54 protein-coding genes (2 of these 54 cut by a window edge) are annotated in these 57,671 nt (G+C 46.2%); 13 read left to right on the top strand and 41 right to left on the bottom strand.

The annotated features are described in order from the left end of the window. The 12 genes from pufC to LZG75_RS02375 all read right to left on the bottom strand — a co-directional run. Positions 1–770, bottom strand: partial view of a photosynthetic reaction center cytochrome PufC gene (gene pufC, locus LZG75_RS02430; protein WP_233934905.1) — the 5' portion only. The gene continues 286 nt to the left of window position 1, outside the view; 770 of the gene's 1,056 nt are visible here — the first part of the coding sequence; its start codon is at positions 768–770; its stop codon lies beyond the left edge, outside the window. Continuing rightward, positions 767–1,789, bottom strand: a complete 1,023-nt coding sequence (pufM, locus tag LZG75_RS02425; protein ID WP_233923149.1) for a photosynthetic reaction center subunit M — start codon at positions 1,787–1,789, stop codon at positions 767–769. The genes pufC and pufM overlap by 4 nt, the downstream gene beginning before the upstream one ends. 18 nt (positions 1,790–1,807) lie before the next feature. Further along, positions 1,808–2,632, bottom strand: a complete 825-nt coding sequence (gene pufL, locus LZG75_RS02420) for a photosynthetic reaction center subunit L (protein WP_233923150.1) — start codon at positions 2,630–2,632, stop codon at positions 1,808–1,810. A gap of 81 nt (positions 2,633–2,713) precedes the next feature. Continuing rightward, on the bottom strand, positions 2,714–2,917 hold the full coding sequence (gene pufA / locus LZG75_RS02415) for a light-harvesting antenna LH1, alpha subunit (RefSeq protein WP_233923151.1): 204 nt from the start codon (positions 2,915–2,917) through the stop codon (positions 2,714–2,716). Positions 2,918–2,926: 9 nt separating this feature from the next. Further along, positions 2,927–3,154, bottom strand: coding sequence for a hypothetical protein (locus tag LZG75_RS02410; protein WP_233934904.1), 228 nt, complete (start codon positions 3,152–3,154; stop codon positions 2,927–2,929). Positions 3,155–3,179: 25 nt separating this feature from the next. Next, complete coding sequence (gene pufB, locus LZG75_RS02405) at positions 3,180–3,332, bottom strand: light-harvesting antenna LH1, beta subunit (protein WP_233923153.1); 153 nt, start codon at positions 3,330–3,332, stop codon at positions 3,180–3,182. Between the two features lie 109 nt (positions 3,333–3,441). Continuing rightward, positions 3,442–4,899, bottom strand: a complete 1,458-nt coding sequence (bchZ, locus tag LZG75_RS02400; RefSeq protein ID WP_233923154.1) for a chlorophyllide a reductase subunit Z — start codon at positions 4,897–4,899, stop codon at positions 3,442–3,444. Further along, on the bottom strand, positions 4,899–6,434 hold the full coding sequence (gene bchY / locus LZG75_RS02395) for a chlorophyllide a reductase subunit Y (RefSeq protein ID WP_233923155.1): 1,536 nt from the start codon (positions 6,432–6,434) through the stop codon (positions 4,899–4,901). Before bchY ends, bchZ begins: the two co-directional genes overlap by 1 nt. Before the next feature lie 14 nt (positions 6,435–6,448). Then, the gene (locus tag LZG75_RS02390) at positions 6,449–7,474 is read right to left on the bottom strand and encodes a chlorophyllide a reductase iron protein subunit X (RefSeq protein ID WP_233923156.1); all 1,026 of its coding nucleotides are present in this window, start codon (positions 7,472–7,474) and stop codon (positions 6,449–6,451) included. Then, the gene (gene bchC, locus LZG75_RS02385) at positions 7,471–8,418 is read right to left on the bottom strand and encodes a chlorophyll synthesis pathway protein BchC (protein ID WP_233934903.1); all 948 of its coding nucleotides are present in this window, start codon (positions 8,416–8,418) and stop codon (positions 7,471–7,473) included. Before bchC ends, LZG75_RS02390 begins: the two co-directional genes overlap by 4 nt. A gap of 111 nt (positions 8,419–8,529) precedes the next feature. Then, a complete protein-coding gene (locus LZG75_RS02380) occupies positions 8,530–9,660 on the bottom strand; it encodes an acetylserotonin O-methyltransferase (protein ID WP_233923158.1) in 1,131 nt (376 codons plus the stop codon). A 2-nt stretch (positions 9,661–9,662) separates the two neighbouring features. Then, entirely contained in the window at positions 9,663–10,574 is a 912-nt protein-coding gene (locus LZG75_RS02375; protein WP_233923159.1) for a polyprenyl synthetase family protein, read from the bottom strand. An 85-nt stretch (positions 10,575–10,659) separates the two neighbouring features. On the opposite strand from LZG75_RS02375, the gene bchO reads away from it, so the two are divergent. Continuing rightward, positions 10,660–11,526 (top strand): alpha/beta fold hydrolase BchO, encoded by an 867-nt coding sequence (bchO, locus tag LZG75_RS02370; protein ID WP_233934902.1) that lies wholly within the window; start codon positions 10,660–10,662, stop codon positions 11,524–11,526. Here bchO and LZG75_RS02365 read toward each other — a convergent pair. Then, on the bottom strand, positions 11,515–13,374 hold the full coding sequence (locus LZG75_RS02365) for a magnesium chelatase subunit D (RefSeq protein WP_233934900.1): 1,860 nt from the start codon (positions 13,372–13,374) through the stop codon (positions 11,515–11,517). The two genes, bchO and LZG75_RS02365, sit on opposite strands and share 12 nt — an antisense overlap. Further along, entirely contained in the window at positions 13,371–14,447 is a 1,077-nt protein-coding gene (gene bchI, locus LZG75_RS02360) for a magnesium chelatase ATPase subunit I (protein ID WP_233923162.1), read from the bottom strand. The genes LZG75_RS02365 and bchI overlap by 4 nt, the downstream gene beginning before the upstream one ends. A 64-nt stretch (positions 14,448–14,511) precedes the next feature. Between bchI and LZG75_RS02355 the strand changes: the two genes are divergently transcribed. After that, positions 14,512–15,468 carry an alpha/beta fold hydrolase gene (locus tag LZG75_RS02355; RefSeq protein WP_233934899.1) on the top strand — a complete coding sequence of 319 codons (957 nt, stop codon included), beginning with the start codon at positions 14,512–14,514 and terminating at the stop codon, positions 15,466–15,468. Positions 15,469–15,487: 19 nt separating this feature from the next. Here the strand turns inward: LZG75_RS02355 and LZG75_RS02350 are convergent, their stop codons facing one another. Continuing rightward, positions 15,488–19,309, bottom strand: a complete 3,822-nt coding sequence (locus tag LZG75_RS02350) for a magnesium chelatase subunit H (RefSeq protein WP_233934898.1) — start codon at positions 19,307–19,309, stop codon at positions 15,488–15,490. A gap of 200 nt (positions 19,310–19,509) precedes the next feature. Between LZG75_RS02350 and LZG75_RS12300 the strand changes: the two genes are divergently transcribed. Continuing rightward, positions 19,510–20,436, top strand: coding sequence for a cobalamin B12-binding domain-containing protein (locus LZG75_RS12300; RefSeq protein WP_233934897.1), 927 nt, complete (start codon positions 19,510–19,512; stop codon positions 20,434–20,436). Between the two features lie 8 nt (positions 20,437–20,444). Here the strand turns inward: LZG75_RS12300 and LZG75_RS02340 are convergent, their stop codons facing one another. Beyond that, on the bottom strand, positions 20,445–21,446 hold the full coding sequence (locus tag LZG75_RS02340; protein ID WP_233923166.1) for an NAD(P)-dependent oxidoreductase: 1,002 nt from the start codon (positions 21,444–21,446) through the stop codon (positions 20,445–20,447). A gap of 9 nt (positions 21,447–21,455) precedes the next feature. After that, on the bottom strand, positions 21,456–22,112 hold the full coding sequence (locus LZG75_RS02335) for a heme-binding protein (RefSeq protein ID WP_233934896.1): 657 nt from the start codon (positions 22,110–22,112) through the stop codon (positions 21,456–21,458). 95 nt (positions 22,113–22,207) lie between these two features. Here LZG75_RS02335 and LZG75_RS02330 point away from each other — a divergent pair, with 95 nt between their 5' ends. Then, positions 22,208–23,191, top strand: a complete 984-nt coding sequence (locus tag LZG75_RS02330) for a squalene/phytoene synthase family protein (RefSeq protein WP_233934895.1) — start codon at positions 22,208–22,210, stop codon at positions 23,189–23,191. Here LZG75_RS02330 and LZG75_RS02325 read toward each other — a convergent pair. Further along, complete coding sequence (locus LZG75_RS02325; protein WP_233923169.1) at positions 23,188–23,712, bottom strand: methylated-DNA--[protein]-cysteine S-methyltransferase; 525 nt, start codon at positions 23,710–23,712, stop codon at positions 23,188–23,190. The genes LZG75_RS02330 and LZG75_RS02325 overlap by 4 nt on opposite strands. 106 nt (positions 23,713–23,818) lie before the next feature. Between LZG75_RS02325 and LZG75_RS02320 the strand changes: the two genes are divergently transcribed. From LZG75_RS02320 to zapD, 6 genes are read left to right on the top strand one after another with little or no spacing between them, the layout of a single operon-like run. Then, on the top strand, positions 23,819–25,105 hold the full coding sequence (locus LZG75_RS02320; protein ID WP_233923170.1) for an HlyC/CorC family transporter: 1,287 nt from the start codon (positions 23,819–23,821) through the stop codon (positions 25,103–25,105). 2 nt (positions 25,106–25,107) lie between these two features. Next, positions 25,108–26,214: a GspE/PulE family protein gene (locus LZG75_RS02315; RefSeq protein WP_233923171.1), complete on the top strand. Its 1,107-nt coding sequence runs from the start codon at positions 25,108–25,110 to the stop codon at positions 26,212–26,214. A 14-nt stretch (positions 26,215–26,228) separates the two neighbouring features. Then, on the top strand, positions 26,229–27,326 hold the full coding sequence (locus LZG75_RS02310) for a type II secretion system F family protein (RefSeq protein ID WP_233934894.1): 1,098 nt from the start codon (positions 26,229–26,231) through the stop codon (positions 27,324–27,326). 2 nt (positions 27,327–27,328) lie between these two features. Next, positions 27,329–27,832: an A24 family peptidase gene (locus tag LZG75_RS02305; RefSeq protein WP_233923173.1), complete on the top strand. Its 504-nt coding sequence runs from the start codon at positions 27,329–27,331 to the stop codon at positions 27,830–27,832. Continuing rightward, complete coding sequence (coaE, locus tag LZG75_RS02300) at positions 27,787–28,449, top strand: dephospho-CoA kinase (protein WP_233934893.1); 663 nt, start codon at positions 27,787–27,789, stop codon at positions 28,447–28,449. Before LZG75_RS02305 ends, coaE begins: the two co-directional genes overlap by 46 nt. 57 nt (positions 28,450–28,506) lie before the next feature. Further along, positions 28,507–29,259, top strand: coding sequence for a cell division protein ZapD (gene zapD, locus LZG75_RS02295; protein ID WP_370634744.1), 753 nt, complete (start codon positions 28,507–28,509; stop codon positions 29,257–29,259). Positions 29,260–29,313: 54 nt separating this feature from the next. Here zapD and LZG75_RS02290 read toward each other — a convergent pair whose 3' ends face one another. From LZG75_RS02290 to secA, 4 genes are read right to left on the bottom strand one after another with little or no spacing between them, the layout of a single operon-like run. Continuing rightward, positions 29,314–29,754: an NUDIX domain-containing protein gene (locus tag LZG75_RS02290; RefSeq protein ID WP_370635173.1), complete on the bottom strand. Its 441-nt coding sequence runs from the start codon at positions 29,752–29,754 to the stop codon at positions 29,314–29,316. Then, entirely contained in the window at positions 29,735–30,592 is an 858-nt protein-coding gene (locus tag LZG75_RS02285) for an ATP-binding protein (RefSeq protein ID WP_233934892.1), read from the bottom strand. The genes LZG75_RS02290 and LZG75_RS02285 overlap by 20 nt, the downstream gene beginning before the upstream one ends. Positions 30,593–30,613: 21 nt before the next feature. Then, on the bottom strand, positions 30,614–31,849 hold the full coding sequence (gene argJ, locus LZG75_RS02280) for a bifunctional glutamate N-acetyltransferase/amino-acid acetyltransferase ArgJ (protein ID WP_233934890.1): 1,236 nt from the start codon (positions 31,847–31,849) through the stop codon (positions 30,614–30,616). 11 nt (positions 31,850–31,860) lie between these two features. Next, positions 31,861–34,614: a preprotein translocase subunit SecA gene (gene secA, locus LZG75_RS02275; RefSeq protein WP_233923178.1), complete on the bottom strand. Its 2,754-nt coding sequence runs from the start codon at positions 34,612–34,614 to the stop codon at positions 31,861–31,863. 71 nt (positions 34,615–34,685) lie between these two features. Between secA and LZG75_RS02270 the strand changes: the two genes are divergently transcribed. Next, positions 34,686–35,189, top strand: coding sequence for a hypothetical protein (locus LZG75_RS02270; protein WP_233934889.1), 504 nt, complete (start codon positions 34,686–34,688; stop codon positions 35,187–35,189). Here the strand turns inward: LZG75_RS02270 and lpxC are convergent. The 19 genes from lpxC to bioB form a co-directional block, all read right to left on the bottom strand. After that, entirely contained in the window at positions 35,182–36,096 is a 915-nt protein-coding gene (gene lpxC, locus LZG75_RS02265; protein ID WP_233923180.1) for a UDP-3-O-acyl-N-acetylglucosamine deacetylase, read from the bottom strand. The two genes, LZG75_RS02270 and lpxC, sit on opposite strands and share 8 nt — an antisense overlap. 29 nt (positions 36,097–36,125) lie before the next feature. Continuing rightward, positions 36,126–36,626 (bottom strand): peroxiredoxin, encoded by a 501-nt coding sequence (locus LZG75_RS02260; RefSeq protein WP_233934888.1) that lies wholly within the window; start codon positions 36,624–36,626, stop codon positions 36,126–36,128. Between the two features lie 110 nt (positions 36,627–36,736). Further along, positions 36,737–38,089 carry a cell division protein FtsZ gene (ftsZ, locus tag LZG75_RS02255; RefSeq protein WP_233923182.1) on the bottom strand — a complete coding sequence of 451 codons (1,353 nt, stop codon included), beginning with the start codon at positions 38,087–38,089 and terminating at the stop codon, positions 36,737–36,739. Positions 38,090–38,128: 39 nt separating this feature from the next. Continuing rightward, the gene (gene ftsA / locus LZG75_RS02250) at positions 38,129–39,358 is read right to left on the bottom strand and encodes a cell division protein FtsA (protein WP_233923183.1); all 1,230 of its coding nucleotides are present in this window, start codon (positions 39,356–39,358) and stop codon (positions 38,129–38,131) included. Next, positions 39,355–40,188: a cell division protein FtsQ/DivIB gene (locus LZG75_RS02245; protein WP_233934886.1), complete on the bottom strand. Its 834-nt coding sequence runs from the start codon at positions 40,186–40,188 to the stop codon at positions 39,355–39,357. Before LZG75_RS02245 ends, ftsA begins: the two co-directional genes overlap by 4 nt. Then, positions 40,185–41,171 carry a D-alanine--D-alanine ligase gene (locus LZG75_RS02240; protein WP_233923185.1) on the bottom strand — a complete coding sequence of 329 codons (987 nt, stop codon included), beginning with the start codon at positions 41,169–41,171 and terminating at the stop codon, positions 40,185–40,187. Before LZG75_RS02240 ends, LZG75_RS02245 begins: the two co-directional genes overlap by 4 nt. Further along, positions 41,164–42,603, bottom strand: coding sequence for a UDP-N-acetylmuramate--L-alanine ligase (gene murC / locus LZG75_RS02235; protein WP_233934885.1), 1,440 nt, complete (start codon positions 42,601–42,603; stop codon positions 41,164–41,166). The genes LZG75_RS02240 and murC overlap by 8 nt, the downstream gene beginning before the upstream one ends. Further along, positions 42,600–43,673 (bottom strand): undecaprenyldiphospho-muramoylpentapeptide beta-N-acetylglucosaminyltransferase, encoded by a 1,074-nt coding sequence (murG, locus tag LZG75_RS02230; protein ID WP_370634746.1) that lies wholly within the window; start codon positions 43,671–43,673, stop codon positions 42,600–42,602. Before murG ends, murC begins: the two co-directional genes overlap by 4 nt. Continuing rightward, on the bottom strand, positions 43,670–44,896 hold the full coding sequence (ftsW, locus tag LZG75_RS02225; RefSeq protein ID WP_233923385.1) for a putative lipid II flippase FtsW: 1,227 nt from the start codon (positions 44,894–44,896) through the stop codon (positions 43,670–43,672). The genes murG and ftsW overlap by 4 nt, the downstream gene beginning before the upstream one ends. Before the next feature lie 41 nt (positions 44,897–44,937). After that, the gene (murD, locus tag LZG75_RS02220; protein ID WP_233923187.1) at positions 44,938–46,596 is read right to left on the bottom strand and encodes a UDP-N-acetylmuramoyl-L-alanine--D-glutamate ligase; all 1,659 of its coding nucleotides are present in this window, start codon (positions 46,594–46,596) and stop codon (positions 44,938–44,940) included. Positions 46,597–46,606: 10 nt separating this feature from the next. Beyond that, the gene (mraY, locus tag LZG75_RS02215; RefSeq protein ID WP_233923188.1) at positions 46,607–47,776 is read right to left on the bottom strand and encodes a phospho-N-acetylmuramoyl-pentapeptide-transferase; all 1,170 of its coding nucleotides are present in this window, start codon (positions 47,774–47,776) and stop codon (positions 46,607–46,609) included. Beyond that, entirely contained in the window at positions 47,767–49,179 is a 1,413-nt protein-coding gene (gene murF, locus LZG75_RS02210) for a UDP-N-acetylmuramoyl-tripeptide--D-alanyl-D-alanine ligase (RefSeq protein WP_370635176.1), read from the bottom strand. Before murF ends, mraY begins: the two co-directional genes overlap by 10 nt. An 8-nt stretch (positions 49,180–49,187) precedes the next feature. Further along, complete coding sequence (locus tag LZG75_RS02205; RefSeq protein ID WP_233934883.1) at positions 49,188–50,795, bottom strand: UDP-N-acetylmuramoyl-L-alanyl-D-glutamate--2,6-diaminopimelate ligase; 1,608 nt, start codon at positions 50,793–50,795, stop codon at positions 49,188–49,190. Beyond that, the gene (locus tag LZG75_RS02200) at positions 50,792–52,564 is read right to left on the bottom strand and encodes a penicillin-binding protein 2 (RefSeq protein WP_233934882.1); all 1,773 of its coding nucleotides are present in this window, start codon (positions 52,562–52,564) and stop codon (positions 50,792–50,794) included. Before LZG75_RS02200 ends, LZG75_RS02205 begins: the two co-directional genes overlap by 4 nt. Continuing rightward, on the bottom strand, positions 52,561–52,827 hold the full coding sequence (gene ftsL, locus LZG75_RS02195; RefSeq protein WP_233923192.1) for a cell division protein FtsL: 267 nt from the start codon (positions 52,825–52,827) through the stop codon (positions 52,561–52,563). Before ftsL ends, LZG75_RS02200 begins: the two co-directional genes overlap by 4 nt. Beyond that, on the bottom strand, positions 52,824–53,753 hold the full coding sequence (rsmH, locus tag LZG75_RS02190) for a 16S rRNA (cytosine(1402)-N(4))-methyltransferase RsmH (protein ID WP_233934881.1): 930 nt from the start codon (positions 53,751–53,753) through the stop codon (positions 52,824–52,826). Before rsmH ends, ftsL begins: the two co-directional genes overlap by 4 nt. 12 nt (positions 53,754–53,765) lie before the next feature. After that, entirely contained in the window at positions 53,766–54,194 is a 429-nt protein-coding gene (mraZ, locus tag LZG75_RS02185) for a division/cell wall cluster transcriptional repressor MraZ (protein ID WP_233923194.1), read from the bottom strand. Between the two features lie 265 nt (positions 54,195–54,459). Further along, positions 54,460–55,101, bottom strand: coding sequence for a 2-polyprenyl-3-methyl-6-methoxy-1,4-benzoquinone monooxygenase (coq7, locus tag LZG75_RS02180; RefSeq protein WP_233923195.1), 642 nt, complete (start codon positions 55,099–55,101; stop codon positions 54,460–54,462). Next, on the bottom strand, positions 55,102–56,154 hold the full coding sequence (gene bioB, locus LZG75_RS02175; RefSeq protein ID WP_233934880.1) for a biotin synthase BioB: 1,053 nt from the start codon (positions 56,152–56,154) through the stop codon (positions 55,102–55,104). It abuts the gene before it with no gap. 119 nt (positions 56,155–56,273) lie between these two features. On the opposite strand from bioB, the gene bioA reads away from it, so the two are divergent. Both bioA and bioF read left to right on the top strand, forming a co-directional pair. Next, positions 56,274–57,638, top strand: coding sequence for an adenosylmethionine--8-amino-7-oxononanoate transaminase (bioA, locus tag LZG75_RS02170; protein ID WP_233934879.1), 1,365 nt, complete (start codon positions 56,274–56,276; stop codon positions 57,636–57,638). Position 57,639: 1 nt separating this feature from the next. Next, positions 57,640–57,671, top strand: partial view of an 8-amino-7-oxononanoate synthase gene (gene bioF, locus LZG75_RS02165; RefSeq protein ID WP_233923386.1) — the start only. 1,201 nt of this gene lie beyond the right edge of the window; the window shows 32 of its 1,233 coding nt (coding positions 1–32); its start codon is at positions 57,640–57,642; its stop codon lies beyond the right edge, outside the window.

The following is a 57,671-nucleotide window of genomic DNA, read 5'->3' as shown; positions in this document are numbered from 1 at the left end:
ATAGCGCGCGTGTTATGGCAATAAGTGCAATTTACTCCCAATGACTTCGACATGTGAATCATCAGACCAAAGGTCTTTTCTGTCTCTTTAATATTGCGCTTGTTATTGGTACGCAAAGCGGTATCACCCTCGATCCGAATCATGCTGTCCTTTAACAAAAATGGTGTAAATGGATCATAGGGCAAACTAGAAAGCCCAACTGATTGACTTGGCGTATTTTGGCCGTCTTTATTACCTAACCAACCATTACCCTGCTTTTGTTCGGGGGCAGTAAACCATACTTGCTGAGGAATATTATTCCCCCGGTGACAGGTATAGCATGTCACACCGGTTTGCTTAACGTGGCTTTGCCAATCACCGTTAATCCGTTGGTTCATTTGAATCATGCGACGTGCAACGACCTTGGTGTACTTACTATCATCAGCAAAATTTTCAACATTGTGGCAATAAGCACAGCCTTGTTGTGGTGATACCCAACTCGTCATCGAAACCATAAAGGTTGTAAATTGCGCGGTACTTAAATTCCCTAAGACTTTGACATTTTTATATGCAGTGGCTGCCTTGGGTCCATCTGCTGGCACTGGATAAGAAGCGGGTACCACATTGTTAGCGGCTTGCGCAGCCAAGGTACGAGGGTTATATATTTCATCCATTCCGGTGCCGCGATAGCCATGCTGCACACCTTCTATTGGAGGTCGCTCACAACCTACTAAGACCAGCATGCTACACAGCAATAGTAGCAGACTGAGTTTGGCATAAATAATCTTCATGGTTTCATCCCCTGCATTGGAATTTGTGGCACTGGTGGTGGTGGCGCGACAAATGTACTGGCAGGATCAACCGTAATGCCCCCAAAAACATTTGGGTAGGCTGGGGCCACATGGTGTTTTACTGCCCACAAGTACCAGTTATCGACAACCGTGCCGGTTAAAAGAATACCAATGCCGCCGACTAATGGCGTGAGCACTGCAAACCACCAAGCCCAACGATGAATTGATTCCATGGTGGCGTTAAAGCCCATCGTCCAGCGCCAAAATAAAGCCGCTCTTTCTGAGGCAGTACCACGATCAACGATCTGCTCTATTTCACGCTCGCCGCCAAAACGGGACACAGCCAAAATTGTTCCCGCGTGCATCGCAAATAACAGCACCGAGCCATAGAGGAAGGCAATTGAAAGCATGTGGAACGGGTTATAAAACAAATTACCATAACGTAAAGAAAAAGCGGCAGTCCAATCGAGGTGCGAGAAGACGCCAAATGGCACGCCCTCGCTCCAGCTTCCCATCAGTAATGGCCGTAAAAATCCTAAAACTAAAAAGAGCCAAATAGCCGCTAAAAATCCCCAAGCCACATGTGTTCCCATGCCTAATGCAACTGCACGCCGATAGGTGCGCAACCACCATAATAAAATTGCAAGGGTCAAAAAGAAACCGGCCATCATCCACCAACCACCTTCAGCTAAAGGCATAAATAATTTCAAGCCATATTTAGGATGGGGTGGATCCAAAGAAAGCCAAAATAATTGCTTAACAAACTGAATCGGACTCCAATTCACTGAGGCCAGCATATTCCAGCCCATGATTTGAATTGCAATAGTGCCAAAAAATAAGGAAGCTATTCCGAGCCAACCCAAATAAATCGGACCAATTTGGGCGTTACCAAGACGCCCTATTAAATGAAATAAGAAGGGTTTACCGATACGATTCCGTTGCTCATATCGATCTAAGGGTATGCCGTGATGAATGGGACCAACGACCTGCACTTGGGTAAAGAGATTTTGATATTCCATATTGTTTTTCCCTTAGGCCTATCGCCAAATTGGTAAATTCAACCACCAACCCCACCATTCTGGCCAACCACGAGTCCAAAATGGGCCGCTAATTACAATACAAACGGCACTCCAAAATACTGCCGCCAAGGCCAAGAACAAACCAAGGCGATGAATTCCAAGGGTCCCAACCGAGTAACCAATAAAATCCCTAAAAAAAGTATCTTCGTGTTCTGGTGTCTTAACTGGTTGTCCTTTTTGCGGATTAGTAGAAGACAAAACTAAACCACCATGCATACATAAAGCTAAGGTAGTCGTAAAAAATAATGTCACCGCAATCATGTGTGCAGGGTTGTAATGAAAATGTAGATATTGATAACCTGTGTTTGAAACCCAATCAAGATGGCTCAAAATGCCATATGGAAAACCATAACCCCAGGCGCCCATTAATACTGGGCGGATCACAACCAAAGTGAAATAAGCAAAAACTGCCATCAGATAAGCAAAGGGGACATGCAAGCCCATCCCTAATTTGCGACAGATTTCAATTTCGCGCAAAGCCCACGAACCAAATGCACCCAGCGCACAAATCGTAACCAGTTGCCACAGACCGCCTTCCATCAAGGGAGCGAAATGCAAACCGTATTTCAGGTCGGGCGGGGCAATATTAATTTGCCACAGATTCCAAGTGGGTCCTTGAGATGCTCCCCATAAAATCATTGCCGTTCCAAGAAAGGCAAAAAATACGGTGGTAATACCAAAAAAACCAACGTAAAAGGGGCCGACCCAAAAGTCAAAAAGGTCGCCACCAATTAAAGTGCCACCACGAACTCGGTACTTTCTCTCAAAACTCAGCATTGCCATTTTTACTCCCCCCCTTCTAGGAATTCAGATAAGACAAGGCTTAAGCTTCTTGTCTTATCTGTCTTCGTTCGCATACAGCAATTACTTCCCAGCAGGTACAGCTGGTGGTGTTGCAGAACCTGCAGATTCAGCAGCCTTGAACTGAGCCTGGTTCATGCCATCCAACCAGTTATAGCGCACAGTACTAAGCAGGATTAAATGAATCATGGCGGCTAATCCAAACAGAAAAATTCCTTGAATTACCATAGCGCGCAATGGGTCATATAGTTTCCATATTCTCCACATACTTTTCTCCTAAGTTAAATACGACATAAAGCTATATACCGCTGTACTTGCATCCCGTGCCACAGAATGCTTCCCTTCTTCAATTGGTAGCCAAGAGCTCCATTGTTTAGGCAAAAATTTTGCTGATAGGCAAATTACAAAAAACACCATAAAGCCTGAGAAAAAAATTGCTTTAAATTGCAAAGAATTCTTTTCCAGAAAATCCTGATCGGCATTCTCTAAAGTGATATTTTTCATATGTATACCTCCCGCTAATTTCTGCTTAATGGAACCAAGGACGCCAAGCCCACACCAAAATGTGTGCAACCACTGCAACTGCTACAAACCCAACTAGGCCTTGGACATAAAACTGATTGAATTCCTTGGCTTCGTCGTCGGTGAGACCAGAGATTGAGTCTGTTCTGTTATCACTCATACGAGATCACTCCTTAAAATGGCCTTTCGACCGTTACCGCGCAAAGCCCGCGCGCCATGGGCAGATGGCTTACTGCTGCCAAATTTTGGAAAGCGGATGGGGTTCAGCTTCATACTGTTTCTCCCACTGAAATTTCTGGGCAAGAGATGCGCACCCGCTCTAAAGTAATCTGTTCTTCATTAGCTGTTTCAGCAGCCCGCTCAACTCGATCACGCAATAATTTCGCCGCTGAAATTTGCACTAATACCGGCTGGGCTTGGACATAATCGGCAACGGCTTTTTGAGCGTCTGCTGCCCATTGCAAATTAGCCAATAACTTTTGCCGTACCAAGGTGGCGTCAACCTTATCCATCTCAGTAGCTAAAGGAATAATATGAAATAGTGCATCAAATAAACCATTGCAAAATTCTTGAATTAGGTAGGTTGCGCCGGCATAACCCATAAAAGGCGTACCTGTATGGCGGCGAATTAATGCGCCCGGATATGAGGCGGGAATAAACGTGGCCTTTGAACCAATTTCACTTAAATACATGCGCTCGTTGTAACTACCATACATAATCAGCGGCGTTTTTTCTTTGGTCAATTTCCGCACTTCTTCATTATTCGTTTTTTCACCGGGTTTACGCGCCACGGCAAAATTACAGGGCATCCCCATTTCGTCTTCAAAGAAATGGCGAATGCCACGAGAATAGGTCTCGTTCGCTACTACCGCAAAACTAGCCGTGCCAAAAAAATCTTGTGTAACCGAGCGCCACAAATCCCAAATAGGTTTAATCGTTGTGTGCTTCTCCCGTTCAATAAAAGGCTCGGGATCCAACCCAAGATGCTCACCTAGAGTACGTAAAAATTGAGTCGTGCTATGCAAACCAATGGGGGCTTGTAAATACGGACGATCTAAGGCCTCACATAACATCCGTCCAAACTCGCGATACATACAAATATTCACATCAGCATCAACTAAGCGCGCGACATCGGCCAGATGACCACCTAAAGGAAAAACCAAATTAATTTCAGCGCCAATACCTTCTACTAAGCGGCGAATTTCAGCTAAATCGCTTGGCATGTTGAAAGTACCGTAACAAGGGCCAATAATATTGACGCGGGGTTTTTCGCCAGATTTTTTAGGTGGGCGGGTGGGGACCGTCTTGATGCCGTACTCACTCCACAACCAAAACATCGCACGATTCGCGCATTGCCACTGATCCTCATCAATCGTCCGCGGCAAGAAGCGTTGAATATTAGTGCCTTCTGGCGTTACTCCACCACCAATCATTTCGGCAATCGAGCCAGTAACAACCACTGCAGGTAAATCGGGGTCTAAGGTTGCATGAGCCCGTTTCATTGCACCTTCTGTACCTTCTCGTCCCAATTGTTCTTCGGCTAAACCGGTTACTACAATAGGTAACTCATGGGGTGGCAAGGCATCGGTGTAATGCAATACTGAGGTGACTGGTAAATTTTCACACCCAACTGGTCCATCAATGACAACTTGCAAACCTTTAATGGACGTAAAAACATAGACAGCGCCCCAATATCCGCCAGCACGGTCGTGATCAATGACAAACATTACATCATCTCCTCAGCTTTGCGCTTCTTGATTTTTTTCTCGAGCTTACGGCGGGTTTCTGCTTTGAACTCGGGGCGATCTACCGGCACATCCTCCCAAACTCCGGCTGCATAGCCACTTCCCACATTGCCAAAAAAAGCTTTCATCTCATCAAAGCGAGTTTGATTCTTGAGGGCTGCGTTAATCACTTGTGCTAATGACCCCGCACCAGCGGGTCCCATTAAGGGCCGTGCAGAAATTAAATTGGTGAAATATAAAGCGGGAATAGAGGCTTGTTTAGCAGCCTGCACTACCGGAGTCGTGCCAATCGCTAAATCTGGTTGGTACTCAGCCATCGCCGCTAAATCTTGCTCAAGTGACGCGCGAAACACTACTTGCACCCCTTTTGCCTCGAGCCACTCGAGGTCAGCTTGACTCCATTCTGTTCGCGGACAGGCAGAACCAACGTAGCGCACCTCGGCTCCACTTTCTATGAGTAAGCGGGCAACTAATAATTCCGAGCCTTCATAACCACTGACGTTAATGCGTCCTTTAATTGGTGCTGCGCCGAGCACACCTTTAATAGCGGGTAAAAATTTATTTTGTGCAGCAGCAATTTTTTCAGCGCTGGTATTCGTTGCCGCACCAATTGCCGCCAACCAATTTGCAGTACCTTCATAGCCTACTGGGGCTGAACCCACAATGGGTCGACCCGCCGCTTGAAATTCACGAATACTAGCGGTGTAAAAGGGATGAATCGCCCCAACGACTGCACAATCAAGGGCTTGGTATAACTCACGCCATTCGCGAGTAGGCACGGTAGCACCGACAGCCAAATCCATTGGATCTAGCAACATGCCGATTACGGCGGGATCAGCCGGAAACATTTCACCTAATAAAGTGACAGTGGGTTTGGTCTGTTTACCTGAGCGTGGTGCTGGTACCGGTCCAGCGAGAATTTCATTACGTGCATATTGCAACATCGCCCCAGCCAAAACATCTTTTGCTTCAGCATGGGTTGGCACACCAAAACCTGGGACGTCAATACCAATAATGCGTACGCCATTAATCTCTTTGGGTAGCAATTGCAATGGCACGCCACTAGCAGTGGGCACGCATAAATTAATAATCACAATGGCATCATATTTATCGGGGTCAGCTTCTTTGTAAACCGCCTCACGAATATCTTCAAACAACTTACCCGTGACTAATGATTCTGAATTAAATGGCACATACCCCACGCTACGCCGCGCGCCGTAAAAATGCGATGTAAACGTTAAGCCATAAACACAGCATGCTGATCCTGATAGGATCGTTGCGGTTCGCCGCATTCTTAGACCCACTCTTAAAGAACCAAATGCGGGGCACATACTTTGGGGCTGGTCGTGTGGTCCCTTTGGGTAATCTTTTTCATACTGCTGCAAAATTGCTGTTTTACCTGCCGCGCGTGCAGCTACATTCATCTGCTCCTTGCCAGCATGACAGCCCACACCATCGCCTAAAGCTGGATCGACAAGCAGCTTTTCTGGCACGATTGGAATAGTTGCGGTAGTCATCTGCGGCTCAATATTTAAGCTTGGTCGTAAATTACTTCGAGGGTTTCTTTAATGACGGCATCTTTACCCATCATGTCTTTTACCGTTGCTGGCTCAAGCACAAAATCACGACCGGTAATGTCGGCCGAGAAAAGTCCGAGTAAATCATCTTGACTTAATGGCTTGGGCCTTACGGGCGGCGCTGTGGCAACATTGCTAGCCAACTCTTCAAAAAGAGGACCCCACTGGGTACCTGGGCGACCGATAATTTCATAGCTTGCACTTTTACGGCGAATATCATCATCGGCTGGAATAGCTGCCAACACCGGTATACCTGCTTTTTCGGCAAAGGCTTGGGCTTCACCCGTATGATCATCTTTATTAATCACCATACCCGCTACACCTACGTTCCCGCCGAGCTTGCGGAAATATTCCACCGCTGAACAGACATTATTAGCGACATATAACGATTGCAAATCATTGCTAGCCACGACGATAACTTTCTGACACATATCGCGTGCAATCGGCAAGCCAAAGCCACCACAAACCACATCGCCTAAAAAATCAAGGAGAACAAAATCAAAACCCCAGTCATGAAAGCCTAATTTTTCAAGCGTTTCAAAACCATGAATGATGCCGCGGCCACCGCAGCCCCGCCCTACCTCTGGCCCACCTAATTCCATCGCGTAGACTCCATCGCGCTTAAAACAAACATCGCCAATAGCTACCGCATCACCCGATAATTTCTTTTTTGATGATGTCTCAATAATGGTTGGGCAAGCTTTTCCGCCAAACAAGAGCGAGGTGGTATCACTCTTTGGATCACAACCAATGAGTAAAACTTTTTTACCCTGCTGGGCCATCATGTATGACAAATTGGCTAAGGTAAAACTTTTCCCAATGCCCCCTTTACCGTAAATAGCAATAATTTGGGTTTCTTTGGTAATGGGTCCAGTTGAAACCGCATCAGGCTCAATTGCGGCTTCTTTTTTCAAATTCATAAATTGAATGGTTGCCTCGCTTGGAATGCCGTCGATTTTTACTTTTGTCGGTGCGTTCATTGTCGTGTTCTCCAATCTAAAACCATTTTTAAACAATCTTTGTGATGAAATGCGGTCCGGTAAGCTTCAGCAGCATCTTGGGGGCTCGCGCGGTGCGTTATTAGATCGGCCAACGACAAGTTGCCAGACTCAACTAGCTGATGAATTGCTGTTAAGTCGCTTGGTTGCCACTGTGCGGCAATACGAATACGAGCCTCACGCATAAAGGCGGCAGGAAAGGCAAAGGTGATGGTGTCATAAAAACCGGCTAAAACAATTTCGCCGCCCGGCGCCAAGTGACTCACTAAGGTATCAAGTAGTTTGGCATCACCACTCACATCGACAATTGTTTTATATTTCGCTGCTGCACAGGTCTGTGGATCAACAACTTGGTAGCCTACTGCACCCTCACGTCGCTGCGCATCAATCTCCCAAACCACAGGTTGTTTACCCGCTAGTACAGCAAGTCGCGCTAGTAAACGGCCGAGCACGCCATGACCAACAATTAAATCGGGTTGCTCATTACCAAGACCTGCAGTCACATGATAGGCAGTAGCAGCCAAAGCATACAAAATTACTTCTTCACCAACATTTTCTGCAACTGCTACTGCGCGCTTGGCTGGCACAATTAAGCGCGATGCAGCGCCACCGAATAGCCCCCGCACCGCTACGAAACAGCTTGATCCAGGGATAAAAACCCGTTGGCCAAGTGCAAAGCGTTGTTGATCATCGGCCTGGATGACGCGTCCAACTGACTCGTAACCCGGTACAAGCGGATAACCCATGCCCGGAAAGCTTGGCATTTGCCCAGTCCATAATAATTTTTCTGTCCCGGTGCTAATCCCACTCCATTCGACCTCGACAATAATGTCATCGGTGGTGGCGGGTATGAGATCTAACTCACTTAAACAGATGTTCTCCGGCTTTTCGAGCACAATTGCTGTAGTTTTAAGGAGCGCGTTCATTGAGTTATTAAGTAAGCCCGGTTGACAATTAAATGTGTAAACATTTATTTACATATTAACCAACTTTCCTAATAAAACGCTAGCTTTGTTCTCTAGGTGTTTTCACTAGTTTTAAGGCTTTTGGGGTTTTGTGCAGTGCAATATTTGCGCATTTAGCGGAATTGCGCTGGGTAGTAAACGAATTGCCTCAAACCCAGCCTCTGCTAAGAGGTTTTTAATTTCCACTTGCGAACGCGGGCGCCCCCTGCCCATGGCTAATAAATAAAAGCCAAAATAGGCATCTCCCATCTTTAACTGGCCGGGCGTGCCCGCCATTGGCTCCGCCAAAAGTAGAGCCCCTCCGGGTATTAATGCATCGTATATGTTGGCAAGCAACTGTTTTACCCTGGTATCGTCATGATCAAAAATGACTCGTATTAAAGTGGCTATGTCAGCACCCTGGGGTAAAGGATCAAAAAAATTACCGCCAATCGCTTGGGTGCGAGAACCGAATTGCCTTTGTTTAAATTGCGCATTCGCCAAAGCGGCTACTGCGGGAATATCGAATAGCGTAATTTGTAAATTGGGATATTGTTGTGCTAAATCAAGTGCAAATTTACCCTCTCCACCGCCAATATCGAGTAAGTTTTTGTGCTGCGCAAATGAATAGGCTTCAAGTACTTCAGCACTAACCAAAGGTTGTGTTTGCGACATTAAAGTTGAATAAGCTTGCACCTGGTCGGCCCGCAATTTTTCTGGAGCTAAATTTTGGTCTTGAGATACATATGGCCAATACCCTGCCATTGCTGCGCTTTGATTATCTCCGCGTAACAGGGCAAGCGGATCGGCTAAATCATGATACAAATCAATGTGGTGTTTGATCATATTCATTAACGCCTCATTACCCACTAACGGTGCACCAAGCATACCAAGTGCATATCGATCTGTGCCGCGCCGGGTTAATAAATTCAGCGCCACTGCAGCGTCGAGCAGGCGGCGTAAGCCTGCTTCAGGTAGCGGTATTTCTGCGCATAAATCCCTAAAAGATTTGGCGCCCTGACTTAAAACCTCAAATATATTTACCTGCACGCAGGCTAATAGCACCTGTGAATATACAAAGCCTGCCATTAAATCAAATAGTGCGGCAGCCTGTTTACGAACGATGCCACGGGTTAAGGGAAAACGAGCACTCCAACGTTGAAAACGCGGTGAGGCAATAGTTTGGTTACGCCAGTCAAAAAAATAATCGCGTAGCTGTTTCAAAATCAGCTTGCAATATATTGGCTGTGTATCGGCCTTTGTTCTTCTAAAAACCAATCATCAGGAATTAATCGGGCAGCCTCTTTGGCAACTAAGCTTCGTAATAATTTTTCCCCTTTACAGCTAGGGATCGATTTAATCGCCTTCATCACCAATTGATCAAAATGTTGAATCGCACCAATCACGCCTAGTTCTTTAGTTGAATTCGGGCGATCATGCGCAATATCTTGCCCAGCAGGCTTTCCTGTCAAGCTTTGGTCTGCCATGACATCGCGAATATCGTCAGCTACTTGATAAGCTTCTCCTAACCACTCGCCAAGAGGGCGCCATGTTTCAGCATCAGAACCAGCTGCCTGAGCACCAGCAGCAGTAGCCGCCTCAAACAAAGCTCCCGTTTTAGTTTTTTGATAACGGCTTAAAGAAACTTTACTTTCACACTCCCAGGCCTGTCCAGCTGCAATGCCATTTGGGCTGCCAACACTAGTGGCAACCGTGGTAATCAGTGGCGCTAACCGTAATGGCGAGCGACTGCCGGCCCGCGCAATAACTTCAAAAGCCAAAACAATTAAAGCATCGCCAGCTAATACTGCTAACCGCTCACCGTAAGCCGCATGCACTGAAGGTTGACCCCGCCGAGTTGCTGCATCATCAAAACACGGCAAATCATCATGCACCAAAGAAGCGCAATGAAGTAATTCAATTGCTGCCGCTGCCGCTAATGACAAAGCCGGATCATCGTTGCCACATGCTGCAGCGACTGCTAAACACAATTGGGGGCGAATCCGCGCGCCCCCCGGAAAAATAGCGTGATGGAGGGCCTGCACTAAAGTTGGTGGTGCAAATTTTGAATCGGTTAGTGCCAGCGCTTCATGGAGCTTTAGTTCAATGCCTTGAATCACTGTGATATTTTCTGACATATATACCGCATTACCGTTATGAAGCCCTTAGGATATATACATCTATACTTTAAGGTCAATCATTAATGAGTCAGTAAAAACCCTAGTGAATTCACTTAGCCGTATTCCAAATGATTGGCCAAACCGCACACGAAGTCGCTCTATTGCGGTTGGCACTCTGCTTTGGCACGTACAAATTGCAGGCGATGCTGGGCCCACGATTTTGTTATTACATGGCACTGGTGCCTCAGCACATTCTTGGTCAGAAATAATTAATAAACTTGCCGAGCATGCTCGCGTCGTAGTACCCGATTTGCCTGGGCATGCTTTTACCTTGCATGCACCCATCAGCTCGCTTCGTTTAGATAATATGGCGCTTGAGCTCCAAAAATTAATGAAGGCCCTCGCTTTACCGGGCCCCGCTTTGGTAGTTGGCCACTCTGCTGGTGCTTTATTGGCTTTGCGTTATGCCGAAATCAATCCAGAAATTCAGTGCATTATTGGCTTAAATCCCTCTTTAGTGCCACCGCCAGCAAGTTATACCCAGCTTTTTGGGCCACTGTTAAGCCCACTTACGCGCTCATCACTCGCCTCATTTATCTTGGCAAAGTTAGCGGGCGCAAGCTCGATGATTGATCGATTATTGGATTCCACCAATACCATTCTTCCCGAAGCGCGTAGAGTCTTTTATCGTCGCTTATTTTCTCAAACCAATCATGTGCTTGGGGCAATGAATTTTATGGCTGCAGCGGATATTACTGCGGTGCTAAATCAAGCTAAAACATGCCGTGCTAAATTAATTTGGGTGTTAGGAAAAAATGATCTTTGGATTCCTGAGCAGCGTTTGCGGCAGATCATTTCCAGTTACTTTCCACAAGCCACTGTGATTGAGTGGAGTGGCGGTCATCTGATGCATGAATTAGAACCGCAAAAAACGGTTGAGCTTATTTTGCATGAATTATTATTGTTGTAAGGTACGCAAGACTGCTTGTGAAACCGCTTGCGCATTTGCCTGTGGTAGGGGCAAATAGATTGAACCAACTAGCTTGGCAAGCTGCTCACCTTCAACACGAGCTTGTGGCGAAGTATCGATCCACAGCGATTTAATTGCAATTTGTCCTAAATAACGCGCCGCTTGTTCAGCATCCACTTGGGCTTGCGCGCGCCCGGGTACCCCGTTACGACCAATATTGGCTCGGCCATCCGTAAGAAAAACAATTGCCGGAGATAAGCCTTGACGTTGGGCATTTTGCGCCAGTTCGGTAGCCATATAAATTGCTTCAGCTAATGGGGTACCGCCACCACCTGGCATTTCAGCCAAACTGCGTTTAGCGCGAACTAGCGAACGGGTTGGCGGCAAAATAATTTCTGCACCCAAGCCACGAAATGCAATGACAGCTACCTGATCACGCCGAACATAACATTCAGCCAATAAAAGTTCGACTGCGCCCTTGGCTTCAGCTAAGCGATGCATTGCTGCGGAACCCGATGCATCAACTGCAAAGACGGTGAGGGTTTGAGTGCGCTCTTGATAACGGCGCACCCGAAAATCGCTCTTAGTAATAAGAATTGTTTTATGGTTACGAGGTACTGCCAACAAACTATTTTGTTTTTTTCGCATGGCCTGCCAAGGCGCGGCAGTACGTAAAGTGTCGATTAAAGAAAGTGCTGTGCCAGCCTGAGGATTGCCAGCAATGGAACCGAGCGGTCGACCACGCAGCCGGCCGATTTTTCTTGCCCCAGCTTTCCCGCCAAAACCCTTTTGATTTTGCAGCAAAGGGCCCTTTAATAAGACGCTTAATAAATCGGCTGGAATAGCAGCTTTAGCAGCTTCAAGCAGACTCTCCTTGGTTGGCTCTATTTCTTCCTGCTGATTTTCTGGTGGTGGCATCTCTGGCGTAGATGCGTTATCAAGCGTATTTTCCGGAGCGGCATTTTGTTCGGGAAGTGTGTCAGCTTCCGCTTCATCGAGGATGTCTTCTGCGGGCGCTGGTTCTTCACCCGGCATTTGGGTTGCCCGTGGTGCAATTACCAAGGCTATTGCTTCGCTGAGGTGGCTATCAGCCACCTGCTCAGCACCTTGCATAGTCGCCAAGTAGCAGGCTGTTTTTGCAGCATAGTGCAAAGCCCGAACTGAATGCACACCTAACTGCATAGCAGTTTCAGTGAGAGCAAACCATTGCTCATCGGTGAGCATGGTTTGGGCCGAATTCATGTTTTGAGTTTGAGAACAGAATTGCTCGTCCTGCAATTGCTTGCTGGCATCCAATTCAAAAAGGTTGGCTTCAGTTTCAGCTATATCACGCCAATGAATTTCGTCTAAATTCAGATGAAACGCCAGACGGTCCTGAAGTTTAATATTCGTCCGTTCCTCAGCTTCACTCCCTTCATCTAGGGCAACGATGCCGAATTGGCAGGGCAATACATAGCTTTGTCCATCTCGCTCTAGGCGCAACTGCCCCTGATCTAATGCCATACAGATTCGCGACACGACATGCACATCAACTCGTTCTGCCATTGGCAGCAACAGAATCTGGCCATCGCTATTGGCTAAGATACCGCTTCTGAAGGCGGGCTTACCCGTGTGTAGAGTTGCCTCTAAGTCGAGTCCACCCAATAAATTTTCATCGCTAATACCCAAAGGAATTCGCCGTAAAGGAGTCCTAAGTCCGGCATTGCGTACCAAGGATTGTAAATAATTAAGCCATTGGTCTCTCACTGGTCCAGCGCGGGCGCGTAAAATAATACCGCCAAAGCCATGGGGATTACTCTGTAGAATTTGCGCTACTAATCGTGCGCGCAACCAAAGCGCCAGACTCATGCAGGAAATACTTCGGCCAAGGCGCGTTTAATCCGAATTGCTGAACTAGCATCATCTAATGGGTTGCGCCTTAAGCGATGTTGTAAAGCAGGCACCGCAATGGCTTTGAGATCGTCTAGGGTGACGGTATTTTTTCCATTTAAAGCCGCAACAGCGCGTGCGGCGCGCAGCAAGGTAAGCTCTCCGCGTAAACCATCCGTACCAAGATGACTACATAAAGTTGCAGCCTGCTCTAATAATTTATCGCTCACCTTCACCAGGGGTAATTTCTTACGCGCCAACTCAAGTGATTTACGAAGAACATCTTCCTGTTCTTGCCATTCTGCAAGAAAAGTAACTGCATTACGCTCAAATGCATCGCGGCGCTTAATAATTGTGACTCGGTCTTGCATATTGGTTGGTGTTTTTACCTCTACTGCCAAGCCAAAGCGATCAAGTAGTTGGGGCCTTAGCTCCCCCTCCTCTGGATTGCCACTGCCGACCAAGACAAATTTAGCTGGATGGCGAATACTTAAGCCTTCACGCTCAACGACATTTTCACCTGAGGCAGCTACGTCGATGAGTAAATCAACTAAATGATCGTCGAGCAAATTGACTTCATCAATATACAGAAAGCCACGATTAGCGCGCGCTAATAAGCCTGGATCAAATGCCTTTTCTCCTAGAGTCAAGGCTTTTTCAATATCTAAGGCACCTACTACCCGATCCTCTGTCGCTCCCAAGGGTAAATCAACCACAGGTACAAGACGTTTAATGGTTTTTAATTGGACTGGCTTGCTTTTTTTTCCTGCAATAACTTGGCTCGCGTTAAACGCACTCAGCCTAGCCCGCAAGCCATCACAATAAAAACAGAGTCCTGCAGGTGCCTTGGGATCACAACCATAGGGGCAATCAGCAACGGCATTCATTGGCGGCAATAGAGCAGCCAATGCTCTTACGGCAGTTGATTTTCCAGTGCCGCGATCACCCATGACCAAAACACCACCAATCGTCGGCTCAAGAGCGGCGACCAAAATAGCGCGCTTCATATCCTCTTGCCCAACGATTGCAGAAAACGGATAGTACCGCGCCATACTACTTCTCCTAAAAATAAATATTATGCCGTGGGTTAGGGGTGGGGTACATTAAAATTCACCCATGAAGCAGAATCAGTTTAAATCAGTTATGTTGTGGCTTGTTGGGGTTTGTGCGTTTCTGCTATGCGTGATTCTAATTTGGGCATGGGCCCCCGATAAAAACCGCGCTGACTTAGAAAAAATCTATGCTACCGCACCCAGTGCTTTTATTGAGGTGCTGAATATGCGCGTGCATTACCGTGATGTTGGGCCGCCCGCCTCAATCAAAAGAAAACCACAAACCTTAATCTTTTTGCATGGCTTTGGCTCAAGTTTACAAACTTGGGATGCATGGGTCGCTGCCCTCGCGCAAGATTATCGGGTAGTAAGTCTCGATTTACCTGGCTTTGGCCTCACTGGTGCAAACCCCAGCGCAAACTACTCCGATGCATTTGTGCTGCAATTTTTAGGCGCTTTTGCAGATCAACTCGGAATTCAAAGTGCAGTCTGGATTGGAAACTCAATGGGTGGTCGCTATGCCTGGGAAATGGCCGTAGCGCAGCCTCAGCGTGTAGATAAATTGGTATTAATTTCGCCTGATGGTTTTGCCAGTAAGGGCTTTCAATATGGTCAGAAGCCGAGCATTTCGCCCTTGCTGCATGTCATGCGCTTTTTTTTACCGCAAGCTATTTTAGAAATGAATTTAAAACCTGCTTATGCTAATCCTGCCATCATGGATGAAACGCTAGCTCAACGTTATTATGATTTAATGCTGGCGCCCGGTGTACGCGCAAGTCTGCTCGAAATCATGCGACAACATGTCTTACAAGACCCCCGCCCACTATTAGGGCAAATTCAAGCACCTACTTTATTACTCTGGGGTGAGCACGATGGCTTTATTCCGATTCGCAATGCACAAGATTATTTACAGTTGATGCCCAAGGCCAAATTAGTACCTTTGCCCAACATTGGTCATATTCCCCAAGAAGAACAGCCTCAAGAAGGCCTTAAGGCACTCTGGCAGTTTTTAAAATCATAAAGTGCATTTATGCTTCTTTTTAAGCGGCTACTTTAATCCCACTGACGTGTACACCTTCCAGCCGATCTTCTAATTCATCATTAGCCTCTTGCATTGCTGACAACATGGCTGAATCGGGTTGCCAATAATTGCGCTGGGAAGCTTCAGTCAAGCGATTTGCTAAGCGTGCAGCTGCTGTCGGATTGAGTTTAGCCAAACGTTCGCGCATATCGGGGTCTAGCATAAATGTTTCCGTTAATTGCTTATAAACCCAAGGCTGTACTTGACCTGTAGTTGCCGACCAACCCATAGTATTGGTGATATGCACTTCAATTTGCCGGACACCCTCATAGCCATGTTGCAACATACCCTCATACCATTTTGGATTGAGCATCCGCGTGCGGGTTTCAAGAGTTACCTGCTCGGAGAGCGAGCGCACGGTTCCATCGCCTTTGGTTTGGTCACCAATATAAACTGGCACATCTGTACCGCCCTTAGCACGCTTAACCGCTCGCGTAATACCGCCTAAGGTGTCAAAATAATTATCAATCGTGGTCACTCCAAGCTCCATCGAATCGAGATTCTGATAAGTCATTTCAACATTAGCCAAAACGCTTTTTAGCAGCGCACTATTTTGAATTGGCTTACCTGCTCGACCAAAGGCAAATCCTTTGCGCCTAGTGTAAGTTTCAGCTAACTCATCTTCTTCTGCCCAGACACTGTTTTCCACCATATTGCTAACATTAGCGCCATAGGCACCATCGGCATTGCCGTAGACTCTTAAAGCCGCGGTTTCCAAATCACAACCATGTTCGGTTTGATAGGCCAAAGCGTGTTTGCGAATAAAATTTTGCTCTAGGGGCTCAGCAGCACTTGCTGCCATAAAGGCAGCCTCGGCTAATAATTTAATTTGTAACGGTAGTAAGTCGCGGAAAATACCCGAGAGTGTAATCACTACATCAATGCGCGGTCGACCTAATTCTGCCAGCGGAATTAACTGTGCACCCGCAAGCCGGCCATAACTATCAAAGCGTGGTAAGGCTCCCATTAGAGCTAGGGCTTGGCCAATTTGGCCGCCCTCCGATTTTAAATTATCACTACCCCATAAAACCATGGCAATCGATTCTGGTATTGCATTGCCATCAGCAATAAATTTTTGCACGATTTTTTCAGCTTGCTTAGCACCATCTTTAACTGCAAAAATACTGGGAATGCGAAAAGGATCGAAGCCATGTAGATTGCGCCCAGTGGGTAAGACTTCAGGATTACGCATCACATCACCGCCTGCTGCAGGCCGAATAAAATGACCATCGAGGGCATCGAGCATGCCAGTAACTTCGGTCTCTTGTGACATGAGCAGATTGGCGCGAATCATTTTTGCGAATAAATCTTCAAGCGTCTCTAGCGAACCAAGTTGAAGTAAGTCGGGGTACTGACCTACTACCTCACTAGGATTTTTTCCATCAAGTAATGCCTGCACCACTGCATCAGCGATGGGATGATCTAAAGCCACATCTGCCATGGCTTTTAATAAACCAAAACGTTCAGCCAAGGGCGGAACAGCGCCAACAATATGCAAGCCATGCGGTATCAAGGTGTATTCAAACTTTATTAAATCAGAATAGAGCTTACTGACCACCTGTTCTAGAGCCCGTTGATCTGCAAGGTTCCATAAGGGCTCAGCGGCACATAAATCAATTGCAGCAGCTTGTGCCTGAATTAAAATTGCTAGTTCATGGCTTTCGTGTTCTGCTTCGGGCTCCAGACTTCGCCAGCGTTCAATAGAGGCTTTTAAATCAGCTAAACCTGCGTAAAGCCCAGCTTGCATTACTGGCGGCGTTAAATAACTTACTAGGGTTGCGCCTGAACGGCGTTTTGCAATCGCGCCTTCGGATGGATTATTAGAAGCGTAAAGATAAATATTGGGTAGGTCGTTGATCAGGCGATCTGGCCAGCAAGCGCCGCTCATCCCCGTTTGTTTGCCTGGCATAAACTCAAGGGCACCATGCGTGCCGAAATGGACCACAGCATTTGCCGCAAAATCTTCTCTTAGGTAGCGATAGAAAGCCGAGAAGGCATGGGTAGGAGCAAAGCCGTGCTCAAACAATAGACGCATCGGATCGCCTTCATAGCCGAAGGCAGGCTGTACTGCCAACAAAATATTACCAAATTGCTTACCTAATACAAAAATAGAACTACCGTTACTTAATTGTTTACCAGGTGCTGGGCCCCACTGCGCTTCAATTTCTTTTAACCAGCGCTCGCGTTTAACGTGATCATCGGTGGCAATTAAAGTATGGACATTTGCATCGGCTCCATATTGCTGGGCATTGCCTTTTAGTAATTGCGTGCGTAATTCATCAGTAGTAGCAGGTACCTCTACGGTGAAGCCTCTGGCCTTCATTCCTAACAACAAATTATGCACTGACTCAAATACGCTTAAATAGGCAGCACTACCAATATTGCCTGCATTCGGTGGAAAATTAAACAAGACAATCGCTACTTTGCGTTGGGCGCGCTCTGAGCGACGCAAATCAACTAACTTTGCTACCCGAGCAGCTAACATGCCGACTCGCTCAATACAGGTAAACATATCTTGAGGATGATGCTCCTCGGTAAAGGTGCACTCTTTATGGCAACCATGGCAAGTTTTGCCGGCCGCACCAGGTCTGCCACCGTATACCATTGGCACAGTTGCACCATCGAGCTCTGGAATAGCAACCATAATGGTGCTCTCAACTGGTAACAGACCTCGATCAGACCCACCCCATTGCTCTAAGTTTTGAAACTCCACTGGATGGGCGGCAATATAAGGCACATTTAATTTTGCTAAAACTTCTTCAGCTGCTTTGGCATCGTTGTATGCAGGACCACCAACCAATGAGAAGCCCGTCAACGAAATCAGTGCATCAATACTTGCTGCGCCATTTTGTGTAAAAAAAGCATCAATCGCTGGGCGCGAATCCAATCCGGATGAAAAAGCTGGAACCACTTGCAAACCTTGAGCTTCCAAAGCAGCAATGACGGGATCGTAATGGCCACTATTGCCTGAAACTAAATAGGAGCGCAAGAGCAAGATACCCACTTTGCCACGGGCCTTCGTTTGGGGCACGACTATGGGTAAGTCTTGTAAATTCTCACTTAGACGGCCCTTCATGCGGGGGTGATAAACCCCTAGATCGGGGTAAGCTACCGGATCAATGGCTTTTGCGCTCTCGCGTAAACTAGCCCGCGCTCCTGCCGCATAACGATTGATCAAATAGCTCATTAAATTAAATAGGTTTTCTTGTGAGCCGCCTAACCAATATTGCAAAGACAGAAAATAAGCCCGCAGATCCTGCGCCGTGCCCGGCACAAAACGCAATACTTGGGGAATTAACCGCAACATTTTCATTTGTTTTGCCCCAGCGCTCGAGCCCCCTTGGCTCTTGCCATCCTTGCTTTTACTGGTTGGGCGCAATTTTTTCATTAAGGCCATTAAAGGGCTGGCCGGTAAACTCATGTCAAGCTTACTTAAACGCGTTAGCTTTGTAACCTCTCCCGCCGACATTGCGCATAGCATTGCGTCGCAATGATCCCGTCGGGCGCGTAAGTTTTCGACGATGGGTAAATAATGATCTTCAAGAAACAGCATCGTGACAATCACAATATCGCCTTCTGCAATATCGTTTTTGCACTCATTTAATAATTGATCGCTAGTGGCATATTCACTAGCAGAGTGAATTTTTAAAGAGAATCCAGGAATTGTTTTTTGTAGATCTCGCTCAGCACGACGCGCAGCACTATTTAAGTGCGTGTCCATGGTAATTAAAACCATGTTCATTGACTTTTTTTGAGTGCGCACAGCTGCTAGCTCGGCCATTTAATCTCCCAACACCCATTTTTAATAAAAACAAATAAAGTGTCAATTAAATTTTACATAACCTAGGGTAAAAACTTAATTACAAACAAGGGTATACCCTTAAAAGTAAATCGGGATTTCCCAATTCTCTGCGTAGATTTAGATTACTGAGAGTGAATTAACACAATCGTTGCTAATTTTTTTAAGGAATGACGTTTTTAGTGAAGCTATCAAAAGCGGTTGATCTCTCGTGTGATGATGGTGCGGTTACAGGTGAAGCCAACTTGATAGCCCTTAATTCACCTCGCCTCTCGGTTTGGCCTGAGCCGGTGCCAATCGATTCTGGCCCAAATGAACACTTGGGATGGCTAGTACGCACAATTGAAAAATCGATCATTCCACGACTGCTCTCGGCTCATCTGCATGCTGAGAGTGAAATTGAAGCCAAACAATTTTTATCCAACTCAACTGAAGATCCAGAAAAAATCGCCACTTTAGCTGGCTTAGTGCTAGCCGATGAAAGTTCAGTTGCAGGTAGTTATGTTAGCGAGTTACATGCCAGCGGCATTCCTTTAGATGAAATCTATTTGCGCTTATTGGCCCCAGTTGCGCGACGTTTAGGGGAAATGTGGGATAGCGACGAGTGCACCTTCCACCAAGTGACCGTCGGTTTATGGCGCCTGAAACAACTGATGTATGACCTTAGTCCACTATTTCAAGAGTTTGCCCGTTCCAATACCTTAGGTGCTCGCGCCATTCTAATTCCAATGCCAGGCTCGCAACACACCATGGGTTTATTTATGGTTTCTGAATTTTTCCGCCGTGCTGGCTGGAAAGTATGGGGCGAATGGGCGAACTCGGAAGCAGAGATTATGACGGTCATTCAAGCAGAATGGTTTGATTTAATCGGCATTTCAGTCAGCATCCAAGATCAGTTCGATGCCTTAGCGGTCTTTATTAAAGCCATTCGAACTTACTCAAAGAATCCTAAAATCGGCATTATGGTGGGTGGGCCTATTTTTGTTGCACACCCTGAACTCATTGCGCAGGTTGGTGCCGATATTACCGGAGTCGATGCTGAACAAGCTCTCGAACAGGCCGAGATTTTGCTGACAAAAATTCATGGTCGGCACCCCAGCTCACACTAGCGCGAAGACTACATAGAATTGGCTGTCTTACGATTATCTAGGCTGGCTTTGATTGCGGCCATTCCTTGGGCTATTGAATAGGGCGGATGGTAATGCAGTTGTTGCTGTGCAGCTTCCGTATTTAAGGTAAAGGCATAGCCCATCAACCGCACCATTTCACGCACTAAAGGGGGTTTACCTCTTAAAGGCAAATAAGCCCACCCTGTTTCTGCGAAATGGGCTAAAGCCCAAGCTAAGCTTTTTGGCAATGACCAACTTGGGGCTTGAAAACCCCCCGCCTGCAACCGCGCAGTCATAAATTCCTTAAAGGTGAGAACTTCCCTATCGCTAATATTAAAAGCTTGACCGCCTACCTCATGATCCATTGCTAATAACACAGCTGCGCACAAATTCCCCACATAACAGGTCGAAAATAAATACTGCCCATGACCAAACCAAGCAAATTGGCCTAACTTGACAGCAGGGCCAATGATGCGTTCCACTGCATCATGGGGTCCCCACACAAATGCTGGACGTAAAGCCACCGTTTGAAACGTAGCGCTTGCGGCTGCTAAGACCAGTTCTTCAGCGCGGGCTTTACTTGATGAATAAGGTAACTCAACACATTGAGTTAAAGGCGCAGTCTCATCCAGATCAAATAAGTCTTGCGGTGCGTGCATCGCTACTGATGCGGCACTAAGATAAATAAATTTTTTAACTGCCGCTACTTGGGCTGCCTTTAAAAGCGTGTGGGTTAGTTCAATATTCGCGCGTGCAAATTCGGCTGGCGTACTTCCTAACTTTAATAAGGCTGCCACATGAATGATGACATCACAATGACTAAATTGCGTTTCTAGGTCTTGTTGCTGATCTAGTTCGCACTGCCAAGCAACTCCTCCCAGCGCCTTAACCTGTTCACCTGCCTCTGCAGAGCGAACATGACAAATGAGTCGGCACTGACTAGCAACTAATTTTTTTAGTAGCGCTTGTCCAATAAAACCGCTAGCGCCAGTTAAGAAAATTGTTAGCAAAAAACGCTTTCAATATTGCCATAGCACTTCACTACGGCGCATAAACGGCAAGCTCCAAGGCGGGTTGTAGCGGGCAAATTGGACTTCTCCTATTGGCTTAAGACCTTTTTGTTCCATCCATAAGCGGAGTTCGGCTGTTTTTTCTGCTACTTTTTCAGCGCTATTGAACCCTGAAAATTGCATCACTGCTTTCTTCATCGCTGGAATTTCCCGTAACTGAATTTGGCGATCAAGTGGTACAGGTAAAGTTGCTAAAGTGTATTGGCTAGGCATTAAAAATGACACTTTCCACTGACCAGCTTTTTGCGCTTCTAAAACTGGCTGGTTCTTTTGGTTCGGCGAGGCAGTAGCTGGATCGAATGGTTGAATACTGACCGGCACGGTCATGGCAATTTTTTCACTACTGCCGGACAGTGCATTGTTGGCAGCACTTGCGCGTGCTTGATTGCCGCCAAAAATATAGGCAGCAATGAGGCGAAATCCGCTATTTGAAGCGCTATCGAGGTCACCATCAACTAAGACCTCCGCCACAATATGTGGCGCATAGGCACGTAATTCATAGGGTGCCTGCTGTTCAATTACCGTATATTGAGGTTCTTCAATGGCCATAGCTGCCTGTGTGAGAAGGTGTGAAAATAAGAAGAAAAGCGCGCAGGGTAAGCGCATTTGTAAGCGTCTTAAAAGGGAATGCATACCTAATAATAAGTGGATTCTTTGGTCAGCGGGAGCAGCGCAATAAAAGGGTCTGACATAATGCCCGCATGGCCATTAAAAACGACCCTGACTTAGCTGACTTAGCTGATTTAGCCTATCAAAAAGACACCCTGAATTTGGTCTCGCGTACTTTTGCCATTACGATTCCATTATTACCGCCTCCGCTTGAAAGAGCGGTTGGGTGCGCCTACCTGCTGTGCCGTATTGTCGATACTATCGAAGATGCGAGCTGCTTAGCAGCACCTGAAAAAGTGGTTTTATCAGAACTGTTTCTCGCAGCTTGCCTAAACCAAAAACCCATTAGTGAGTTTATGCAGTCTTGTAGTACGGCCCTAGAATTACACCCTAATTTAGCCGAGCGCGATTTAATCGCGCACACCGCTACAGTAGTCCGTATTTTGCATTGCTGCCCCGCTAATCAACAAACAGCTATTTTGCGCTGCATCAGCATCATGTCGCAGGGAATGACTCGTTTTCATGCTAAACAAAATCCATTAGGACTAAAAAATCTTCAGGAATTTGAAGAGTATTGCTATGTTGTAGCTGGCGTGGTGGGTGAAATGCTAACTAGTCTTTTTGCTGCCCATTCATCGCAATTTGCCCAAGCCATTGCTAAGCAAGAATCGCTTGCGATGGCATTTGGTCAAGCCTTACAAATGACCAATATTTTAAAAGACTCACTTGAGGATCAAGCTCGCGGAGTTTCATGGTTACCACAAAATGTGACTCAAGCTGAACTGTTAGCATTGGCAATACAAAAACTCGATGCCGCCCTAACTTATATTCTTTTCATCCCCAAGGCAGAATTTGGAATGCGGCGATTTTGTTTGCTGGCCCTTGGTTTAGCCGTATTAACACTGGATAAACTAGCAGCCAGCAAGAAAACTAAACACCAGCCGCAGAAAATTTCTCGCCGTACTGTCGCTCTGTTTTATCACTTTACCCTTATAGCGGCACACTCGAATACTTTAATCAAACTATTTTTTTATTGTGCTGCCCGCCCGCTAAAAAGGGTAGCAATAAGGCCTTAATCCACAATAACCCCTTCATGATGCAATAACCATTGTTTTATTTGCCGATTAAATCCAGGGGTATCCTCTTGCATAAAACCCCCCAGATGGTTTGCTGCCACCACTCGATGGCAAGGTATCACTAAAGGGTAATGATTGGCGCCGCAAGCAGCGCCGACAGCCCGCGGGCCACTTTTTATTTTTTTGGCAATTGCACCATACGTCGTTGTTAGCCCCACTGGAATTTTAGCTACTGTAGCCCACACCTTTTGCTGGTGCAATGTTCCAGCGGGCTTAAGAGGAATATCAAAAACAAAATTAGCATTCTGAAAATAGTGGGCACACTGGCACGCCAATTCTTTGGCTAAGTCATTGTTCGGGCTTTGTAAGTCGGTCTGCGCGGTCAAATACGTAATTCTTGCCACCATCAAACTACCGTCAACAATTTCAGTTTGTATACCCAATCTTCCAAAGGGAGCAGGTATTACGCAAATTTGCGCGGTAGGGTCTAAAAAGACTGGCAGAGGGGGGTTTTTAGGCATTCAAGATAATTCCATAAGTACTGACAACTGAATACATGCAATCTGACGCTTTTTTGATTGATGTTTGCTATATTAAAACGCTTATTGTCCACTTTAGGAACAGATCATGGATTCTTTTTTTGACGGCTGGCCCCTCTGGAGCCAAGCGGTCTTAGTGATTTTTTTACTCGTGCTCTCAGGATTTTTTTCCATGTCAGAAACTAGTATGCTGGCCTCTAATCGTCATCGTTTAGGGTTGCTGGCAAGCCAAGGAAATCCGGGGGCTGCCATTGCCGATCGCTTGCTGCAACGCATCGACTCTTTACTCTCGGTGTTACTCATTTCTAATAATCTGATTAACACCATACTTCCTATTTTGGTAACCAGTTTAGCGCTCCATTTATTTGGTCATAGTGGTTTAGTGTTATCGATCTCGACCATCGTCATCGCCTTATTAATTATCGTTTTTAGTGAAATTACCCCGAAAGTAATCGGTGCAGCCTTTCCCGAAGCTATCGCTAGCAAAGTCAGTTGGATTATCCTGCCCCTTACTTATATTCTGAAACCTTTACTGTGGTTCATTAATAGTTTTGTCTCTGGTTTAATGCGCATATTTGGGCTATCGACTACTGGCAATAATGCGGCTATGTCGGTCGATGAATTGCGTAGCCTAGTTTTAGAATCAAATCATTTTGTCTCAAGTCAATATCGCAATATCTTACTAAATCTATTTAATTTAAAAAATATTTTGGTTGATGACGTCATGACACCCAAAGCCAAAATTGAAATTCTCGATTTATCTCGACCTATTGAGGAAGTTGTGCAGCAATTAGAAACCTGCTATCACAATAAATTACCTGTAATAGCGGGTGATACCGAACGCATTATTGGTATTTTATCGGTTAAAAAAGCCTTATCTCTTTTGGGCAATGATGAATTAAACCATGCTAATTTCCTAGAATTGTTACAAGAGCCTTACTTTATCCCTAGCGGTACACCGGTACTACAACAAATGCAATTTTTTCAAGATAACCAACAACGACTTAGTCTGGTAGTAAATGAATATGGTGACGTCATGGGTTTAGTCACTTTTGAAGATATTGTTGAAGAACTAATTGGCGAGTTCACTACCTCTTTTTCCAATTTAGCTCATGAACCGCGGTGGCAAGCGGATGGTACCTACTTAGCAAACGGTAGCGCAAACTTGCGTGACCTGAACCGCCTATTACAAATTTCCTTACCAATTAATGGACCCCGTACCTTAAATGGCTTAATTTTAGAAGACCTTGAACAAATTCCAGAACATGATGTCAGCCTTAAAATTGCTGGAGTGGTGATGGAAATTATGCAGTTTGACGATCAGGGTATTAAAACTGTGCGCTTGTATCGACCCACAGCTTTTCAAGCCGTTTAAGCTTGGCGCTCTTAACCGATGACTCTCTCATTATTCGTGCTTGGCAAGAAATTGCGGCTAAAGCGATTTCGGCTCGAGCGACCGATATTCACATTGAGCCTCAGGAACACATTACCTTAATTCGTATTCGAGTTGACGGCTATCTTCATGTTCTCTGCCGCCAAAATAAATCTCTCCACGAACGCCTTATTACCCGCATTAAAATTTTAGCGCGCCTCGATATAGCTGAACAACGCATTCCGCAAGACGGTCGAATTTGTATTGGTCTAACATTAAATCAAGCCAACATCCATTGTCGCGTTTCCTGCCTGCCAACCCTCTACGGCGAAAAAATTGTCATTCGTATATTGCCTAGTAATCTCGCTGATCTGGCACTTGATCAACTGGGTCTATTGCCGCAACAACTGGCTATTGCGCAACTAGCAATTGAAAAACCACACGGCTTGATTTTAGTTTGCGGTCCTACCGGCAGCGGTAAAACTCGTACCCTCTATACTTTTTTACAGCATCTGAATCACCTGCATAGTAATTTATGCTCGATCGAAGACCCCATTGAAATTCATCTGGCAGGCGTCAATCAGGTCGCCTATCAACCTAAGGCAGGTCTTGATTTTCCGACTATTATGCGAGCCTTGTTACGGCAGGATCCTGACGTCATGATGATTGGTGAAATTCGTGATCAAGCGACAGCTGAACTGACCATTCAAGCAGCACAAACTGGCCACTTGGTCTTAAGTACATTACATACTCAAGATGCCCTAGGCGCAATTGATCGACTACAGCATTTGGGCATTAACTCTGAAGCGCTGAGTAGTTGTTTGCATTGTCTTAGTGCCCAGCGTTTAGTGCGCCGTATTTGTAGCGCGTGTCACAATCGTGGAAATAGTTGTGACTTATGCTTGGGCAATGGCTTCTTTGGGCGCCTTGGCATTCATGAGGTCATTCCGTTTTCAGGAGAGCTCGCGCAAGCGTATTGTGATGGCGCTAGCACCCAGCAATTACGCCAACGGGCAAAGGGGTTGGGTTATCTCAACCTCCTAGCGGCCGGCTTATTACAAGTGAAGCATGGCTACATTAGTGAAGCTGAGTTGTATCGCCAGATTCAATAACTTGCTACCCACTTATGTCATTTACTTTATTACGTCGATGCTTTTTAATCCCCGATTGCTTGCGCAAGCCATTTAGCTTACGTGATCAATGCCATTTTGCAAGTCAACTTGCCACCCTCTTAAATGCAGGCCTACCCTTACTACATGCCTTAATTTTATTGCGCCAATCTGCCCCAGCGCATTGGCACCCCTTTCTTCTTCAGCTAGAAACCCAATTGCGGCAAGGGAATGCCTTTTCTGCCTGCCTACGCCAAGCACTGTACCCACTCGACCATAGTTTTATTGGCTTAGTTGAAGTTAGCGAACGCTCGGGACAATTAAGTCAGGCGCTTGACTCCATTGCGACGAAGCTTACGACCCAAATGGAATTACGCCAGCAAATTCAACAGGCTCTGGCTTACCCATGCATTACTGTGGCTTCAGCCCTTTTTTTATTTTTGGTCATGGCTTTTTGGGTTATTCCTATTTTTCGCGACGTTTTCGCCCAATTTCAAGCCGAGCTTCCTTGGGCAACACAGGCTTTGCTCTATAGTACTTCTGTCTTGCGGCGCTATTTTTTAACAATTTTGCTCCTCTTGAGCGCACTCATTTTTTTGTGGATAGTTGCTTGGCACCGTTTACCTCGCTTACAGAATTACTGCGATCGAATGTGGTTGAGAATTCCCCTGCTCGGTGAGCTGCTGCGACTTTCGGCGCTCTCTTTTTGGTGCCGCACTTTAGGTCATTTATTAAGTGCTGAAATTCCTTTGCTGGATGCGCTCCGCATTACAGCACGCTCATCTAATCATTGGCTCACTCATGACCTTAGCGCCAATATATTTACTTTGCTGGCGCAAGGTTGGCCACTGGGCGAGGCAATCTTAAGAGCCGACTCCCACTATCGGTATTTTGATCGTCAGACCTGGCAAATAATTTGTATTGGCTCAGAAAGCGGTGCGCTACCAGCAATGCTGCTTAACCGCGCAAGCACTTTATCTCAGCAATTAAATCAACAACTAAAATTATTCAGTCGCAATCTAGAACCTGTTTTAATTGCTTTAGTTGGCTTGTTGATTGGAGGCTTAGTGCTGATCTTATATTTACCCATTTTTAATTTAGGACAAATCGTCTAACTATGCCACTCGATCAACCCCTGCAAGTGTTAGCTAGCAGTATCTTAACCTTGACCTTATTGGTGTTAGCGCTAATTGATTTTCGTACTTTTCGATTGCCTGATCTCATTACTTTACCCCTGATGATGGCGGGCTTAGGATTTAATTACTTTTATCAGCCAGGTTTTACTTCGTTTGACAGTGCTTTAGTCGGCGTAGTCCTGGGTTTTGGCTTTCTTTGGGGCGTGAATTTACTTTATCGCTTACTAAAAAAACAAGATGGTATTGGTCTCGGTGATGCAAAATTGCTTGCCGCGCTAGGGGCGTGGCTAGGCTGGCAAGCCCTCCCTGATATTCTGCTATTGGCCGCCCTGATGGGCCTAGTTGGTGGCTGGATTTGGTTGCGTTGGCAACGACTAGCGACTTCGCAAGCATTTCCATTTGGCCCTTTTTTAGCCTTTGCTGGCATCATTGCACTGTTATGGCCCAATTTTCTTCTACTTCCCAGTCGCCTCCTCTCGACCTGAGTTTTTTCAAAGGTAAGATTCCATTAGTCGGTCTAACTGGCGGAATTGGCGCGGGTAAATCTGCCATTGCTTTACATTTAGCTGAGCTAGGCGCAAGTATTATCGATAGCGATCAAATTGCCCACCTCATTACAGGCCCAAATGGCGCGGCCATCGAGGCAATCCGCCAAACCTTTGGCGCAAGCTATCTCTTGGATTCGGGCGCCTTAAATCGCAGCAAAATGCGTCAGCTGATATTTGCCGAGCCCCAAGCTAAATTGCAACTAGAGGCCATAACCCACCCCCTCATTCGCGAGGAAACCTTGCGGCAAGCCCAAAGACAAATGGATGATGGGGCTGATTATCTAGTTTTTGTTGTACCCCTTTTAATTGAATCAGGGCTGTGGCTAGCGCATTTAAATCATCTGGTAGTGGTTGACTGCTCCCCTGAAAATCAGATCATGCGCGTGATGCAACGTAGTCAGCTCAAGCGGGCTGAGGTGGAGCAAATCATGCAGTCCCAAGTAACTAGGGAAGCAAGACTTATTCATGCTGATACGATTATCAATAATGATGGTGATTTAGCCCTAGCCTTACAGCAAACGTCTGAGCTACATCAGCGACTCACGCGTAGGTAATGCCCTTTTTCAGGGTTTTTTGCCTATTGATGCCACTTCAGCATAGAATAAAGCCCTGTGATTGTCTATGAATATCCCTTTAATGAGCTGGTTCGAAGCATGCTTCGGCTGGAATACCTTTTCTTTCGTTTTAATCACTTTTTTAAGTCTGATGACCCTGAACTACATCACAACGGTATTGCCACTTTATTTGAGTTAGGCGATATTGGCGCACGCGGGGATATTAAATCACTCTTACTGAAAGAGTTTGAACGGCAAAAATATACTTTGCACGGCTTAAAGAATTCGAAGCGGGTTGATCAAGAAACCTTAAACCTCACGCTTCATGAAATTGAAAAAGCCGCCGAACAAATTAATCAATCTCTTGGTAAACCCAATGCCATCATTACCGACAGTGAATGGCTTAACTCGATTCGCAATCGCTTAAATATTCCTGGCGGAACGAGTCCGATTGATTTGCCCAGTTATCATGCTTGGAAAAATAGTTCTGCAAATCAACGACGGGAAACTTTACAAAAATATATTGCCCCTCTTTTACCTTGGCAAGCGGCTTGTCAATTATTTTTACGTTTATTGCGTGAGTCGGGCGAGGCATATGAAGTGGTAGCCTACCAAGGTGCGTTTCAGCAAGCTCCTGCAGGAAAAATTTTTCATCTGATGCGCATTGGCGTTGAGGATGACACGCTGTTTGCTGAAATTAGCGCTAATAAATATCTACTTTCAATTCGTTTTCTAAAAACTGAGCGTGAATCAAAGCCACAAACTTGTATCGACGATATCCCTTTTAAGCTAACTCTTTGTCAATTTTAGGGTTTAGTTTTATAGAGCTGCCTTTAAAAAGCTAAATTCCAGCATGGCTTTTGATTATTTTGCCAAATGTTGGCGCAAGTGCTCTAGCATTGGCCAAGCGGCAGGTAATAAAGGGCTCACCTGCGGCTTAGGATGACTCAATAATTCCCATGATAGGTTTTGGCCCTCGCAGCCCTTTGGGGTTCCGCGCCACTGGCGAATAATGCTAACGTGCAAACGGACATGCGCATGAGTATATGCATGGTCAAGCACCATCAGCTCTTCACCCGCTTCTATTTGAATGCCAAGCTCCTCTTGTAGCTCGCGCTGAAGCGCAATAAAAACCGTTTCCCCGGCTTCAATTTTCCCGCCTGGTACCTCCCAATATCCAGCATATGGTTTTCCTGGTGGGCGCTGACCTAATAAATATCGGCCTTCGGTATTAAGCAAAATGCCTGCCGCTACTTCAACTATCGGCCTTGCCATGGTCGTACTATCAGACACGATTACCCGCATAAAACTTCGCAAACTGCCAGGCTACTCGGCCTGAACGCGAGCCACGCTCTAAAGCCCAAACTAATGCTTCCGGTCTAGCACTCTCAATCTCAGCGGTACTAACCCCAAAATGCTGTAACCAATGCGCCACGATAGCTAAATACTCGTCTTGTTTAGGCGGATAAAAAGATAGCCACAAACCAAAGCGTTCAGATAAAGAAATTTTTTCCTCTACTACTTCACCCGGATGAATTTCGCCTTCATCTGAATATGCATAGCTTTGGTTATCCTTCATATACTCAGGCAATAAATGGCGTCGATTAGAAGTTGCATAGATTAAAATATTATCAACTTGTGCCGAGACCGATCCATCTAAGGCAGATTTCATTGCCTTGTACCCCGTCTCGCCTTCATCAAACGATAAGTCGTCGCAAAAAATCACAAATCGTTCTGGCCGTTCTGCTAATAAATCAGTAATGTCAGCCAAATCAGCTAAGTATTCTTTATCTACTTCGACTAAGCGTAAACCTTGCTCTGCAAATTCATGTAAACAAGCCTTAATTAAAGATGATTTACCTGTGCCACGTGCACCTGTTAGTAAAATATTATTGGCTGGTTTTTTTTCTATAAATTGGCGGGTATTGTCGCGGATGGCATCACGCTGCCGATCAATATGTTGCAGATCTGCAAACGTAATATCAGAAATGTGCTTCACTGGCTGTAAATAGCCAATGCTGCCAAAAATACTATCTCGTCTACGCCAGCGAAATGCCCGTGCTGTCTGCCAATCACTTGGCGTAATGGGTCGCGGTAAAAATGTTTCTAAATGAGTCAATAGCCGATCAAGTTTGTCATTCATCAGTTTGCCTAGAAGTTAGTCTTAAGAGCGATAGTCGGCATTAATGGAAACATAATCATGCGATAGGTCGCAGGTCCAAATAGTTTGTGTCGCAGCTCCACGTCCTAAATCAATTTTTACATTAATTTCAGCCGCTTGCATTACCGCTTGCCCATCTGACTCTATATAGCTAGGGTTGCGTCCACCATTTTTGGCTACCCAAACGTTGCCCAGCCAAAGCTGTACCTGATTAACATCGAGGTCTGTAATGCCCGCATAACCAATTGCTGCCAGGATACGGCCTAAATTAGGATCACTAGCAAAAAAAGCTGTTTTCACTAAGGGGGAGTGGGCCACTGCCTTGGCAACCAAGCGGCATTCTTGAGCTGTTTTGCCGCCTTCCACCGTAATAGTGATGAATTTAGTGGCGCCTTCACCATCACGCACAATCATTTGTGCCAATTGCTTTGCTAAACCGATAAGGCCCTCGCGGATTGGTTTATACAGGGAGTCATTTTGACTTTGCACGGTAAGGGCAGATTGACCAGTAGCAACGACGATAAAGGCATCATTAGTCGAGGTATCGCCATCAATCGTAATCGCATTAAACGACAGGTCTGCAACTTCGCGGATTAATTCCTGTAATAAACCCGGCGCAAAGGCTACATCGGTAGCAATAAAGCCGAGCATGGTAGCCATATTAGGATGAATCATGCCTGCACCCTTACAAATACCAGTCATGCTGACTTTACCCTGCGGCGTCTCAAGTATGACTGATGCTCCCTTGGGCTGTGTGTCGGTTGTCATGATTGCTTCAGCTGCCGCAAACCAATGGTCTTCGTCTAAATTCGCGATTGCCCTAGGTAGCGCAGCAATTATTTTTTCGATGGGTAAGGGCTCTAATATCACTCCCGTTGAAAAAGGTAAAACTTGTTCAGGTTCTAGCTTTAAGTCATGCGCTAAAGCAGCACAAGTTTGGAGGGCATTTTGTAAACCAGTCTCGCCAGTCCCGGCATTTGCATTCCCGGTATTGACTATCAGAGCCTGAATTTTTTTACTCACGGTTTGTGTCTGTAGATGGCTGATACAAACCTGAACAGGTGCAGCACAAAACCGATTTTGCGTAAAAACACCAGCTACTTCTGCACTAGATACAAAAGTCATTAGCAAGATGTCTTTACGATTGGCTTTTTTGATACCTGCCTCAGCAGTACCAAGCTTAAAGCCCGCAATTGGTATTAATTCATTTGGAATAGGTAACGGTAAATTAACCGGCATAACTCAATTGATTAGCTCAGCGCGCCGTGACACAGCTTATATTTTTTGCCACTACCGCATGGACAAGGATCATTTCTACCGACCTTAGGGCCAGCTTTAATAGGCGCAACAACTGGTTTGGTTGATGGCACTGCTGAGTCAGTTGATTCTGGAGCCGTTCCCATTAAGTCGGGGCCAGCTTCAGCATGCTGATACTGCACATCGGTAAGATTCGTAATTCCCTCATTGATAGTCTCTGCAGCCTGCTCAAGTTCATCGGCGCTACGAATTTGTACGGTCATAATCGTTTTAATGACATCAGCCTTGATGACATCCAGCAATTCGGCATATAACTCAAATGCCTCACGACGATATTCTTGTTTAGGATCTTTTTGAGCATAGCCGCGTAAATGAATGCCTTGACGTAAATGATCAAGTGCGGCTAAATGCTCGCGCCAATGGCTATCCAAGCTAAACAAAGTCACTGAACGCTCAAAGCTAGCGAAAGACTCTCGGCCTGATAAATCCACTTTAGCGTCATAAGTGGCAATTGCCGCTTGTATCACATGCTCGACAACCGCTTCATCATCAACTGTGTCGGCACCGTCAACCCATTGAAGTAGCTCGACTTTTAGACCCCAATCGTTCGCCAGCACATTTTCTAAGCCCTGTAAATCCCATTGCTCTTCCATTGATTCAAGGGGTACATAAGTACGACAAAGACCTTGCAAAACATCTTCTCGTAAATTTGCAATGAGTTCGCCAATATCTTGAGATTCGAGAATTTGATTTCTCAGGCGATAGGTTTCTTTACGCTGATCATTTGCCACATCATCGTATTGCAAGAGTTGTTTACGAATATCAAAATTTCGCCCTTCTACTTTGCGTTGGGCAGATTCAATTGAACGCGTCACCATACCCGCCTCAATCGGCTCACCATCAGGCATCTTTAAGCGCTCCATGACTGAACGCAAACGATCACCAGCAAAAATACGTAACAGGGGATCGTCTAGAGAAAGATAGAAGCGGGAAGAGCCTGGATCACCTTGACGCCCGGAACGGCCTCTTAACTGATTATCAATTCGTCGACTTTCATGCCGCTCGGTACCAATAATATGCAAACCACCGTGCTGAATAACTTGATCATGGAGGCCTTGCCACTCATCGCGTAATTGCTGAATCTTCGCGTTATCTGTAGTCACTAATGCCGCTTGTTTTTCAACATTACCGCCCAAAACAATATCGGTACCACGTCCCGCCATATTGGTGGCAATCGTAATCATTTTTGGTCGTCCTGCTTGGGCAATAATTTCTGCTTCACGAGCATGCTGCTTTGCATTAAGTACTTGATGCGGCAGTTGAAGACGATCTAACATGGACGCAATTAATTCTGAATTTTCAATCGAGGTCGTGCCAACTAAGACGGGTTGTCCGCTTTGATAGCAAGCCTGAATATCTTTAACCACAGCATCGTAGCGCTCGCGTGAAGTTTTATAGATTTGATCTTGGCGATCGGTTCTTTGACTTAAACGGTTTGGCGGAATCACCACAGTTTCTAAATTATAAATTTCCTTAAATTCATAGGCTTCAGTATCGGCCGTTCCGGTCATACCGGCAAGCTTGCCATACATGCGGAAATAATTTTGAAAGGTAATGGTTGCTAAAGTTTGATTCTCATTTTGAATGGCTACACCCTCTTTAGCCTCAACTGCCTGATGAAGGCCGTCAGACCAACGCCGTCCTTGCATTAAGCGCCCAGTAAATTCATCGACGATGATGACTTCCTGATTTTGTACGACGTAGTGTTGGTCGCGGTTATAAAGTGAATGCGCTCGTAAGGCAGCATACACATGATGCATTAAGGTAATATTTTGTGGGGCGTATAGAGAATCACCCGCTTTCAGCGCGCCCAGTTGCACCAGTACATTTTCGGCCTTTTCATGGCCCATTTCGGTGAGATACACTTGTTGCGATTTTTCATCTACCCAATAATCGCCAGCCTTTTCAACTCCAGTGCCATCGGCTTTTTCTTCGCCGATTTGCCGCTCTAAATACGACGGCAAGGCATTAATAAGTAGGTATAAATCGGTATGATCTTCAGCCTGCCCAGAGATAATAAGCGGGGTACGGGCCTCATCAATTAAGATCGAATCGACTTCATCAACAATGGCATACGCTAAACCACGCTGCACTCGTTGACCCACATCTTGCACCATGTTGTCACGTAAATAATCAAAACCAAATTCGTTATTGGTACCGTAAGTAATATCGGCAGCATAGGCTTCTTGCTTAGTAGCGTGATCCATCTGTGATAAATTCACCCCCACCTGCAAACCTAAGAAGTTATAAAGGGTCGCCATCCACTCTGCGTCACGCTGGGCTAAATAATCATTTACCGTAACAACGTGAACCCCTTTTCCGGTTAGGGAATTTAAGTAAACGGGTAGAGTTGCAGTTAGGGTTTTGCCTTCGCCAGTACCCATTTCGGCAATTTTGCCTTGGTGCAAAGCAAAACCCCCCATAAGCTGAGCATCGAAATGCCGCATTTTCATGACTCGGCAACTTGCTTCACGCACGACAGCAAAAGCTTCTGCAGCGAGATCTTCCAGCGCCTCACCGGCGCTTAAGCGAGCTTTAAATTCAGCAGTTTTTGCCTGCAGGCTAGTATCATCCAAAGCCTGCATGGCAGGTTCAAATGCGTTGATCTTGGCAACAATCTTGCGATATTGCTTTAAAAGGCGGTCATTACGACTTCCGACCAGCGTTTTGATGAGACCGATTACCATGGAATATTGAGGAAAATTAAGCCCTTGAGTTTATCACCCACCACACCTTTTAACCATGAATACCATCAGCAATGAATTTTGACCCTAAAAATAGCACAAATAAGCTGGCAAAGGATTGCTTAGATTGGCTGCGCAGCCAAAATGGATTAAGTGGGGTTATGGCCCGCGCAGAGGAGTTGGCCAAACTAAAAAGCGTGCTGAAACTGGCGCTATCCTCTCTCAACCTAGCTCATTTTAGTGATCGCATTGAGCCCACTTGGCGCACTTCACCCCAAGAGGAACTGCTTTTAATTGTGCCCAATGCCGCGCTCGCTACCAGACTCGAACAAGTGCTTCCCAGCCTCTCTATTGAACTAGCTCGGCATCATTATCGCTGTCAAAATATTAGAGTACGCTTAGCACCTAGTCAAAGGAAGTCGCAGGGTGCAAGTTTACGCGTGAGGCCCAAACCCAAGCCAGCTGAAGGGCTGAATGCGGTGGCGCGCTTAGCCTGGTTAAATTTATTAAACCGCTTACCCCCCGACTCAAAGTTGCGCCACTCGATTGAGCGCCTACTTGCTGCACGACCTAAATAAAGAGGGGTTGAGATTCGTGTAAATAGGCTGCTGGAGCCTTGCTTTTCGAGATTGTAGTAATTTCGTAAGCACTTGGGTCGGCTAGTAATTGCCGTAATAAGGCATTATTTAAAGCGTGACCTGACTTCTCGGCAACATAAGCGCCAACGATGGGATGCCCTACCAAATATAAATCACCAATGGCATCTAAGATTTTATGGCGCACAAATTCATCTTCATAACGCAATTCTTCATTATTCAGAATGCGATGCTCATCCAAGACGATGGCATTATCTAAACTACCCCCACGCGCTAAACCAATTTCTCGCAAAGCCTCTACTTCATGGGCAAACCCAAAAGTGCGTGCGCGGCCAATTTCACTGCGGTAAGCTTGTTCAGCAAAATCAATCGAGAAATGTTGGCCTGTTTTATCTAAAGCGGGATGCTTAAAATCAATGGTGAAATCAAGCTTAAAACCCGCAAAGGGTTCGAGTCTTGCTAACTTATCGCCCTCGCGCACCTCAACTGGTTTTTTAATTACCATAAATTGTCTTGGTGCGGCTTGCTCAATAATGCCTGCTGACTCAATTAAAAATAAGAATGAAGCAGCACTGCCATCCATAATAGGCACTTCTTCGCAATCGAGCTCGATTATTAAATTATCCAAACCGAGCCCTGCGCAGGCAGAAAGCAGATGCTCAACGGTAGAAACACGCACACCGTTTTTTTGGATGACTGACGCTAGGCGCGTATCGCACACCGCTAATGCGTGTGCTGGAATTTGCAGGGGCTCTGGTAAATCAACCCGGACAAACTGAATGCCTGAGTTGATTGGCCCCGGCTTAATGGTAAGGGTTGACTTGCGCCCTGAATGCAAGCCAATGCCGACGGTTTTGACCGCTGCGGCAATGGTTTTTTGCTTCAACATGTAATTTGAATAAATGAAAAAGGGTTAGATTAAAGCTGTTGCAAAATCGATTTAGCATCGCTGAAATCAAATTTACCCGGCTCTTCAACCACTAGATGCTTGACCATACCATTGTCAACCACCATGGCATACCGTTGCGAACGTACGCCTAGACCGCGCTTAGTCAAATCGAATTCCAAACCCAGTTTTTGGGTCAATTCTGCGCTGCCATCACCTAGCATGCGCACTTTATTACCTACTTTTAGATCTCGGCCCCAAGCCCCCATTACAAATGGATCATTTACCGACACACACCAAATCTCATCAACGCCTTTAGCTTTTATAGCGTCAAATTGCTCAATATAACCAGGGACATGCTGGGCTGAACAGGTCGGTGTAAATGCGCCAGGCAAGCCAAAAATAACAATTTTTTTACCTGCCGTTAATTTGTCAACCTCAAAGGCATTAGGCCCAATAGCACAGCCTTCAGATGCCTCATTTAAAAATTCATAGAGGGTGGCATTCGGTAAATTCTGGCCAACTGCAATCATGGTTTCTCCAATAAGTTAATTAAATAGGATACCAACGCCAGCAAAGGATTCGTCGTCCGGAGGCGCTGCGCGTTGGTGCTTTTCAATTTCCTATTGTATTGACCATTTACTTAATCGGCTTGTTTACGTAAAAAAGCCGGAATTTCATAGTAATCCGTCCCTTTATCGAGCATTGTTTTCGCCTGTGGCGAGCTATCAGCCCCTAAGGTAGGTGCAGTTCCGCCAGCGCGGGCATTACGAAAAACACTGGGTCGATCGAGTTCACCATAATCAACGCCTCGACCAGTCGACCCCAGAGCCCCAGACGCATGAGGATTCCCAAGTGAATTGGCATTACTCAGGTCTGGACTAGCAAAACTTGTGCTTGATGCCTCCATACCAACCTTGCTCATGGCTGCAGAAGCGCTCGTTGGGGCAAAACTATTCAGATCGGTGATCGCTGGCATGGCATCATGCGTACCCGTTGCTTGGCGCCAAATGACTTCAGGCTGATTATGAGCGCGTGCTTGCGGATGATTTAGGCCAGTTGCAACCACCGTTACCCGTAAGGCATCACCCAAGCTATCGTCATACACAGTACCAAAAATGACGGTGGCATCATCTGCTGCATAGCCGCGAATCGCAGCCATGACTTCGCGGGTTTCAGATAATTTTAAAGAATGGCTCGCTGTAATGTTCACGAGCACACCCCGTGCACCTGATAGATCGACACCTTCTAGTAATGGAGAGGCAACTGCCGCTTCTGCCGCTAAGCGCGCGCGATCCATGCCAGAGACGGTGGCAGTGCCCATCATGGCTTTACCTTGCTCACCCATTACAGTTTTGACATCTTCAAAGTCGACATTGATGAGACCTTGCACATTAATAATTTCCGCAATACCGGAAACGGCATTGTGCAAAACATCATCGGCACAGGCAAAGGCTTTATCAAATTCAGCGTCTTCGCCCATGACTTCAAATAATTTCTCATTCAAAACCACAATCAAAGAATCGACATATTGTTCTAATTCAAAAGCCCCATCTTCCGCCACCTTCAGGCGCTTTACGCCCTCAAAATCAAATGGTTTGCTGATGACACCAACGGTCAAAATGCCCATTTCTTTGGCTACCTGCGCAACAATCGGCGCTGCTCCCGTGCCTGTACCTCCCCCCATTCCAGCAGTGATGAAAACCATATGCGCACCTTGTAAAGCGTCGGCAATACGTGCTCGTGCCTCTTCGGCTGAAGCTGCGCCAATCTCTGGTTTCGCGCCGGCTCCTAAACCACTCGAGCCTAATTGCAAATTCAATTTTGCCTCTGACCGCTGCAATGCACCTGCATCGGTATTCATGCAAATGAATTCGACCCCGTCGACACCGCGACGAATCATATGCTGGATAGCATTGCCACCAGCGCCTCCGATACCAACCACTTTAATAATGGTCTTCCCGGCTACTTCTTGTTCTACCATTTCAAATTCCATAAATCCTCCTTAGTGTGACATTGACGACGATGAAAAAAACTAAAAATTTCCTGTAAACCATTCCTTGAGGCGCGAAACAACGCCTTCAAAGGTTCCTGAATCGGCTATCCGCCGACCTCGCAATAATTGGGCCTGTCCCTCAAGCAAAAGACCAATGCTGGTTGAAAAACGTGGGCTGCGTAAGACTTCATGTAAATGGCCGCGATATTCAGGCACACCAATACGTGCTGGGCGCAAAAAAACTTGCTCGGCTAACTCAACCATGCCGGGCATTAAGGCCGATCCGCCTGTCAAAACAATGCCTGACGCAACCAACTCTTCATAACCCGATTCACGCATCACATCGCGCACTAAGATAAATAACTCTTCAACCCGCGGCTCGATCACTGCAGCCAAAGCTTGTTTTGACATGGGCCTTGGCTCACGATCACCTACACCTGCAACCTCGATCATGATGTTGGGGTCTGCCATTTCTTGCCGCGCAATGCCATGTTGAATTTTTAAATCTTCCGCCTCTAAAGTGGGTGTCCGCAAGGCCATCGCAATATCATTCGTAATTTGATCGCCGGCGATGGGTATTACTGCGGTATGTCGAATCGAACCTTGACAATAAATCGCAATATCAGTAGTACCACCACCAATATCAATTAAAGCCACACCCAATTCTTTCTCGTCTTCGGTCAACACAGCTAAGCTTGATGCCAAGGGTTGTAAAATTAAATCATTCACCTCAAGCCCGCAACGGCGTACACACTTCACAATATTTTGTGCTGCGCTAACTGCGCCCGTCACTATATGCACTTGAACTTCTAGCCGCAAGCCACTCATACCAATGGGTTCGCGCACATCTTCTTGGCCATCAATGATGAATTCTTGTACTAAGATATGTAAAATTTGTTGATCGGTGGGAATATTAATTGCTTTAGCGGTCTCTAAAACTCGCTCTACATCACTTGGGCCAACCTCCTTATCGCGAATGGCGACCATGCCACTAGAATTAAAGCTCACAATATGATTACCCGCGATACCTGTAAAGACTTGAACAATGCGGCGATCAGCCATCACTTCTGCTTCTTCTAGGGCCTTTTGAATTGATAGCACCGTTGCCTCAATATTGACTACGACACCTTTTTTTAAGCCTTTTGAAGTGGTTTGCCCCACGCCAACAACATTAAAATTACCGTCGGGTGTTAGTTCAGCCACTAAAGCTACCACTTTCGAGGTTCCAATATCTAGGCCGACCAACAGATCGCGATTGTCCTTACTCATTTAGTGCTTATCCTTTTTGAATTATTTGCTGCCATATGCACTGCGAAACCGTTGCCATAACGCAAGTCAACGGCATCAATTTGGGTTGGCCACTTTGCTTGAACCTGAGGCCAATATTTTATTAACCGCGCAACCCGTTCAGTAGTTAAATGTTGACTCATATTCTCTTCGTCGCGACCAAACTCCACTCGTAGACCATTCGTCAGCTTCACACTCCAGGCATATCGCTCAGTCAGATTGAGTGTGCTTACCTTGACATCCCAAGGCTTAAACCAGTCATTGGCTTTTTGATAGAGACGCACTACTTCTTTACCGCTACCTTCGGGCCCGCTAAAACTGATCAAAACTACTCCCTCGTCTACCTCGGCTACGTTGCCATTAAATACTTCGCCTGCCGCATTAATTAATTTTTGGCCTTCAGTACTATTCCAAGTACCAAGGGGTATTTGCTCTTCAATGCCAATAACCAAGCCATTAGGCCAAGAACGTCTCACGCTAGCCCGGCGTACCCAAGGCATTTCCTCAAAGGAGCGCTTTACATCCTCTAGCCGCACACTAAAAAAATTACCTTGCACTTTTTCTAAGATTTGATTTTTCACAATCGGTAAATTAATATGCTTTAACGCTTGACTACCGACGGGCTCAATTTGAATTTGTTGCAGAGTGAATATCGGGCGCTGACTTAACCACACCAATAAACCTATCACCATCAGCACGACAAAGCTACGGATAAGCCATTTAGTTAGGTACTGCATGCGCTGGGCATTGTTCCATAACGGCGCCATCACAAAGCTTGTAATACCAGTTAAACGAGATAAAAATTGACTCATGATTGACTTAAAATCCAGAGCACTAAATCGCTATATGAAACGCCAGCTGCTTTTGCTGCCATTGGCACAAGTGAATGCGAAGTCATGCCAGGCGAAGTATTCATCTCAAGTAAATACGGCTGTCTAGTGCTCTCATCAATCATGATGTCAGCCCGCCCCCAAGTTTTGCATCCTAATACGCGATACGCATCGAGGGCTAATCTTTGTACGGCTTGATTTAGTTTTTCATCGAGTTCTGTAGGGCATAAATATTGGGTTTCATTAGAGAAGTATTTGTGATGGAAATCGTAATTAGCATTGGGTGGAATAATCTGAATTACTGGTAAGGCTTCGGCAGTTTCACCTTCACCTACAAGTGGGCAGGTAAGCTCAGGACCAATAATGCAAGATTCGGCCATGACTTTTTTATCTAAGCTAAGCGCTAGAGCATATGCATCTGGTAATTGCTCAAGCGCTTGCACTTTGGTCAAGCCTAAAGAAGATCCTTCATGCGCAGGTTTAACGATGAGTGGGAGCCCTAGGTTTTGCACGACCGCAGACCAATCGCTGCTTGCGCTAAGCAGTTCAAATTGTGGCGTAGCTAAACCACTACTCATCCAAATACGCTTTGTAGCAATTTTATCGATCGCTAACGCAGAAGCTAGCACGCCACTACCTGTATAAGGAATATTGAGTAGTTCAAGTAAGCCTTGAATGGTGCCATCTTCCCCAAAGCGGCCATGTAAAGCAATAAAGACGCGATCAAAATGGGCCGTAGCTATTTCAGTGAGCTTACGTAGGCCGGTGTCAAATGCATGTGCATCAACCCCTTTTGCGCGTAAGGCCTCTAAAACTCCATTGCCAGATAGCAAGGAAATTTCTCGCTCGCCTGAACGACCGCCTAATAAAACACCCACCTTACCTAATGACTGAGGGTTCAAAGTACTGAGATCGCGTGCTACCCGCTCACCCCATGTGCTCTTGGCTAAGATTGAATTAGCCATGGTGCGCCTCACTTAACAAGTGCGGTAAGCTGGCAATTGATCCTGCCCCCATCGTGATCAAGACATCATTGGCGCGCAGGACTGTTTTTAAAACTGTTGGTATTTCAGCAACCTGGGAAACAAATACTGCTGCGTTTTGGCTTAAGCCATTTTTATTATCTAAACGCTCTTTAGCAATCGTTGCCAGCAGCAAGCTTTTACCATCAGCACCCGCTATTCGCGCTTCGCCCGCGGGATAAATTTCCGTTAACACCAGCGCATCAAAACTACGCAAAACTGCCACAAAATCGCCAAAGCAATCGCGCGTGCGAGTATATCGGTGAGGCTGAAATGCCAGCACCAAACGGCGGCCCGGAAAAGCGCCTCGAGCGGCTTCTAGTGTGGCCGCCATTTCTACTGGGTGATGACCATAGTCATCAATTAATGTGTAGCTACCCCCCGCATCTAAAGGAATTTCACCGTAACGCTGGAACCGCCGACCAACACCACTAAATTGCGCTAACGCGACTTGTATTGCCTGGTCGCTGACACCTAATTCGGTGGCAATGGCAATCGCCGCCAAGGCATTGCGCACATTATGCAAGCCGGGTAAATTCAGCGTAATTTGCAAGGGTCCTGGCTTTACGCCATGACGCCTAACTGTCCGCCGCTCAACCCTAAAATGCATTACCGTACCATCAGCTTTAATTTCACTCGCGCGAATATCGGCATCGGCCGCAATGCCGTAGCGTAAGACGGGCTGTGATACAAACGGAATAATGTCGCGCACATTAAGGTCATCGACGCATAAAACGGCCACACCATAAAATGGCATGCGCTGCGTAAATTGCACGAAGGCCTGTTTTAATCGCGCCATATCATGCTTATACGTGTCCATGTGATCAGCATCGATATTTGTAATCACTTCCATAGCTGGAAATAATTGCAAGAAAGAAGCATCTGACTCGTCTGCCTCAACCACAATAAAGTCGCCTTGCCCCAAACGTGCATTAGCGCCGGCTGAATTCAGCTTTCCCCCAATCACAAAAGTCGGATCAAGCCCGCCCTCTGCTAGTACAGAGGCTACTAAACTAGTGGTAGTAGTTTTGCCATGCGTGCCCGCAATTGCAATGCCTTGTTTTAAGCGCATTAATTCACCCAACATCACCGCTCGTTGAATGACGGGAATTTTTGCTGCACGCGCTGCTAACACTTCGGGATTATTGCCAGCCACCGCGGTTGAAATAACGACCGCTTCTGCCGTGCCGATATTTTCAGCTGCATGACCTAGATGAATTACCGCACCTAGTTCTGCAAGGCGCTTAGTGACTGCTCCTGCAGCCAAATCTGAGCCCGAAACTTGATAGCCTAAGTTCAATAGTACTTCAGCAATGCCGCTCATACCGGCTCCACCAATGCCAACAAAGTGTATTTGTTGCACAATATGTTTCAAGCTGGCACCCCCGCTACTGCCTTACAGATCGTAGCAAGCTGTTCAGTTGCATTGGGTTTAGCAAGCGCATAAGAACGTTCAGCCATTGCTTGTAATTCTGGGCGTGTCCAAGCTTGAATTTGGCGTGCTAAATCAGGTGCATTAAATTGGGTTTGAGGCCATAAAATTGCCGCAGCTGCAGTCGCTAAAAATTGTGCATTAGCTGTTTGATGGTCATCTATAGCAGCGGGGAAGGGCACTAAACAAGCCGCCACTCCAACCGCGGCTAACTCTGAAACAGTCATTGCACCAGCCCGACAAATTACTACATCGGCTTGGGCATATGCGTTTGCCATATTGGCAATAAAAGGCAATACTTCAGCCGCTACGCCATGCTCCTCATAACGTAAATTAAGTTCACTGTAATGCTTTTCGCCCGACTGATGAATCACTTTTGGACGCTGTGCAAAAGGTATTAAAGCCAAAGCTGCAGGCAACACTTTATTTAATGCTTGAGCACCTAAACTTCCGCCTACAACCAAAACATTCAGCGAGCCTTGCCGCTGGCCGTAACGTAGTTTAGGTTCAGCTATTTCGTTAAACTCGGCACGAATCGGATTTCCGACCCACTCCCCTTTTGCAAGCGTATGAGGAAAGCCGGTTAATACTTTATTTGCAACATGCCCTAAGAGGCGATTGGCACTTCCAGCTATGGCGTTAGATTCATGAATAATTAATGGTCTTTGCAATAAGAAACTCATTAAGCCGCCAGGAAAGCTGATGTAACCACCCATTCCTAATATCACGCTGGGCTTTAGACGCGCAATAATGCGCCAACTTTGCGCACAAGCACGTAATAAATTAAAGGGTAATAGTAATTTTGTTAACCACCCTTTGCCGCGTAAACCTCCAAATTGCACTGCCTCAAAACTAAAGCCGCGAGCAGTTACCAAGCCTTGTTCCATGCCTTTGGCATGACCTAACCAAGCTACTTGCCAGCCCCGACTGCGCAATAGCTCTGCCACTGCAAGACCTGGAAAAATATGGCCTCCCGTACCCCCTGCCATGACCAAGATGGAAGGTTTTGTCACAGCTTTCCCCCGCGCATTAAGATTCGATTTTCATAATCAATTTTGAGTAATAAGGCAAACGCCACCACATTCATCAAAATACCCGAGCCGCCATAACTAATTAAAGGCAATGTAAGTCCCTTGGTCGGTAATAGACCCAAATTCACACCCATATTGATAAAGGCCTGCCAGCCAATCCAAATGCCAACACCTTTAGCAGCTAAGCCGGCAAAACTCCGATCGAGTTGTAAGGCGGTGCGGCCAATTAAAAATGCGCGGCGCACGATCCAGTAGAACAAGAAAATGATGACCAGCACACCAACAAAACCCAATTCTTCGCCGATCACTGCCAAAATAAAATCCGTGTGCGCTTCTGGTAAGTAATTTAATTTTTCAACACTACCCCCCAAGCCAATTCCAAACCATTCACCGCGCCCAAATGCCATCAATGAATGGGTTAATTGGTATCCCTTATTTGCGGCATTTTCAACTTGCCATGGATCTAAAAAAGCCATGATTCTGCCGCGCCGAAATGGGGATAAAACAATAATGATGGCCGCGCTTAAAATACCAATCGTGATCAGTCCGCCAAATAATTTAGCGTTAATACCACCTAAAAATAAAATCCCAAAAGCGATTAGGGCGACCACTACAAAAGCGCCCATATCGGGTTCCCACATCAAAAGGGTGCCCACCATCGCGACCGCTAAACCCATGGGCACTAATCCCTTAACAAATGAATGTAAATATTCTTGGCGCCGGACGGTGTAACTAGCAGCAAAAATGAGTACGGCAAATTTCATTAACTCAGAGGGCTGAAAATTCATGAGACCTAGGGGAATCCAGCGTCTTGCGCCATTGACCCCTTTGCCAATACCTGGAATTAATACCGCGATTAAGAGCACTACAGTAAAAATAAAAATGCTTGGGGCCAACCGATCCCAAGTCTTCACGGGTACCCTAAAGACCCAAGCGCCTACTGCAAAGGCAATAGATAAAGAAATTAAGTGTCTAAATAAGAAAAAATTACTGCTGTAATTTGCGTATTTAGGGCTATCGGCTAATGTAATTGAAGCGGAATACACCATCACCAAGCCAATTAATGTTAATGACAAAACCGCCCAAACTAATAACTGGTCGTACTCCATCATGCGCGAGCGAGTTTGCTCAACCCCCGAGACAGCATCTTTTAGTCCGCTATGAAATTGATTAATGCCGCCGCGTGAAAAATTCCAAAACCGCATCAGAGTTAAGCGCTGGGCTAAGGATAATTTTTCTTTGACGCTCATACTGCAGCCCCAACGGGTTGATTGGTCGAATTAAATTGCATTTCTAGCTCAGTGACTGCAGACGCAAAAACCTCTGCTCGATGTCGATAGTCGCGAAATTGATCGAAGCTTGCACACGCTGGCGAGAGCAAGACAATATCGCCTAATTGGGCGCGTTGAGCAGCCAATTGGGTCGCCGCACTTAATGAATCGACCTGCACACAGTCGATGTCATTGCTCGCAAAGCTATCTTCAAGTACAGCACGGATGAGAGGCGCATCTTTACCGATCAGAATTAAACCCTTTACAAACCGTAAAATCGGTTCACGCAATGGACTAAAGTCTTGCCCTTTGCCGTCGCCACCAGCAATCAGCCAAATCTGTTTACTTGCTGTAGTTGCGCCAAGGCCATTGAGTGCAGCTACCGTTGCACCAACATTCGTGCCCTTACTATCATCAACATATTCAACACCCTCAATTACAGCCACACTTTGAACCCGATGCGGCTCACCCCGATATTCACGTAAGCCATGCAACAAGATATTCATCGGTAGCCCAGCACAGCGTGCTAAGGCGAGCGCAGCTAAGGCATTGAGCGCATTATGGCGACCGCGAATGCGGAGCGCATCCGCTGGAATTAAGCGCTTTAATCGTAACTCTGTCTGTTCAACGCCGCTGACTTTACGACGTCGTTTCGGCGTACTCTCTGGCTCTTCATCGATTTCAGCCCACACTAACCAATCGATCCCGCCTGCGCGCAAATCATGTTCAATACCAAACGCTCCAGGTTCAGTTGGGCAACCCACACCAAATGTAATCACACTCTGCCGAGTTTGTTCTTTTGGCAATCGAAGGTTTGATACCAAAGGATCATCGCGATTTAAAATACAAATACTATTGGTGCCAATGATTTTTGCCTTGGCCTGAACATAGGCCTGCATATCACCATGCCAATCCAAATGGTCTTGGGTAATATTGAGAATTGCTACTGCAGTGGCATTCAAACTCTCGGTATATTGCAACTGAAAGCTGGATAACTCAAGAACCCAAATTTCGGGCAAATCCAGTAGGGTATTGGCCTCATCAAGACAAGCACTTAACTTGCTTAAGGCTGCTGGACTAATGTTGCCAGCCATCGCTACTTTTTTTCCTGCGCGCTCACAAATTTGCTGAGTTAAAGCTGTGCTTGTAGTTTTTCCATTCGTACCCGTAATTGCTAGTACCGTAGGTTGATAACCAAACTCCAGCTGCAGCGCAGTTAAGGCACGCGCAAAAAATTCAATCTCACTCCATACTACTAGCGCATGACTATGCGCGTAACTCAAGATGGTTTTTAATGGCTCTTGTAAAGGTGATAAGCCTGGACTGATACCAATCACAGACACTCCAGCGCACATCACTGCTATTTGCTGTTCTAGCTCACCTGCTGTCCAATTACCCAAATATAACTGACCTAAGCCTTGTGTTTTTAATTCCTCAAGGGCAGCTTGCTGTTGATTTGATAGCAAAGCAGGAGCGCGTGTATCAGCTAAATCTACCGTGGCGCCATGCTGCAAACACCACTTGGCCATTGCTAAACCAGACTCACCCAGACCAAGTACTAAAAAATGATTCGGCACAACTGAACCTTGTTCAGTCTTGATATTTAAAAAAGCTTGATTTAATCCTTGCATCATTTCCTGTTTTTCACCTTAACTTCAAACTCGATAATCCGACTAAAACTAATAAAATCGTAATAATCCAAAAGCGCACTACCACTTGGGTTTCACGCCAACCACTTAATTCAAAATGGTGATGTAGGGGAGCCATCTTAAAAATTCGTCGACCTTGGCCATATTTTTTCTTGGTGTACTTAAACCAGGCAACTTGCAACATGACTGAACACGTTTCCGCGACAAAAATTCCGCCCATGACAAATAAAACGATCTCTTGGCGCACAATGACGGCGATTGTGCCCAGCGCGCCACCCAAAGCTAACGCCCCGACATCGCCCATAAATACTTGGGCTGGGTGGGTGTTGTACCAAAGAAAAGCTAAGCCTGCACCCCCCATCGCGCCGCAAAAAATGAGTAATTCGCCAGCACCAGGAATGTATGGAAAGAGTAAATATTTAGCGTAAATAGCATTGCCCATGACATAGGCAAAAGCGCCTAATGCCGCCCCCACCAAAATGACTGGCATGATCACCAGTCCGTCTAAACCATCGGTTAAATTCACCGCATTACTACTACCCACAATGACGAGAAAACTTAAAATAATGAAGCCAAAAACGCCCAGTGGATAGCTCACCTCTTTCATAAAAGGTAAATATAAATTGGACTTAGCCGGTAGATCTAAAGTAAAGCCACTTTTAATCCAATCTAAAAATAGCTGAAGTACCTTTAGGTTATTCACCTCTGAAACTGAAAAAGCTAAATAGAGTGCCGCAAATAGGCCGATGCATGTTTGCCAAAAAAATTTCTCGCGCGATGACATGCCTTTAGGATCTTGCCTGGTTACCTTCCGATAATCATCAATCCAGCCAATCAGACCAAATCCAAAAGTGACGAGCAGCACAATCCAAATAAAGCGATTGCTTAAATCGGCCCACAACATACAGGAAATAAAAATGCCCAGTAAAATTAGTACTCCGCCCATCGTAGGCGTACCAGATTTTGCTAAATGGGATTGCGGTCCATCATTACGCACTGCTTGACCCATTTTTAAGGCGCTGAGTTTGCGAATTACCCAAGGTCCACACACTAAGCCAATTAATAGGGCAGTTAAGGTCGCGAGCACCGCCCTAAAAGTAATGTAATTAAAAACGCGGAAAGAGCCAAAATCGTCTTGTAACCATTGGGCCAACATTAGGAGCATGCTTTAGCCTCCTGTAACAAGGCTTGCACGACCCGTTCCATGCGCATAAATCGAGAACCCTTAACCAATATTTGTAAGTCAGCTCTTTCATCACGTAAAGCCAGTTGTTGATTTAAGGTATTGCAAAGATCTTCCATGTTTACAAAATGTTTGGCATGGGCTTCTAGTGCATTAAAACTACTAACGGCATAGGCACTTTGCTCGCCAATTGCAAATAAACGACTCACTCCACAAGCGGCAGCATAAGCGCCCACTTCGCGATGAAACTCAGGGCCCTGTGTGCCCACTTCACCCATATCGCCCAATACTAGCCAAGACTCTTTACCGCTCTGCTGCAGCATATCGATTGCTGCCCTTACCGAATCGGGATTTGCATTGTAGCTATCATCTATTAACAAGCGTGTAGGGCTCAGCCATTTACCTGCCATGCGACCGGCTACGGGCGTGAAATTTTCTAGTCCACGTTGAATCTGTTGTAAATCAACTCCGGCAGCTAAACCAACCGCAGTTGCGGCGAGCGCATTACATAGCTGATGGTGGCCTAAGGTAGCTAAGCGCACCTCAATTTCCCCTTGGGCAGTATGTATGGCCAATGCGCCATGCTCTAAAAGCCGCCCCATTACTGCAGCAGCAACTGGCGTATTTCCTTGTAACGCAAAATCAATGATGTTACAAGTATGAGCAGCGCGGCGCCACTGCGGGGTAAATTCCGAGTCTGCGGGGAAAACTGCAGTACCGTTCGCAGGTAAAGCTGCGAGTACTGCTGCGTGCTCTTCAGCCACTGCGTTAACGCTGCCCATAAATTCTTGGTGCTCGCGCTGTGCATTATTAATAATGGCAATTGTGGCTTGCGCAAGCGTAGCTAATTGCGCGGTTTCGCCTGGATGATTCATGCCCAACTCGATTACGGCTAAAGTGTGTGCGGGACGTAAGCGTAACAGGGTTAATGGTAAGCCAATATCATTATTAAAATTACCCTGAGTTGCTAATGCTTTAGCGTCGCCTACTGCCACCTTGAAAATTGCTGCAATCATTTCTTTAACTGTGGTTTTGCCATTACTACCAGTCACAATTGCTAACGGTAAATCATATTGGCTTCGCCATGCTTGCGCTAGCTCACCTAAACTAGAGCGAGTATTGCTAACACAAACTGCCGGAAAATCAGCAGGACATTTTTCGCTTTCACTAATTAACGCTGCACTTGCGCCAGCCTGGTGTACTTCGTCTAAAAATTGATGTGCATTAAATCGCTCCCCACTCAAGGCCACAAATAATTCACCTTTTGAAATTTGACGGCTATCGCTGCCAATCGATCGAATTGCTAATTCTTGGGCCGCTGCCGGCGAAATATTTAATAAGCGGCTGCGTGGCAACATGGCATGAATTGCCGCTAAATTTGTCATTACTGCACTCAAGCTCTATCTCCTAGAGCTAGCTGAACATGAGTTTGATCGGAAAACTCAACCCGCTTACCACGAATTTCTTGGCTTGATTCATGGCCTTTACCCGCCACTAGAATGACATCATTCATTTGCGCATTACGCACAGCAGCTAGTATTGCGGCTGCACGATCAGTAATACTGAGTATGGATGATCCCAACATCGTGGTAGTAGAGGGCATCCCCGCCAAAATCATGGCAATAATTTTTTCTGGATCTTCTGAACGCGGATTATCACTCGTGACAACGATGTGATCGGCACCCGCAAAGGCTACCTGCCCCATTTGCGGCCGTTTACCTTCATCACGGTCTCCGCCACAGCCAAACACACACCACACTTCACCACCTCGCTGAACTGCTATGGGGCGTAATGCTTGCAAGACTTTATTTAGTGCATCAGGCGTATGGGCATAGTCGACAACGACTAAAGGCCCTTTTGCTTGACGTGATTTAGAGGGTGACATCAATTCCATGCGGCCTGGCACTGGCTGCACTCGGCTTAAGCGCGAAGTAGCTTCGGCAGCAGAAAAACCCAAAGCCCGTAATGTAGTCCAAACAGCGAGATAGTTACTAAGATTGAATTCACCGATGATGGCTGCTGAAATTTCTTCTGGTTGCTCAGCTTCGCTAACAAACTCGGTGGTATAAGCTGCTTGTTGTAGCTGAGTGTTCTGGGCATAGACACGTTTTAAGCGGCTATGCCATTTTTCAAAGCCAGCAAATGCCTTTGCGCTTAAGCCATAGCCCCACACTGCAAGATTATCTTTGCTGCTCTCTTTGGTGAGTAGTTGGATGGCTAGCTCGCGACCAAAGACATCGTCTAAATTAATAATTGCCAACTGTAAACCCGCTTGCTGAAATAAAGTTGCTTTTGCTGCCGCATATTCAGCCATGCTGCCGTGATAGTCCAAATGATCATGACTTAAATTAGTAAAAATGGCTGCAGTCAATTCCACACCAGCAACTCGCTGCTGCTCAAGGGCATGTGATGAAACCTCCATAGCGACAAACTGCGCGCCCCGATCACGTAATCGCGCTAATTCGGTTTGCAAACGCGGTGCATCGGGGGTGGTGTAGCCAGTTTTATCTAAGGCCCCAGGAAAACCAACGCCCAAGGTACCGATTAGTGCTGCGCGTTCGCCGGCAAGATTTTTTGCTGAATCTAAGGCGTTTGCCAACCATTGAGTAACTGTGGTTTTGCCATTGGTGCCTGTGACCCCAATTACATTCATATGGCGACTTGGAAATCCATACCATTCAGAACAGAGGGGTCCAGCGCGACTGCTGAGCTGCGGTACCTCTATACAGTCTAAGCGTTCGCGAAAAGTAAATGGTTTAAGGCCTTTGTTTTGCTCACTTGCTTGCTGATCAAAGAGGACTGCACCTGCACCTAGCGCAATAGCTTGATCAATATATTGACGGTTATCGTTTAAGTCTTTCCCATGACCAACGGCATAAGCCAAAAAAATATCGCCTTGGCGTAATTGCCGTGTATCTAAGGTGATCTGTGCATCCGCTTTCACTAAACTGTGCAAAGTTTGGATGAGGTCTTTTGGCTTAATCAATTCAGTCACCCTCATCGCTTCAGTACCACTTTTTGTGCGTTGATGTTTGGCGCTACCTGATCGACTGGATCAAAATTCTTTAAAGCCATTTGTTTTACTGTGGTGTCGGGTACAACGTGTAAGGTTCTTAGTGTCTCCCCAACGATGGCTGAAAACACTGGCGCAGCAACATCGCCACCATAATGACTACCACCAGTGGGCTCGTCAATCATCACGGCAACGACAATGCGGGGAGCGCTTAAGGGAGCAAGGCCGGCAAAATAAGCACGATATTGATTCGCCGAATAGCCCTTACCAGAAAACTTATGTGATGTACCTGTCTTACCACCGACCCGATATCCCTCAGCACGTGCTTTAGTTGCTGTACCTCCCGGCTCGGTAACTAATTCCAACATATCGCGCATTTCAATTGCAGTCTTAGCCGACATGACGCGGGGGCCTGATTTCGTTCCGGGGCTACGCTCAATTGTTAAGGGAATGAGCTCGCCGTCACGGGCAAAAACAGAATACGCGCGAGCAATTTGAAATAATGACGTGGATATTCCATAACCAAAAGCAATGCGCGCTTGATCCGTTGGTACCCATTTTTGATAAGGATGCAAAGTACCACTCACTGCACCTGGAAAGCCAATTTTCGGCGCCTGCCCAAAGCCCACTGCGGTATATAAGTCCCACATATCTTTAGGCGGCATCTGTAAAGCAATTTTAGCCGTGCCAATATTGCTCGATTTTTGGATAATTTGTGAAACCGTTAAGATACCGTAAGGATGCGTATCAGTAATGGGCTTGGGTCCAACTAAAAACTTCGCACCAATAGCCATTGAAGTGCTTGGCTGCACGATACCTTTTTCTAGAGCCGCCGAAATGGTAAATGGTTTCATGGTTGAGCCAGGCTCAAAGGTATCGGTAAGCACCCGATTTCTTAACTGCTCGCCACTTAAGTGGCTGCGATCATTGGGGTTGTAACTTGGCCAATTAGCTAAAGCTAAAATTTCACCGGTCTGAACATCAATTACTACTGCCCCACCAGCTTTTGCATGGTGTTGTTCGACCGCATTTTTTACTGCGTTGTAGGCTAAGTATTGAATTTTGCTATCAATCGACAACTGCAAATCTTTACCATTTTGAGGTAATTGCAAAATTGCCATTTCCTCAACCACGCGACCCAAGCGATCGACTACGACTTTACGTTTGCCCGCGTGCCCAGCCAATTCGTTCTGGTGAGATAACTCCATCCCTTCTTGTCCGCGATCTTCAACATTAGTAAAGCCAACGACATGAGCCATTGCCTCGCCTTCGGGATAATAGCGGCGGTAGACGTTGTTTATAGCAATGCCCGGTATTTCTAATTGCTTAATAGCTTGGGCAACTTGGGGCTCAACTTGCCGCTTTAAAAATAGTTGGGTACGCTCATCGCGTAATTTTTTACGCAGCTCAAGCTCGCTAATTTGCAATAGCTGGGCTAATTGACGAATTTTTTCTGGCGCAAGGTTATCTGGTACGACATCGTTATAAGCAATAATTGCTTTTGCTTCTAAACTCGTTGCAATCACCTGTCCGTTGCGGTCTAATATTTTTCCGCGACTAGCTGAAAGCTCAAGCTCCCGTTGCGTCCCTTTAATTGCTTTCGCTTCGTAAAAGGCGTTACCTGGACCCTGAATCCATAATGCCCTTAGTACCAACATCATAAAAGCAAAAAATAATAAAAACAGCATGAGACGTGAGCGCCACATCGGTAGCCGAAGTACCAAATTCGGCGAAGTAGAAAAACCGAGTGGCTTCACTGCGCATCCTTCAGATACAAAGTTCGATCTGGTGTAATCGGTAGCATACGCAACTGATTACGAGCGCTATCTTGAATGCGCGCTGATTTTGATAACGTCCGTTGATCGTATTCCAAGCGTAGGGCTTCTTGATTTAAACGACGCTCTTCCATTTGTGCACGTTCAATTGCGATAAATAACTTACGGGCTTTCTGCTGGGCCGCCACCAAAGACAAAGCACAGATTAAAAGTAAAGCGAGCAAGGTAAGGGTTGCGCGATTCATGCGTCAGTGCCCTGCTTTTCAGCCACACGCATCACTGCTGAACGTGCGCGGGGATTTTCGGTGATTTCGCTAGCGCTGGGGCGCACACGGGCAATAAGTTTGAGCACTGCCTGTGGCAGATCTTTCGCACGTACGGGTAACTTTCGCGGCATTTCTACCGTGGCATGCGCCCGCATAAATTGCTTAACGATGCGATCTTCTAAGGAATGAAAGCTGATAACGACTAAACGACCTCCGGGTTTTAAGACTGTTAATGCGGCCTGTAGTCCCAATTGCAAATCATCTAATTCACGATTAATAAAAATACGCAAAGCCTGAAAGGTACGGGTTGCAGGATCTTGTCCTGGCTCGCGTGAACGCACTACTTTGGCAATTAATTGCGCTAAGCCTACAGTTGTTTGAGGTAATTTTTCGGCGGTGCGCTCAGCAACAATTGCGCGGGCAATTGCTGGAGCATATCGTTCTTCGCCATAAATCTTTATCACTTCTGTTATTTCCTCACTACTTGCTTGTTCCAACCATTGCAGCGCAGTAATGCCCTGCGAAGTATCCATCCGCATATCGAGCGGGCCATCGCGACGAAATGAAAAACCGCGCTCCGCCTCTTCGACTTGTGGCGAGCTGATTCCTAAATCGAGTAATACCCCATCGACCGATGCTGGTTTCGCAAATTGCGCTATCGCTGCAAAGCTGCTGTGCACAATGGTGAAACGAGAGTCGGTTATTGTTTGGGCAGCGGCAAGCGCACTTAAATCTTTGTCGAAGGCCAATAGTTGCGCTTGCGGACTGAGGATGTTGAGTAAAGCTTGGGAATGACCACCGCGCCCAAATGTGCCGTCGATTAGCACTGCATTGCTGCTCAACTTGCCGCCTGTCAATGCTGTCACCGCCTCGGCCAGCAACACTGGGCGATGTGAATAGTTCATGTTGCCCGATCATTAAAAAGAAAATTGCTTAAGGGCCTCAGGCATGCCTTGGGCAATTGCGGCCTGCTCTTTACTGGAGTAAATCTGGGCATCCCATAACTCCAAATGACTACCCATGCCCAGCAAAATGACTTCGCGTTCAATACTTGCTGCAACTCGCAATTCAGGACTAATCAAAATTCTTCCTGAGCCATCAAGCTCTATTTCAGCGGCATTACCTAAAAAAATCCGGCGCCACCAATGCGCATCCATTGGTAATTGCGCGACTCGCGCACGAAAAGCTTCCCATTCAGGGCGCGGAAAAACCAATAAGCAACCATCGGGGTGTTTTGTTAAGGTGACGCGACCATCACCTTGCAATAAAAGTGCGTCACGATGCTTAGCCGGCACAGACATGCGACCTTTTGCATCTAAATTAAGAGCTGAAGCGCCTTGAAACACAAATTACCCCACTTTTTCACACTTCCTCCCACTTTAGAGGATAGGAATCTTAGGGTCAAGTCTTTTAAGGGGTTTTTTTAGTAAATTCTCTAGTGATTACAAACACTTAGCGAATTCTTTTAAGAAATTAACGACAATAAAATATTTAAAATAAACAAGGGCTTGGAAAATACACTTGAGATTATGTCTTAGCTATTTAAGCTAATAATACTTAAAAATCGCTTAATATACTGTTTTTAAATACAGTATTCATTTAAATTGGCTTTTAAATTCGGTAGGCAATGGTCGTCATTATTTTAGAAACTAAGCCCATGGCTTTTTTTATGGGCTCTGGTAATGTTTGAGCGCCTGCAGTCCAGGCTGCTTGACCATGCTCTATTTCATCAAGTCGCATTTGATCAACAATGGCACGTGAGCGCACATCATGACTTGGCAAAGTATTTAAATGATGGTCTAGGTGGTGCTCAACTTGTTTTTCAGTTTCTGCTACAAAACCAAGGCTCCATTGATCTCCGGCTAAGCCTGCAAGTAACCCAATGACAAACGCCCCGCTGTACCAAAACGGATTGAAGTAACTCGTGTGTGACCCCAATTCGATTAGACGTGTTTCACACCAGGCCATATGATCTAACTCTTCTTGACCTGCTTGGGCTAGCATCGCACCAATTTGCGGGTCACGAGCGAGTAATTTTTGCGCCTGGTAAAGCGCCTGAGCGCACACTTCGCCAACATGATTAATACGCATTAAACCCGCTGCATGGGCGCTTTCTGTTGGGCCTAACTGCGGTAAATCAACTGCGTTTAAGTGCGCCTGACTAGGGCTTGGGCGCTGCGCAACCGCACCGCCCGCAACCGAACGCAAAGCCACATCAAATTCACTAATGAAGCGATCAGCTAAGCTGAACATTTAAATCTCAACCTCGACTTTATACGTTTCTTTTACCTTTAAGCCTAAGTCGGCTAATAAGGCACGGTCATATTCTGCTTCTGGGTTACTGGTAGTGAGTAGTTGCTCACCATAAAAAATAGAGTTTGCGCCTGCTTGAAAACACATTGCTTGTACGGCTCTGCCGAGCTCTTGACGTCCAGCCGATAAGCGCACGCGGGCACTGGGCATAGTGATACGAGCCACGGCAATCGTCCGCACAAATTCGAGGGGATCTAAGGGCTTTTGCGCTTCTAAAGGCGTACCAATTACCGGAACCAAATGGTTGATTGGTACAGATTCTGGGTATGGGTTTAAGTTCGCTAAGCGCGTCAAGAAAGCCACTCGTTGGGCGCGCGACTCACCCATGCCCACAATGCCGCCACAGCAGACTGACATGCCTGCAGCCCGAACATGGTCAATCGTATCTAAGCGATCTTGATAGACTCGAGTTTGAATTACCTCAGAATAAAAATCTTCGCTGGTATCGAGGTTATGGTTATAAAAATCGAGCCCAGCAGCGCTTAAGGTTTTCGCTTGCTCAGGCTCTAGCATGCCAAGCGTAGCGCAAGTCTCAAGGCCCATCGCCTTAACCCCCCGAATCATCGCAACGACTTTTTCAATATCGCGATCTTTCGGCTCTCGCCAAGCCGCACCCATACAAAAGCGGTTCGAGCCCGCTGCTTTGGCTGCTTGAGCGGCGGCTAAAACTGCCTCCAGTGTCATTAGTTTAGTGGCCTCAACCCCAGTGTGATAGCGGGCTGCTTGCGGGCAATAGCCACAATCTTCTGGGCAACCGCCGGTCTTAATTGAAACTAAAGTGGCTAACTCAATATCGCCATCGGGAAAATAAGCGCGGTGGGTTTCTTGCGCTCGCCACATTAACTGGTTCAAGGGCAAGCTAAAGAGCGCTGCCACTGCCGTCAAGCTCCAGGCCTCTGGCTTCGCAACGGTGTTGTTTGCCAATTCATTACCTGCAGCAGCTTTCCTCTGCAGTTGGACTAATGGCTTGGTGTTAGTTTGGGTTGGGTTCATCACGGTTTATTTTCTATTCTAATGCTTATCAAGAATATGAATCATGCCATAGAGCCTATGAAGGCAAGGCTTTCCAAGCAATCGCCAAAAAAAGAAAAACTAGTGTTCAAATATCCCTTATGACAAACATCTCTAGCAATGCGGCCTGGGTAAAACGAAGTCTTGCGGCAGTTTGGCACCCTTGCACGCAAATGAAGCAGCATGAATTATTTCCTCTGGTAGCCATTACTCATGGCAAAGGGCCCTGGCTTTTCACTGCAAATGACCACGCCATTTTAGATGCGATTAGCTCTTGGTGGACGAATCTTTTCGGCCATGCGAATCCCAAAATAAACCAAGCAATTCATGCGCAATTAGAAAAAATTGAGCATGTGATGTTGGCGGGGTTTACCCACCCACCCGTGGTGGAATTATCAGAAAAACTCAGCGCCTTAACCCAGGGAAATTTAGGTCATGCTTTTTATGCTTCGGATGGCGCCTCCGCGGTCGAAATTGCCCTCAAAATGAGCCACCATTTTTGGCGCAAGACTGGACAAGCCAAAAAAAACCAATTTGTTTGTTTAGCTAATGGCTATCATGGTGAAACCTTAGGGGCGTTGGCTGTAACTGATGTCGCTATTTTTAGACAAGCCTACGGCGACTTATTGCAAACCGTACATACCGTGATGTCGCCCGACTTACGCCAAGCGCTACCAGACGAAACCGCTGCTGAGTTTACCCAGCGTGCAGTTGCGGACGTGGCACAATTATTTGCTCGCGAACATGAGCATATTGCTGCCTTTATTGTCGAACCACTCGTGCAATGTGCGGGGCAAATGGCCATGCATTCGCCCAGTTATTTGCAGCAAATACGGCAGCTCTGCGATCGCTACTCAATTCATTTGATTGCCGACGAAATTGCCGTTGGATGTGGTCGTACTGGCCTTTTTTTTGCCTGTGAGCACGCCGGCATTTGGCCTGATTTTTTAACTCTCTCGAAAGGCATTAGTGGCGGCTACTTACCTCTTTCAATTTCACTAACAACTGATTCCATTTATTACGCTTTTTATCATGCTGATCTGCGTGAGGGTTTTTTACACTCCCACTCGTATACCGGTAATCCACTGGCTTGTGCTGCAGCCTTAGCTAGTTTGGCTATTTTTTCTAGTGAGCAGGTGTTGGAAAAAAACCTTGGACGGGCGCAAGAGTTAAATCAGGCTTTTGCTTGGGCCAAAACAGATGAGCGAATTGAACACTTTCGTCAACAAGGCATGATCTTGGCTTTTGATGTCAAAAATACAGCGCAGCATTCTGCTGCAATAACCCCCCACTTTGCCCCGCAACTGTTTCAACATGGCTTAGAAGCTGGTGTATTAGTGCGACCAATAGGTAATACCGTTTATGTAATGCCTCCTTATATACTCAGCGCCGAAGAAACCCAGTTGATGTCCAGTAGAATTCGTACCGCTGTTGATAAAACCCTTGCTACGGGTCGACCGCGCTAATATGCATGCCCTAATAAAAGCCCAAGCACGCCT

The organism is Polynucleobacter sp. IMCC30063, from assembly GCF_021395235.1.
In the GTDB taxonomy this organism is placed as follows: domain Bacteria; phylum Pseudomonadota; class Gammaproteobacteria; order Burkholderiales; family Burkholderiaceae; genus Polynucleobacter.
The sequence above is the reverse complement of the archived record's forward strand: the minus strand, read 5'-3'. Positions and strand labels throughout refer to the sequence as shown.

Bases quoted from the DNA above. Each gene is read 5' to 3' on its own strand.
- LZG75_RS02350 (WP_233934898.1), bottom strand. From the start codon at position 19,309: ATGGCCGAGCTAGCAGCTGTGCGCACTCAAAAAAAGTCAATGAACATG.
- LZG75_RS02245 (WP_233934886.1), bottom strand. From the start codon at position 40,188: ATGAGTCAATTTTTATCTCGTTTAACTGGTATTACAAGCTTTGTGATG.
- coaE (WP_233934893.1), top strand. From the start codon at position 27,787: ATGGCCCAATTTTCTTCTACTTCCCAGTCGCCTCCTCTCGACCTGAGT.
- bchZ (WP_233923154.1), bottom strand. From the start codon at position 4,899: ATGTTTGTCATTGATCACGACCGTGCTGGCGGATATTGGGGCGCTGTC.
- murD (WP_233923187.1), bottom strand. From the start codon at position 46,596: ATGATGCAAGGATTAAATCAAGCTTTTTTAAATATCAAGACTGAACAA.
- LZG75_RS02330 (WP_233934895.1), top strand. From the start codon at position 22,208: ATGGCCATTAAAAACGACCCTGACTTAGCTGACTTAGCTGATTTAGCC.
- secA (WP_233923178.1), bottom strand. From the start codon at position 34,614: ATGGTAATCGGTCTCATCAAAACGCTGGTCGGAAGTCGTAATGACCGC.
- lpxC (WP_233923180.1), bottom strand. From the start codon at position 36,096: ATGTTGAAGCAAAAAACCATTGCCGCAGCGGTCAAAACCGTCGGCATT.
- LZG75_RS02205 (WP_233934883.1), bottom strand. From the start codon at position 50,795: ATGAGGGTGACTGAATTGATTAAGCCAAAAGACCTCATCCAAACTTTG.
- LZG75_RS02305 (WP_233923173.1), top strand. From the start codon at position 27,329: ATGCCACTCGATCAACCCCTGCAAGTGTTAGCTAGCAGTATCTTAACC.
- LZG75_RS02240 (WP_233923185.1), bottom strand. From the start codon at position 41,171: ATGGCTAATTCAATCTTAGCCAAGAGCACATGGGGTGAGCGGGTAGCA.
- LZG75_RS02270 (WP_233934889.1), top strand. From the start codon at position 34,686: ATGAATTTTGACCCTAAAAATAGCACAAATAAGCTGGCAAAGGATTGC.
- ftsW (WP_233923385.1), bottom strand. From the start codon at position 44,896: ATGCGGTTTTGGAATTTTTCACGCGGCGGCATTAATCAATTTCATAGC.
- bchC (WP_233934903.1), bottom strand. From the start codon at position 8,418: ATGAACGCGCTCCTTAAAACTACAGCAATTGTGCTCGAAAAGCCGGAG.
- LZG75_RS02310 (WP_233934894.1), top strand. From the start codon at position 26,229: ATGTCATTTACTTTATTACGTCGATGCTTTTTAATCCCCGATTGCTTG.
- bioA (WP_233934879.1), top strand. From the start codon at position 56,274: ATGACAAACATCTCTAGCAATGCGGCCTGGGTAAAACGAAGTCTTGCG.
- LZG75_RS02335 (WP_233934896.1), bottom strand. From the start codon at position 22,112: ATGCGCTTACCCTGCGCGCTTTTCTTCTTATTTTCACACCTTCTCACA.
- mraY (WP_233923188.1), bottom strand. From the start codon at position 47,776: ATGCTCCTAATGTTGGCCCAATGGTTACAAGACGATTTTGGCTCTTTC.
- LZG75_RS02375 (WP_233923159.1), bottom strand. From the start codon at position 10,574: ATGTCAGAAAATATCACAGTGATTCAAGGCATTGAACTAAAGCTCCAT.
- LZG75_RS02365 (WP_233934900.1), bottom strand. From the start codon at position 13,374: ATGAGTCTGGCGCTTTGGTTGCGCGCACGATTAGTAGCGCAAATTCTA.
- LZG75_RS02390 (WP_233923156.1), bottom strand. From the start codon at position 7,474: ATGAACGCACCGACAAAAGTAAAAATCGACGGCATTCCAAGCGAGGCA.
- rsmH (WP_233934881.1), bottom strand. From the start codon at position 53,753: ATGAACTATTCACATCGCCCAGTGTTGCTGGCCGAGGCGGTGACAGCA.
- LZG75_RS02410 (WP_233934904.1), bottom strand. From the start codon at position 3,154: ATGAAAAATATCACTTTAGAGAATGCCGATCAGGATTTTCTGGAAAAG.
- bioB (WP_233934880.1), bottom strand. From the start codon at position 56,154: ATGAACCCAACCCAAACTAACACCAAGCCATTAGTCCAACTGCAGAGG.
- LZG75_RS02355 (WP_233934899.1), top strand. From the start codon at position 14,512: ATGAAGCAGAATCAGTTTAAATCAGTTATGTTGTGGCTTGTTGGGGTT.
- ftsZ (WP_233923182.1), bottom strand. From the start codon at position 38,089: ATGGAATTTGAAATGGTAGAACAAGAAGTAGCCGGGAAGACCATTATT.
- bchY (WP_233923155.1), bottom strand. From the start codon at position 6,434: ATGACTACCGCAACTATTCCAATCGTGCCAGAAAAGCTGCTTGTCGAT.
- LZG75_RS02285 (WP_233934892.1), bottom strand. From the start codon at position 30,592: ATGAATGACAAACTTGATCGGCTATTGACTCATTTAGAAACATTTTTA.
- LZG75_RS02260 (WP_233934888.1), bottom strand. From the start codon at position 36,626: ATGATTGCAGTTGGCCAGAATTTACCGAATGCCACCCTCTATGAATTT.
- LZG75_RS02325 (WP_233923169.1), bottom strand. From the start codon at position 23,712: ATGCCTAAAAACCCCCCTCTGCCAGTCTTTTTAGACCCTACCGCGCAA.
- pufL (WP_233923150.1), bottom strand. From the start codon at position 2,632: ATGGCAATGCTGAGTTTTGAGAGAAAGTACCGAGTTCGTGGTGGCACT.
- coq7 (WP_233923195.1), bottom strand. From the start codon at position 55,101: ATGTTCAGCTTAGCTGATCGCTTCATTAGTGAATTTGATGTGGCTTTG.
- pufM (WP_233923149.1), bottom strand. From the start codon at position 1,789: ATGGAATATCAAAATCTCTTTACCCAAGTGCAGGTCGTTGGTCCCATT.
- ftsA (WP_233923183.1), bottom strand. From the start codon at position 39,358: ATGAGTAAGGACAATCGCGATCTGTTGGTCGGCCTAGATATTGGAACC.
- ftsL (WP_233923192.1), bottom strand. From the start codon at position 52,827: ATGAATCGCGCAACCCTTACCTTGCTCGCTTTACTTTTAATCTGTGCT.
- argJ (WP_233934890.1), bottom strand. From the start codon at position 31,849: ATGCCGGTTAATTTACCGTTACCTATTCCAAATGAATTAATACCAATT.
- pufB (WP_233923153.1), bottom strand. From the start codon at position 3,332: ATGAGTGATAACAGAACAGACTCAATCTCTGGTCTCACCGACGACGAA.
- murF (WP_370635176.1), bottom strand. From the start codon at position 49,179: ATGACAAATTTAGCGGCAATTCATGCCATGTTGCCACGCAGCCGCTTA.
- pufA (WP_233923151.1), bottom strand. From the start codon at position 2,917: ATGTGGAGAATATGGAAACTATATGACCCATTGCGCGCTATGGTAATT.
- LZG75_RS02320 (WP_233923170.1), top strand. From the start codon at position 23,819: ATGGATTCTTTTTTTGACGGCTGGCCCCTCTGGAGCCAAGCGGTCTTA.
- bchI (WP_233923162.1), bottom strand. From the start codon at position 14,447: ATGGCGCGGTACTATCCGTTTTCTGCAATCGTTGGGCAAGAGGATATG.
- LZG75_RS02290 (WP_370635173.1), bottom strand. From the start codon at position 29,754: ATGCGGGTAATCGTGTCTGATAGTACGACCATGGCAAGGCCGATAGTT.